This window comes from Burkholderia sp. Bp8992 (assembly GCF_003853705.1).
GTDB lineage: Bacteria > Pseudomonadota > Gammaproteobacteria > Burkholderiales > Burkholderiaceae > Burkholderia.
This window is the reverse complement of the sequence record NZ_QTQI01000030.1, coordinates 1-54,435: the sequence shown is the minus strand read 5'-3', so window position 1 is coordinate 54,435 and position 54,435 is coordinate 1. Positions and strand designations below refer to the sequence as shown.

Annotated in this window: 58 protein-coding genes, 1 tRNA gene, 1 other RNA gene and 1 riboswitch (1 of these 61 only partly in view); of the genes, 31 read left to right on the top strand and 29 right to left on the bottom strand. The window is 68.5% G+C overall.

Translation table 11 applies throughout. From position 1 onward, the window contains the following. The 3 genes from DIE03_RS32070 to DIE03_RS32060 all read left to right on the top strand — a co-directional run. Positions 1-663 carry the 3' portion of an ABC transporter ATP-binding protein gene (locus tag DIE03_RS32070; protein ID WP_124456196.1) on the top strand. The gene continues 114 nt to the left of window position 1, outside the view, so the window shows 663 of its 777 coding nt (coding positions 115-777); the start codon falls outside the window, past its left edge; it ends in the stop codon at positions 661-663. After that, complete coding sequence (locus DIE03_RS32065; protein WP_006478054.1) at positions 663-1,379, top strand: ABC transporter ATP-binding protein; 717 nt, start codon at positions 663-665, stop codon at positions 1,377-1,379. Before DIE03_RS32070 ends, DIE03_RS32065 begins: the two co-directional genes overlap by 1 nt. 269 nt (positions 1,380-1,648) lie before the next feature. After that, positions 1,649-2,326: a DUF2278 family protein gene (locus DIE03_RS32060; RefSeq protein ID WP_124456195.1), complete on the top strand. Its 678-nt coding sequence runs from the start codon at positions 1,649-1,651 to the stop codon at positions 2,324-2,326. A 21-nt stretch (positions 2,327-2,347) separates the two neighbouring features. Here the strand turns inward: DIE03_RS32060 and DIE03_RS32055 are convergent, their stop codons facing one another. The 3 genes from DIE03_RS32055 to DIE03_RS32045 all read right to left on the bottom strand — a co-directional run bounded on the left by DIE03_RS32055 (position 2,348) and on the right by DIE03_RS32045 (position 5,325). Then, a complete protein-coding gene (locus DIE03_RS32055) occupies positions 2,348-2,803 on the bottom strand; it encodes a GNAT family acetyltransferase (RefSeq protein ID WP_124456194.1) in 456 nt (151 codons plus the stop codon). Between the two features lie 13 nt (positions 2,804-2,816). Further along, the gene (locus tag DIE03_RS32050; protein ID WP_124456193.1) at positions 2,817-4,001 is read right to left on the bottom strand and encodes an acetylornithine transaminase; all 1,185 of its coding nucleotides are present in this window, start codon (positions 3,999-4,001) and stop codon (positions 2,817-2,819) included. Between the two features lie 292 nt (positions 4,002-4,293). Further along, the gene (locus tag DIE03_RS32045) at positions 4,294-5,325 is read right to left on the bottom strand and encodes a CDP-6-deoxy-delta-3,4-glucoseen reductase (RefSeq protein ID WP_124456192.1); all 1,032 of its coding nucleotides are present in this window, start codon (positions 5,323-5,325) and stop codon (positions 4,294-4,296) included. A gap of 107 nt (positions 5,326-5,432) precedes the next feature. Here DIE03_RS32045 and DIE03_RS32040 point away from each other — a divergent pair, with 107 nt between their 5' ends. After that, on the top strand, positions 5,433-6,470 hold the full coding sequence (locus tag DIE03_RS32040; protein ID WP_124456191.1) for an NAD-dependent epimerase/dehydratase family protein: 1,038 nt from the start codon (positions 5,433-5,435) through the stop codon (positions 6,468-6,470). Here DIE03_RS32040 and DIE03_RS32035 read toward each other — a convergent pair. After that, entirely contained in the window at positions 6,453-6,641 is a 189-nt protein-coding gene (locus DIE03_RS32035; RefSeq protein ID WP_124456190.1) for a hypothetical protein, read from the bottom strand. The genes DIE03_RS32040 and DIE03_RS32035 overlap by 18 nt on opposite strands. 106 nt (positions 6,642-6,747) lie before the next feature. Then, the gene (locus DIE03_RS32030) at positions 6,748-7,464 is read right to left on the bottom strand and encodes a 16S rRNA pseudouridine(516) synthase (RefSeq protein ID WP_124456189.1); all 717 of its coding nucleotides are present in this window, start codon (positions 7,462-7,464) and stop codon (positions 6,748-6,750) included. 115 nt (positions 7,465-7,579) lie between these two features. Between DIE03_RS32030 and copC the strand changes: the two genes are divergently transcribed. From copC to DIE03_RS32010, 4 genes are all read left to right on the top strand, one after another. Beyond that, entirely contained in the window at positions 7,580-7,954 is a 375-nt protein-coding gene (copC, locus tag DIE03_RS32025; protein ID WP_124456188.1) for a copper homeostasis periplasmic binding protein CopC, read from the top strand. 65 nt (positions 7,955-8,019) lie between these two features. Then, positions 8,020-8,520 carry a DinB family protein gene (locus DIE03_RS32020; protein ID WP_124456187.1) on the top strand — a complete coding sequence of 167 codons (501 nt, stop codon included), beginning with the start codon at positions 8,020-8,022 and terminating at the stop codon, positions 8,518-8,520. A gap of 179 nt (positions 8,521-8,699) precedes the next feature. Next, complete coding sequence (locus DIE03_RS32015; RefSeq protein WP_124456186.1) at positions 8,700-9,473, top strand: SDR family oxidoreductase; 774 nt, start codon at positions 8,700-8,702, stop codon at positions 9,471-9,473. 164 nt (positions 9,474-9,637) lie between these two features. Next, on the top strand, positions 9,638-10,573 hold the full coding sequence (locus DIE03_RS32010) for a LysR family transcriptional regulator (RefSeq protein ID WP_124456185.1): 936 nt from the start codon (positions 9,638-9,640) through the stop codon (positions 10,571-10,573). A 23-nt stretch (positions 10,574-10,596) separates the two neighbouring features. Here the strand turns inward: DIE03_RS32010 and DIE03_RS32005 are convergent, their stop codons facing one another. After that, entirely contained in the window at positions 10,597-11,493 is an 897-nt protein-coding gene (locus tag DIE03_RS32005) for a LysR family transcriptional regulator (protein ID WP_124456184.1), read from the bottom strand. A gap of 106 nt (positions 11,494-11,599) precedes the next feature. On the opposite strand from DIE03_RS32005, the gene DIE03_RS32000 reads away from it, so the two are divergent. Continuing rightward, the gene (locus DIE03_RS32000; protein ID WP_124456183.1) at positions 11,600-12,490 is read left to right on the top strand and encodes an alpha/beta fold hydrolase; all 891 of its coding nucleotides are present in this window, start codon (positions 11,600-11,602) and stop codon (positions 12,488-12,490) included. Positions 12,491-12,511: 21 nt separating this feature from the next. On the opposite strand, the gene DIE03_RS38460 is transcribed toward DIE03_RS32000, so the two are convergent. The 4 genes from DIE03_RS38460 to DIE03_RS31985 form a co-directional block, all read right to left on the bottom strand. After that, the gene (locus DIE03_RS38460) at positions 12,512-12,679 is read right to left on the bottom strand and encodes a hypothetical protein (RefSeq protein WP_185658263.1); all 168 of its coding nucleotides are present in this window, start codon (positions 12,677-12,679) and stop codon (positions 12,512-12,514) included. Positions 12,680-12,832: 153 nt separating this feature from the next. After that, positions 12,833-12,917, bottom strand: a tRNA-Leu gene (locus DIE03_RS31995). Between the two features lie 92 nt (positions 12,918-13,009). Further along, complete coding sequence (locus tag DIE03_RS31990; protein ID WP_124456182.1) at positions 13,010-14,167, bottom strand: ABC transporter substrate-binding protein; 1,158 nt, start codon at positions 14,165-14,167, stop codon at positions 13,010-13,012. Between the two features lie 64 nt (positions 14,168-14,231). Beyond that, entirely contained in the window at positions 14,232-15,173 is a 942-nt protein-coding gene (locus DIE03_RS31985; protein ID WP_034186287.1) for a CysB family HTH-type transcriptional regulator, read from the bottom strand. A 214-nt stretch (positions 15,174-15,387) separates the two neighbouring features. Between DIE03_RS31985 and DIE03_RS31980 the strand changes: the two genes are divergently transcribed. From DIE03_RS31980 to cobA, 6 genes are all read left to right on the top strand, one after another. Then, positions 15,388-17,067 carry a nitrite/sulfite reductase gene (locus tag DIE03_RS31980; protein ID WP_124456181.1) on the top strand — a complete coding sequence of 560 codons (1,680 nt, stop codon included), beginning with the start codon at positions 15,388-15,390 and terminating at the stop codon, positions 17,065-17,067. Between the two features lie 25 nt (positions 17,068-17,092). After that, positions 17,093-17,629 (top strand): DUF934 domain-containing protein, encoded by a 537-nt coding sequence (locus DIE03_RS31975; RefSeq protein ID WP_124456180.1) that lies wholly within the window; start codon positions 17,093-17,095, stop codon positions 17,627-17,629. Next, positions 17,626-18,369: a phosphoadenylyl-sulfate reductase gene (locus tag DIE03_RS31970; protein ID WP_124456179.1), complete on the top strand. Its 744-nt coding sequence runs from the start codon at positions 17,626-17,628 to the stop codon at positions 18,367-18,369. Before DIE03_RS31975 ends, DIE03_RS31970 begins: the two co-directional genes overlap by 4 nt. Before the next feature lie 76 nt (positions 18,370-18,445). Then, complete coding sequence (gene cysD, locus DIE03_RS31965) at positions 18,446-19,408, top strand: sulfate adenylyltransferase subunit CysD (protein WP_124456178.1); 963 nt, start codon at positions 18,446-18,448, stop codon at positions 19,406-19,408. Between the two features lie 22 nt (positions 19,409-19,430). Further along, positions 19,431-20,747 carry a sulfate adenylyltransferase subunit 1 gene (locus DIE03_RS31960; RefSeq protein ID WP_124456177.1) on the top strand — a complete coding sequence of 439 codons (1,317 nt, stop codon included), beginning with the start codon at positions 19,431-19,433 and terminating at the stop codon, positions 20,745-20,747. 85 nt (positions 20,748-20,832) lie between these two features. Beyond that, positions 20,833-21,579, top strand: coding sequence for a uroporphyrinogen-III C-methyltransferase (gene cobA, locus DIE03_RS31955; RefSeq protein WP_124456176.1), 747 nt, complete (start codon positions 20,833-20,835; stop codon positions 21,577-21,579). Between the two features lie 81 nt (positions 21,580-21,660). On the opposite strand, the gene DIE03_RS31950 is transcribed toward cobA, so the two are convergent. Genes DIE03_RS31950 through lptF form a run of 3 tightly spaced genes read right to left on the bottom strand, consistent with a single transcriptional unit; the run spans position 21,661 to position 24,315 of the window. Further along, positions 21,661-22,044: a sirohydrochlorin chelatase gene (locus tag DIE03_RS31950; RefSeq protein WP_124456175.1), complete on the bottom strand. Its 384-nt coding sequence runs from the start codon at positions 22,042-22,044 to the stop codon at positions 21,661-21,663. A gap of 27 nt (positions 22,045-22,071) precedes the next feature. Then, positions 22,072-23,220 (bottom strand): LPS export ABC transporter permease LptG, encoded by a 1,149-nt coding sequence (lptG, locus tag DIE03_RS31945; RefSeq protein WP_124456174.1) that lies wholly within the window; start codon positions 23,218-23,220, stop codon positions 22,072-22,074. A gap of 3 nt (positions 23,221-23,223) precedes the next feature. After that, complete coding sequence (gene lptF, locus DIE03_RS31940) at positions 23,224-24,315, bottom strand: LPS export ABC transporter permease LptF (protein WP_124456173.1); 1,092 nt, start codon at positions 24,313-24,315, stop codon at positions 23,224-23,226. A 122-nt stretch (positions 24,316-24,437) separates the two neighbouring features. On the opposite strand from lptF, the gene DIE03_RS31935 reads away from it, so the two are divergent. The 3 genes from DIE03_RS31935 to DIE03_RS31925 are packed head-to-tail and all read left to right on the top strand — an operon-like array spanning position 24,438 to position 27,169. Continuing rightward, on the top strand, positions 24,438-25,949 hold the full coding sequence (locus DIE03_RS31935; RefSeq protein ID WP_059233439.1) for a leucyl aminopeptidase: 1,512 nt from the start codon (positions 24,438-24,440) through the stop codon (positions 25,947-25,949). A gap of 34 nt (positions 25,950-25,983) precedes the next feature. Continuing rightward, entirely contained in the window at positions 25,984-26,400 is a 417-nt protein-coding gene (locus DIE03_RS31930; protein ID WP_021160787.1) for a DNA polymerase III subunit chi, read from the top strand. 25 nt (positions 26,401-26,425) lie between these two features. Then, positions 26,426-27,169: a DUF2486 family protein gene (locus DIE03_RS31925; protein WP_124456172.1), complete on the top strand. Its 744-nt coding sequence runs from the start codon at positions 26,426-26,428 to the stop codon at positions 27,167-27,169. A gap of 152 nt (positions 27,170-27,321) precedes the next feature. Here the strand turns inward: DIE03_RS31925 and DIE03_RS31920 are convergent, their stop codons facing one another. Both DIE03_RS31920 and ilvD read right to left on the bottom strand, forming a co-directional pair. Beyond that, positions 27,322-27,648 carry a c-type cytochrome gene (locus tag DIE03_RS31920; protein ID WP_124456171.1) on the bottom strand — a complete coding sequence of 109 codons (327 nt, stop codon included), beginning with the start codon at positions 27,646-27,648 and terminating at the stop codon, positions 27,322-27,324. A gap of 128 nt (positions 27,649-27,776) precedes the next feature. Continuing rightward, on the bottom strand, positions 27,777-29,450 hold the full coding sequence (gene ilvD / locus DIE03_RS31915) for a dihydroxy-acid dehydratase (RefSeq protein ID WP_124456170.1): 1,674 nt from the start codon (positions 29,448-29,450) through the stop codon (positions 27,777-27,779). 134 nt (positions 29,451-29,584) lie between these two features. Between ilvD and DIE03_RS31910 the strand changes: the two genes are divergently transcribed. Together DIE03_RS31910 and lgt are read left to right on the top strand one after the other, a co-directional pair. Continuing rightward, the gene (locus DIE03_RS31910; RefSeq protein WP_124456169.1) at positions 29,585-30,499 is read left to right on the top strand and encodes a LysR substrate-binding domain-containing protein; all 915 of its coding nucleotides are present in this window, start codon (positions 29,585-29,587) and stop codon (positions 30,497-30,499) included. An 88-nt stretch (positions 30,500-30,587) separates the two neighbouring features. Then, on the top strand, positions 30,588-31,478 hold the full coding sequence (gene lgt, locus DIE03_RS31905; protein WP_124456168.1) for a prolipoprotein diacylglyceryl transferase: 891 nt from the start codon (positions 30,588-30,590) through the stop codon (positions 31,476-31,478). 114 nt (positions 31,479-31,592) lie between these two features. On the opposite strand, the gene DIE03_RS31900 is transcribed toward lgt, so the two are convergent. From DIE03_RS31900 to DIE03_RS31880, 5 genes are all read right to left on the bottom strand, one after another. Continuing rightward, positions 31,593-32,333, bottom strand: a complete 741-nt coding sequence (locus DIE03_RS31900) for an SIMPL domain-containing protein (RefSeq protein WP_034186272.1) — start codon at positions 32,331-32,333, stop codon at positions 31,593-31,595. A gap of 182 nt (positions 32,334-32,515) precedes the next feature. Then, a complete protein-coding gene (locus DIE03_RS31895) occupies positions 32,516-32,977 on the bottom strand; it encodes an EVE domain-containing protein (RefSeq protein WP_124456167.1) in 462 nt (153 codons plus the stop codon). A gap of 71 nt (positions 32,978-33,048) precedes the next feature. Further along, a non-coding RNA gene (gene ssrS, locus DIE03_RS31890) (6S RNA) lies at positions 33,049-33,230 on the bottom strand. A gap of 81 nt (positions 33,231-33,311) precedes the next feature. Further along, positions 33,312-33,626 carry a cell division protein ZapA gene (locus tag DIE03_RS31885; protein ID WP_006478091.1) on the bottom strand — a complete coding sequence of 105 codons (315 nt, stop codon included), beginning with the start codon at positions 33,624-33,626 and terminating at the stop codon, positions 33,312-33,314. Further along, positions 33,623-33,973, bottom strand: a complete 351-nt coding sequence (locus DIE03_RS31880) for an ATPase (RefSeq protein ID WP_124456166.1) — start codon at positions 33,971-33,973, stop codon at positions 33,623-33,625. The genes DIE03_RS31885 and DIE03_RS31880 overlap by 4 nt, the downstream gene beginning before the upstream one ends. A 154-nt stretch (positions 33,974-34,127) precedes the next feature. Continuing rightward, a riboswitch (cobalamin riboswitch) is annotated at positions 34,128-34,380 on the top strand. A 158-nt stretch (positions 34,381-34,538) separates the two neighbouring features. Between DIE03_RS31880 and DIE03_RS31875 the strand changes: the two genes are divergently transcribed. The 5 genes from DIE03_RS31875 to cobC all read left to right on the top strand — a co-directional run bounded on the left by DIE03_RS31875 (position 34,539) and on the right by cobC (position 38,795). After that, the gene (locus DIE03_RS31875; protein WP_260434987.1) at positions 34,539-35,537 is read left to right on the top strand and encodes an iron ABC transporter permease; all 999 of its coding nucleotides are present in this window, start codon (positions 34,539-34,541) and stop codon (positions 35,535-35,537) included. Continuing rightward, positions 35,534-36,343 carry an ABC transporter ATP-binding protein gene (locus DIE03_RS31870; protein WP_124456164.1) on the top strand — a complete coding sequence of 270 codons (810 nt, stop codon included), beginning with the start codon at positions 35,534-35,536 and terminating at the stop codon, positions 36,341-36,343. The genes DIE03_RS31875 and DIE03_RS31870 overlap by 4 nt, the downstream gene beginning before the upstream one ends. A 61-nt stretch (positions 36,344-36,404) precedes the next feature. Next, entirely contained in the window at positions 36,405-37,460 is a 1,056-nt protein-coding gene (gene cobT / locus DIE03_RS31865) for a nicotinate-nucleotide--dimethylbenzimidazole phosphoribosyltransferase (protein ID WP_124456163.1), read from the top strand. After that, entirely contained in the window at positions 37,450-38,226 is a 777-nt protein-coding gene (locus tag DIE03_RS31860) for an adenosylcobinamide-GDP ribazoletransferase (RefSeq protein ID WP_124456162.1), read from the top strand. Before cobT ends, DIE03_RS31860 begins: the two co-directional genes overlap by 11 nt. Then, on the top strand, positions 38,211-38,795 hold the full coding sequence (cobC, locus tag DIE03_RS31855) for an alpha-ribazole phosphatase (protein WP_124456161.1): 585 nt from the start codon (positions 38,211-38,213) through the stop codon (positions 38,793-38,795). Before DIE03_RS31860 ends, cobC begins: the two co-directional genes overlap by 16 nt. A 29-nt stretch (positions 38,796-38,824) precedes the next feature. Here cobC and DIE03_RS31850 read toward each other — a convergent pair whose 3' ends face one another. From DIE03_RS31850 to cobU, 4 genes are read right to left on the bottom strand one after another with little or no spacing between them, the layout of a single operon-like run. Beyond that, positions 38,825-39,742, bottom strand: a complete 918-nt coding sequence (locus tag DIE03_RS31850; RefSeq protein WP_124456160.1) for a cobalamin-binding protein — start codon at positions 39,740-39,742, stop codon at positions 38,825-38,827. Further along, a complete protein-coding gene (gene cobD / locus DIE03_RS31845; protein WP_124456159.1) occupies positions 39,739-40,758 on the bottom strand; it encodes a threonine-phosphate decarboxylase CobD in 1,020 nt (339 codons plus the stop codon). The genes DIE03_RS31850 and cobD overlap by 4 nt, the downstream gene beginning before the upstream one ends. Then, the gene (gene cbiB, locus DIE03_RS31840) at positions 40,751-41,695 is read right to left on the bottom strand and encodes an adenosylcobinamide-phosphate synthase CbiB (protein ID WP_124456158.1); all 945 of its coding nucleotides are present in this window, start codon (positions 41,693-41,695) and stop codon (positions 40,751-40,753) included. Before cbiB ends, cobD begins: the two co-directional genes overlap by 8 nt. Beyond that, on the bottom strand, positions 41,689-42,243 hold the full coding sequence (gene cobU, locus DIE03_RS31835; RefSeq protein ID WP_124456157.1) for a bifunctional adenosylcobinamide kinase/adenosylcobinamide-phosphate guanylyltransferase: 555 nt from the start codon (positions 42,241-42,243) through the stop codon (positions 41,689-41,691). Before cobU ends, cbiB begins: the two co-directional genes overlap by 7 nt. Positions 42,244-42,317: 74 nt before the next feature. On the opposite strand from cobU, the gene DIE03_RS31830 reads away from it, so the two are divergent. From DIE03_RS31830 to DIE03_RS31820, 4 genes are all read left to right on the top strand, one after another. Continuing rightward, positions 42,318-43,820 (top strand): cobyric acid synthase, encoded by a 1,503-nt coding sequence (locus tag DIE03_RS31830; protein ID WP_124456156.1) that lies wholly within the window; start codon positions 42,318-42,320, stop codon positions 43,818-43,820. A gap of 82 nt (positions 43,821-43,902) precedes the next feature. Continuing rightward, positions 43,903-44,040, top strand: coding sequence for a hypothetical protein (locus DIE03_RS38455; RefSeq protein WP_185658262.1), 138 nt, complete (start codon positions 43,903-43,905; stop codon positions 44,038-44,040). A 148-nt stretch (positions 44,041-44,188) separates the two neighbouring features. Then, the gene (locus tag DIE03_RS31825; protein ID WP_124456155.1) at positions 44,189-44,602 is read left to right on the top strand and encodes a DoxX family protein; all 414 of its coding nucleotides are present in this window, start codon (positions 44,189-44,191) and stop codon (positions 44,600-44,602) included. A gap of 137 nt (positions 44,603-44,739) precedes the next feature. Further along, positions 44,740-45,408 (top strand): ParA family protein, encoded by a 669-nt coding sequence (locus tag DIE03_RS31820; RefSeq protein ID WP_124456154.1) that lies wholly within the window; start codon positions 44,740-44,742, stop codon positions 45,406-45,408. Positions 45,409-45,502: 94 nt separating this feature from the next. Here DIE03_RS31820 and panD read toward each other — a convergent pair whose 3' ends face one another. The 4 genes from panD to DIE03_RS31800 all read right to left on the bottom strand — a co-directional run bounded on the left by panD (position 45,503) and on the right by DIE03_RS31800 (position 48,103). Further along, entirely contained in the window at positions 45,503-45,889 is a 387-nt protein-coding gene (gene panD / locus DIE03_RS31815; RefSeq protein WP_011545962.1) for an aspartate 1-decarboxylase, read from the bottom strand. Positions 45,890-45,933: 44 nt separating this feature from the next. Next, a complete protein-coding gene (panC, locus tag DIE03_RS31810) occupies positions 45,934-46,773 on the bottom strand; it encodes a pantoate--beta-alanine ligase (protein ID WP_124456153.1) in 840 nt (279 codons plus the stop codon). Between the two features lie 264 nt (positions 46,774-47,037). Then, positions 47,038-47,910 carry a ScpA family protein gene (locus tag DIE03_RS31805; RefSeq protein ID WP_034186260.1) on the bottom strand — a complete coding sequence of 291 codons (873 nt, stop codon included), beginning with the start codon at positions 47,908-47,910 and terminating at the stop codon, positions 47,038-47,040. A 4-nt stretch (positions 47,911-47,914) separates the two neighbouring features. Further along, a complete protein-coding gene (locus DIE03_RS31800) occupies positions 47,915-48,103 on the bottom strand; it encodes a DUF3460 family protein (protein WP_006478107.1) in 189 nt (62 codons plus the stop codon). Between the two features lie 248 nt (positions 48,104-48,351). Here DIE03_RS31800 and DIE03_RS31795 point away from each other — a divergent pair, with 248 nt between their 5' ends. Then, a complete protein-coding gene (locus tag DIE03_RS31795; protein ID WP_124456152.1) occupies positions 48,352-50,166 on the top strand; it encodes an autotransporter assembly complex family protein in 1,815 nt (604 codons plus the stop codon). A 28-nt stretch (positions 50,167-50,194) separates the two neighbouring features. After that, positions 50,195-54,268, top strand: a complete 4,074-nt coding sequence (locus DIE03_RS31790) for a translocation/assembly module TamB domain-containing protein (protein ID WP_124456151.1) — start codon at positions 50,195-50,197, stop codon at positions 54,266-54,268. A 44-nt stretch (positions 54,269-54,312) separates the two neighbouring features. Here DIE03_RS31790 and DIE03_RS31785 read toward each other — a convergent pair. After that, the coding region (locus tag DIE03_RS31785) for a transposase (protein WP_143329487.1) at positions 54,313-54,435 on the bottom strand (123 nt) is incomplete at its 5' end.

The following is a 54,435-nucleotide window of genomic DNA, read 5'->3' as shown; positions in this document are numbered from 1 at the left end:
ATCGGCCCGAACGGCGCCGGCAAGACCACGTTCTTCAACGTGATCACGGGCCTCTACACGCCGGACTCCGGCGACTTCAAGCTGGACGGCACGAACTACACGCCGACGGCCGTGCACCAGGTGGCCAAGGCCGGCATCGCGCGCACGTTCCAGAACATCCGCCTGTTCGGCGGGATGACGGCACTCGAGAACGTGATGGTGGGCCGCCACGTGCGCACCAAGCACGGGCTGCTCGGCGCGGTGTTCCAGACGCCGGCCGAACGCCAGGAAGAGCGCGAGATCAAGGAGCGCGCGATCGAGCTGCTCGAATACGTGGGCGTGCTGCAGTACGCGGACTACACGTCGCGCAACCTGTCGTACGGCCACCAGCGCCGTCTCGAGATTGCGCGCGCGCTGGCGACCGACCCGAAGCTGCTCGCGCTCGACGAGCCGGCGGCCGGGATGAACGCGACCGAGAAGGTCGAACTCACGCGCCTGCTCGACAAGATCCGCTCGGACGGCCGCACGATTCTCCTGATCGAGCACGACGTGAAGCTCGTGATGGGGCTGTGCAACCGGATGACGGTGCTCGATTACGGCAAGGTGATCGCCGAGGGTCTGCCGCAGGACGTGCAGAAGAATCCGAAGGTGATTGAGGCATATCTCGGCGCAGGGGTGCACTGATGGCAGCGGCAATGTTGAAAATCAAGGGCTTGCAGGTCAACTACGGCGGCATCCAGGCCGTCAAGGGCGTTGACATGGAAGTCCGCCAGGGCGAACTCGTGACGCTGATCGGCGCGAACGGCGCGGGCAAGACCACGACGATGAAGGCGATCACGGGCCTGAAGCCGTACTCGGCGGGTGACATCGAGTACGAAGGCAAGTCGATCAAGGGCATCCCGTCGCACGAGTTGCTCAAGCGCGGCCTCGCGATGGTGCCGGAAGGCCGCGGGATCTTCGCGCGGATGTCGATCATCGAGAACATGCAGATGGGCGCGTACCTGCGCAACGACAACGAGCAGATCAAGAAGGACGTCGACCGGATGTTCGGCTTCTTTCCGCGCCTGAAGGAGCGTGCGACGCAGCTCGCGGGCACGCTGTCGGGCGGCGAGCAGCAGATGCTGGCGATGTCGCGCGCGATTCTCTCGAAGCCGAAGCTGCTGCTGCTCGACGAGCCGTCGATGGGCCTGTCGCCGATCATGGTCGAGAAGATCTTCGAAGTGGTGCGCGAGATCTCGAAGGAGGGCATCACGGTGCTGCTCGTCGAGCAGAACGCGCGCCTCGCGCTGCAGGCCGCCGACCGCGGTTACGTGATGGATTCGGGCACGGTCACGATGGAAGGCGATGCGAAGCAGATGCTCGACGATCCGAAGGTGCGCGCCGCGTATCTGGGCGAGTAAGCAAGCGAACGAGCGGGCCCGGTGACGCGCGGCGGCGAATGCCGCGTGCGTCGCACCAGGGCTTTCGAAAGGCTGTCACGGGATGCCGTGACAGCCTTTTTTCTTGTCCGGGCGATTCGTGCCGAACTGTGCGCGCGGACGCGACTCCATTCGAGTGTTGTGCTGCGCATGTGGCGCGGGAACAGGGAGCGCAGGCCGCAGCCTGTCGCCCACAAACCGACACACGGGCCGCGTAGCATCGACGATCCATCGGAACATGGAGAGCACGCATGAGTCTGGACTACGGTTTCGTGAAGGCGAAGGTGACATCGGTGGCGAAACTGAAGGGCTCGCCGCACGGCAGCGAGATCCAGTACCACATCCACCTGACGCTGGCGCTGCCGTCAGGCGACTGGGATGTCGCGATCAACGTCGGCACCAGCGATGCGGACGACCTGCTGAACTACAAGCTCGTCTACGATTTCCACCATCCCGTCACCGGGACGCTCGCGGCCGCGGCCGAAGGCTACACCGACCTCACGGGGCAGGCCGCGCTGCCCGCGCTCGATTACCTGCGCAGCGACATCCTGAACGAGACGGGCGCGTGGCGCGCGAGTGCGGTGATGGACGGCACCGAGAATCCCGAACCGATCCCGTCGCTGCTGCGGCTCGTGAACGCCGCGCAGTCGCAGGGCCTCGACGTCGTCGTGTTCGGCCGTACCTATACGGAAGGCAACGGCATCCACGACACGCACATGAACCAGGGCTCGACGGGCCCGAACTACCTGCATCGCGCGGGCGACGACCACAACGACCACAACGACGTGTGGCAGGACGGTGCGCTGATCGTGCGCGTGAGCGACACACAATGGGCCGCGTATTTCGCGGCGTTCGAGCAGCAGGCCGTGCCGACCGACGCGCTCGGCAATCCGCTGCCGGGCGCGGGACCGATCACGCGCACGAACTGACCCGGGCCGCTGCCGGCGGCATCACGCGGCCGGCAGCGTCTTGCCGAACGAGATGCGCTCCTCGACGCGATAACCGAGCGCCGCGTAGAAGCGGCACGCGTCGTCGTTGCCGGGCAGCACCTGCAGGTTGATCTTCAGGCAGCCGCGCGCGGCGAGCGCGCGTTCCGCGTGCGCGATCAGCGCGCGGCCGACGCCGAGCCGACGCGCGTCGTTCGCGACGCCGAACGAGTAGAGCCAGCCGCGATGGCCGTCGAAACCCGCCATCAGCGTGCCGACGACGCGCGCGCCGCTGGTCGCGACGAAGAACAGTTCCGGCTGCGTCGCGAGCTTCAGCGCGATCGATCGCAGCGGATCGCGATGCGGCGGCGCATCGGCGTCTTCGTATTGCGGGAACGCGTCGCGCCATACTTCGAGCACGGCATCGGTGTCGGCGCGTTCGAACGGGCGGATCGCGACAGCATCGGCGGCGGCATCCATCGCGGCGGTCTCCTTAGAGCGTGTCGAGGATCGACCGCAGCATCGCCATCATCTGGTCGATTTCCTCGGTCGTCACGTTCAGTGCGGGCATGAAGCGCAGCAGGTTCGGTCGCGCGGCGTTCAGCAGCAGGCCGTCCGGCTGCATGTCGCGCGCCTTCTCGACGATCTGCGGGCCGATGTCCTTGCCGAGCAGCAGCGCGCGCAGCAGGCCTTCACCGCGTTCGCCCTCGAAGCCGCGCTCTTCCGACAGTTCGAGCAGCTTGCGCTTCAGGTATTCGCCGCGTGCGCGCACGCCTTCGAGGAAGCCCGGTGCGACGAGCTGCGAGATCACCGAATAGCCGACCGCCGTCATCAGCGGGTTGCCGTTGTAGGTGCCGCCCTGATCGCCGGCCTCGAATACCGCGACGTCGGCCTTCGACAGCAGTGCGCCGAGCGGCGCGCCGCCACCGATGCCCTTCGCGAGCGTCATGACGTCCGGCTCGATACCGGCGAGTTCGTACGCGAACAGCGTGCCCGCGCGGCCGCAACCGCTCTGCACTTCGTCGACGATCAGCAGCAGGTCGTGCTGCTTCGTCAGCGCGCGCAGCGCCTGCATGAATTCGCGCGTCGCCGGAATCACGCCGCCTTCGCCCTGGATCGGTTCGAGCATCACGGCGACGGTCTTGTCGGTGATCAGCTTCTCGACCGAGTTGATGTCGTTCAGCTCGGCCTTCGGGAAACCCGGCACCTGCGGCGCGTAGATCGTGTCCCAGCCCGGCTTGCCGCTGGCCGACATCGTCGCGAGCGTGCGGCCGTGGAAGCTGTGGTCGAACGTGATGATCTCGTACGCGCCGTTCTTGAACTTGCGGCCCCACTTGCGCGCGAGCTTGATCGCGCCTTCGTTCGCTTCGGCGCCGCTGTTCGTGAAGAACACCTTGTCGAACACGCTGTGCTGCGTGAGCAGGCCCGCGAGCTTCGCCATCGGCTCGTTGTAGAACGCCGGCGACGGGTTCAGCAGCTTCTCGGCCTGCGTTTTCAGTGCCTCGACGATACCGTCGTTGCAGTGGCCGAGGCTGTTGACGGCCCAGCCCTGGATGAAGTCCAGATAGCGCTTGCCCGTGTGATCGTAGAGCCACGAACCCTTGCCGTGCGTAAACACGATGTCGGGGCGGTTCGTGATGTACATCAGCGAGTCGATCGGAAAATCGTTCAGGGGCATGGCAGCAGACTCCAGCGGGCGTTGAAAGGGAAACGGGCAATAAAAAAGCCACGGAAGGCCGTGGCTGGTGGGTCGAACAGCTTGTGCGTAACCGGTGAAGCGGTGCGGGTTACGCGCGAGTCCGTGACGAGCCCGCGGCATCCGGGCGGAGCGGCGAGCGGCGACGTCGAAGGGCGGACAGGAAGCAGTTCATGTGCGCAAGCATAAGGCATCCCGCGCCTCACTGTAAACCGCCGCGATGCCACGGATGTGACACGGCGGCGCGCAGCGAGGGCGCGGGCGCGCCCGGTCCTCAGACCGGATGCGCGAGATCGGCGGCGCTCGTGAACGAGTCCGCGTAGAACTCGTCGGCCGGCAGTGCGTGGTGCTGCGTGAAGTCGCGCTGCGCGGATTCGACCATCACCGGCGCACCGCACGCGTACACCTGGTGGCCCGACAGATCGGGCAGGTCCTCGATCACCGCGCGATGGACGAAGCCCGTGCGGCCTGTCCATTGATCGTCGGCGTCCGGCTCGGAGAGCACCGGCACGTACTTGAAGTTCGGGATCTCGCGCGCCCACTGCTCGGCGAGTTCGGCGAGGTAGATGTCCTTCTTGCGGCGGGCGCCCCAGTAGAGCGTCATCGGGCGCGTGATGCCCGAATGCTTCACGTGCTCGATGATCGCCTTGATCGGCGCGAAGCCCGTGCCCGACGCGAGCAGCACGATCGGCTTGTCGGAATCCTCGCGCAGGAAGAACGTGCCGAGCGGGCCCTCGAAGCGCAGGATGTCGCGCTCCTTCATCGCGCCGAACACGTGGTCGGTGAACTTGCCGCCCGGCATGTGGCGGATGTGCAGCTCGATCGGGCCTTCCTCGTGCGGCGCGTTCGCCATCGAGTAGCTGCGGCGCGAGCCGTCCTTCAGGATGAACTCGACGTACTGGCCTGCGAGGTACTGCAGGCGCTCGTTGGCGGGCAGCTGCAGCTTCACGACCATCACGTCGTCGGCCTTGCGCTCGAGCGCGGCGATCCGGCACGGCAGCTTCTTGACCTGCACGCCGTCGACGCCGGCGATTTCACGCACGTCGATTTCGAGATCGCACTGGGCCTTCGAGCAGCACAGCAGCGCGAGGCCGCGCGTGCGTTCGTCGTTGGACAGTGCCGACGCGGCGTGCGGGCCCTGTTCGATCTGGCCCGACACGATCTGGCCCTTGCACGAGCCGCATGCGCCGTTCTTGCAGCCGTACGGCAGATGGACGTTCTGGCGCAGCGCGGCGGCCAGCACGGTTTCGTCCGACTCGACCAGGAATTGCCGGCCGCTTTGCTTGAGAGTGACGTTGAATGCCATAGAACCAAACTAGAACAAAATGTGGGGACCGTGCATGTCGCGCACGGCAGCTACAATGCAAGACCGTTGCGCGTCGCGCGACGGCCGCTACTGATTTCGCAACCAACATGATCGCGACACGAATCCTGCGCCGGCCGCGCGCACTGGTCGTCGGCTGCGGCGACGTCGGCATGCGCTGCGTCGCGCAATGGCGTGACGCGCGCCGCAACCTGCGGATCTTCGCGCTGACGAGCCACCCGGCCCGCCGCGACGAACTGCGCGCCGCAGGCGCGACACCGATCGTCGGCGACCTCGACCGCCGGGCGACGCTCGGCCGCCTCGCGGGCCTTGCCCGCACGATCCTGCATCTCGCGCCGCCGCAGTCCGACGGCCGTGACGACCGGCGTACGCGTGCGCTGATCGCCGCAACGTCCATGCCTGCGCGTCGGCCATCGACGCCGGCGGCACCGGCGGTCGGCCGGCTCCGAACGCTGCGCACCGCTGCGCGACAGGCCGGTGCACCCGTTCGGGGAGCGCGTATTGTACCCGACGGCCTTCGCGCGCCGAGGCTCGTCTACGCGAGCACGACAGGCGTATACGGCGACTGCGGCGGCGCGCGCATCGACGAAACGCATCCGTTGCGCCCCGCGAATCCGCGCGCGTTCCGGCGCGTGTCGGCGGAGCGGCAGCTGCGTGCGGCGACGGTGCGCGGCATGCTGTCCGCGCGCATCGTGCGCATTCCCGGCATCTACGCGGCGAACCGCCTGCCGGTCGCGCGGCTCGAGCGCGGCACGCCGGCGCTCGAGCCGGCCGACGACGTGTACACGAACCACATCCATGCGGACGATCTCGCGGCGATCCTGCGCCGCGCGGCCGAGCGCGGCAGGCCGGCGCGCGCAGTACACGCGTCGGACGACAGCGAACTGCGGATGGGAGAGTATTTCGACCGGGTCGCGCAGGTGCTCGGCCTGCCGAGGCCGCCGCGCATCAGTCGCGCGGACGCCGAGCGCCAGCTCGAACCGACGCTGCTGTCGTTCATGCGCGAGTCGCGACGCCTGTCCAACGCACGGCTCAAGGCCGAATTGTGCGTGACGTTGCGGTACCCGACCGTAGACGATTTCCTTCAAACGCTCGCGCCGGGCAGTGCGTCAGGTCAGCGCCGGTAACGCCTCGATCAGCAGGAAGCACAGCAGCGCACCGATCAGCGCGCCAATCAGGTTCGGATGATATTTGTGCTTCATGTGCATCGCGGCCAGCAGGCCGCCGATCACGATGACACCGATGACCGCGAACGCGATCATCATGGACGACAGTTCGAAAGAATGGTTGATGTTCACGATATCTCCCCCTGCATCGCTGCTCTTGCAGCTTGTGATTTCAGTATAGCGGGGGAACCCGCGCCCGAGACGCGGTCGGGCATCGAACGGTCGTGCGGATTTTCCCTTACAGGGTTTTGACGGGATTGCGCAGGGCTGAAAGGTCGGCGTCGTCGAGCCACCGCCACGCGCCCGGTTCGAGATCGCCCGGCAGCGTGAAGCCGCCGATGCTTTCGCGGTGCAGCAACTCGACGCGATTGCTCGCCGCCGCCACCATGCGCTTGACCTGATGGTATTTGCCTTCGAGGACGGTCAGCGCAAGCGCGTGCGTGTCGCGCGCGTCGGCGGCGACGGCCGCGATCGGCTTCGGCTCGCCGTGCAGCTGCACGCCGCTGCGCAGCGCATTCAGCTGCGCATCGTCGAGCGGGTGGCGCACGGTCGCGACGTAGGTCTTCGGTACCTTGCGCTTCGGCGACGTGTACGCGTGGACGAACTGGCCGTCGTCGGACAGCAGCAGCAGGCCGGTCGTGTCCTGGTCGAGGCGGCCGACGCACTGCACGCCGCGGGCGACGAGCGGCGCGGGCAGCAGGCTGAACACGCTCGCGTGGTGCTGCGGATCGCGCGAGCACTCGTAGCCGGCCGGCTTGTTGAGCGCGAGATACGCGTGCGCGTGAAACGGCCACGCCGTATCGTCGACCGAGAACACGAGGCCGTCGGTATCGAACGCGGCGTCGGGGGCGGTCGCAGCGGTGCCCGCGACGGCGACGCGGCCGGCTTCGATCAGGCCGCGGCACTGGCGGCGCGAGCCGAAGCCCTGGGTGTAGAGAATGCTTTCGAGATCCATAGCGCGCGCATTCTATCAAGCGGCGGCCGATGACCGGCATGAACGCGCATGCGCTGGTAAGCTGCCGGAACCGCCGCGCGGGGCGCGGCGCCCGTTCATTCTTCACGGAAAGTCCATGCGTTTCGATTCATTCCCGTTCGGCCGCCAGGCCGTCGCCGTCACCGTTGCCGCGACCGTCTCGTCGGCCGCTTTCGCGCACGCGCATCTCGCGAAGAGCGATCCCGCAGCCGGTGCGACGGTGGCCGCCGCACCGGCTGCCGTCACGATCGACTTCACCGAGCCGCTGGAGCCGGCATTCAGCTCGATCGTCGTCGTCGATGGCGGCGGCAAGACGGTGTCGGACGGCCGCGCGCGCATCGATGCCTCGAACCGCAAGCGGATGACGGTGCCGCTGACGGCAGCCGGCACCGGTGCCTATACGGTGAAATGGGTGGCCGTCGCGACCGACGGGCACCGCACGCAGGGCACGTACGGCTTCAGCGTGAAGTGACGCAACGGCGGCGGCAGGCCCGTGCCAGCGTTGTCGTCGCCTTCATCCGACAGGGAGTTTCCCGCATGAATCCGACGACGCTCGACGCACTCGCCGACTTCCCCCGTCAGCTCGAAGCGCATTTCGCGGCCGTTCCGGACGGCTACGCGCGCTGGACGCCCGACGACTGGGCCGGGATCCCGAGCGAGCATTTCTCGCCGCTCGGGCAGCTCTGCCACGTGCGCGACATCGAGATCGATGGCTATCACGTGCGGCTGCGCCGGATGCTCGACGAAGACCGGCCGCTGCTCGAGTCGATCGACGGCGACGCGCTCGCGATCGAGCGCCGCTACGACGACGCGTACGCGTCCGACGTGCTCGCGGCGATTCGCGACGCGCGACGCGAAACGCTGGAGCGGCTGTCGCGCCTCACGCCCGAGCAGTTCGAGCGCACCGGCGAGTTCGACGGCTACGGTTCGCTGACCGTGCGCGGGCTCGTCCACTACCTGTGCAGCCACGACCAGCAGCATCTGGCCGGCATGCAGTGGCTGCTCGGCAAGATCGACGCGGCGCTTTACGCGCGCTGAGGCGGGTGACGGCCGTGCGGCCGCGGGCAGAATCCGGCGCCGCCGTCAGTGCGGCCGACCACCGTGCATCGCTCCGATTGGATCGTTTTTCTGGATAATCCATCCAGCCGCGGCCGGCTGACCGGCGCGTCGCGCGTGCCTACACTCCTAGCTTCGTTCAACGAAAAAAGGAGTCAACCGTGGCAACTCACACGCTCGCAGACAAGGTCGTCCTGATCGCAGGCGGCGCGAAGAATCTCGGTGGCCTGATCGCGCGGGACCTGGCGAGCCACGGCGCGAAGGCGGTGGCGATCCACTACAACAGCGCGGCGTCGCAGGCGCAGGCCGAGGAGACGGCCGCCGCGGTACGCGCGGCCGGCGCGGAAGCCGCGACGTTCCAGGCCGACCTGACCACGGCCGCCGCGGTCGAGAAGCTGTTCGACGACGCGAAGCAGCGCTTCGGCAAGATCGACATCGCGATCAATACGGTCGGCAAGGTGCTGAAGAAGCCGTTCACCGAGATCAGCGAGGCCGAGTACGACGAGATGTTCGCGGTCAACAGCAAGTCGGCGTTCTTCTTCATCAAGGAAGCGGGGCGGCACCTCGAGGATCACGGCAAGCTCGTCACGCTGGTGACGTCGCTGCTTGGCGCGTTCACGCCGTTCTATGCGGCATACGAAGGGTCGAAGGCGCCGGTCGAGCACTTCACGCGCGCGGCGTCGAAGGAGTACGGCGCACGCGGGATCTCGGTGACGGCCGTCGGGCCGGGCCCGATGGATACGCCGTTCTTCTATCCGGCCGAAGGCGCCGACGCGGTCGCGTATCACAAGACGGCCGCCGCGCTGTCGCCGTTCAGCAAGACGGGCCTGACCGACATCGAGGACGTCGTGCCGTTCATCCGTCATCTCGTGACCGACGGCTGGTGGATCACGGGCCAGACGATCCTGATCAACGGCGGCTATACGACGAAGTAACCGGGCCGCTCACGCGTCGCGCGGCGCACGCAATGGCGCGTTTGCGTGGACAATGCACGGGCGTGCAGCCGCGAGGCCGCACGCCCGTTTTCCTTGTGCCGCCGACCTTGCCGCGATGTGCGGCGGCGGGCGGCGACGGTCGTCCGAACCCACGTTCCCTGCCGATGGACAAGCTGGATCAGGTCAGAATCTTCCTGCAGGTTGCCGAAATGGGCAGCTTCATCAAGGCCGCGCATGCGCTCGACGTGCCGCGCGCGACCGTGTCGGCGGCCGTCCAGCAGCTCGAGACGGGGCTCGGCACGCGCCTCCTGCATCGCACGACGCGCCAGGTGCAGCTCACTGCCGACGGCGCGCTGCTGCTCGACCGCGGCCGGCGCCTGCTTGCGGAAGCCGACGAACTCGACCGCCTGTTTCGCCGCCGCGACCGCGAGGTCGTCGGACGGCTGAACGTCGACGTGCCGAGCCGGATCGCCCGCCGCGTCATCGCGCCCGCGCTGCCGTCGCTGTTTCGTCGCTACCCGAAGCTGCAACTGTCGCTCGGCTCGACCGACCGCTCGATCGACCTCGTGCAGGAAGGCGTCGACTGCGCGATCCGCGTCGGGCGGCTCGCGGACAGCAGCCTCGTCGTGCGGCCGCTCGGGCAATTCACGCTGATCAACTGCGCGAGCCCCGACTACCTGCGCGAATGCGGCGTGCCCGAGCATCCGGATGCGCTCGCGCACGGGCACTGGGCGATCGGCTATGCGTCGCCGACGACGGGGCGCGAACTCGGGTGGGAATACTGCGCGGACGGCCAGCGGCGTACGCTGACGCTGCCGAGCCGCGTGATCGTCAACAACGCGGAAACCTATATCGCCGGCTGCATTGCCGGCATGGGGCTGATCCAGATTCCGCGGTTCGACGTCGAGCATCTGCTGGAAAGCGGCGTGCTCGTCGACGTGATGCCGGGCCACCGCGCCGAGCCGATGGACGTGTCGGCCGTGTATCCGCACCGCCGGCACCGCTCGCGCCGGCTCAATGCGTTCATCGAGTGGTTCGGCGCGTTGATGGCGGATGCGCTGACGGGGACGGCGGCCGGACCGGGCGCGGACGGCGACTGACCGGAGCGGCGGCCGCGCACGTTTCAATCGTCCGGCGCCGCGAACTGCCTGCCGCGCCCGGCGTCGCGCACCGCGTCGATCAACGCGGCGCCGGGGCCGTCGGGTTTCGCCGAGAACGCGTAGAAGCGCGCGGCCGGCAGCGCGGGCAGGCCGTCCTGCGGCCCGCATTCGCGCAGGCCGTCGCGCAGCTGGCTGCGCGCGAGCGCCGTGACCGCGAAGCCGGCGAGCGCGGCCGACACGCAGCCGGCCATGCTGCTGCTCTCGAACAGCACGCGGAACGGCCGCAGCGCGGCGGCGAGCGCTGCGACGGCCGCTTCCCGATAGACGCACGGCTGCGGAAACAGCGCGAGCGGCACTTCGCCGCCCGCGTCGAGCGCGCGGTCCGACGCGAAGGCCCACACGAGCGGCTCTTCCCACAGCAATTCACCCGGCGTGTCGACCTGCCGGCACTGCTTGCCGAATACGACATCGAGCCGGCCGAGCATCTGTTCGCGCAGCAGCGATGCGGTGATCCCAACCTTCAGCTCGATCGACGTCCGCGGATGGCGGTCGCGGAACGTGCGCAGCACGTGCGGCAGCCACGCGCCGGCGAAGTCCTCCGACGCGCCGACCCGCAGCGGCCCATGCGCCGGCGCGCCGCGCAGCCGCGCGCGCACTTCGCGTTCCATGTCGACGATGTTGCGCGCGTACGCGTACAGCGTGTCGCCGGCCGGCGTGAGCGCGATACGGCGCGTCGTGCGCGCGAGCAGCACGGTGCCGGCCGCCTGTTCGAGTCGCTTGATGTGACCGCTGACGGCCGACGGCGTCAGCGCGAGACGGTCGGCGGCCGGCGCGAACCCGCGGTTGTCGACGACTTCGAGAAAGGTGCGCAGCAGCGTGATGTCGAGCGCGGTCGATGCGGGGTCGGTCAGCGGTTCCATCGGTCGATTCAACGCAAAATTCAAGGAATGGATCATGATACTCCGTGAATCGTGATGAAAGGCCGGCCTACCATCGTGCGCTCAGGCTGACTCGACGGAGTGCACGATGACGACTTATGCGCATGCGACGACCGCGTCGCTCGATATTGGCTATCTCGAATGGAACCCGCGCGGCGAGCGCGTGGCCGTGCTGCTGCACGGCTGGCCGGACAGCGCGGTCGGCTGGGAGCCGGTGGCCGCGTCGCTCGCCGCACGCGGCTACCGCGTGCTGGCGCCCGCGCTGCGCGGCTTTGCGCCGACGCGTTTTCGCGATGCAACCGTGCCGCGCAGCGGCCAGCTCGCGGCGCTCGGCCGCGACTTGCTCGAATTCATCGACGTGCTCGGCGTCGAGCGGCCCGTGCTGGTCGGGCACGACTGGGGCGCCCGCGCGGCGGCGAACGCGTGCGGGTTGCGCGACGGTGCCGCGTCGCATCTCGTGATGCTGTCGGTCGGGTACGGTACCAACGATCCCGGCCAGCCGCTGTCGCTGCAGCAGGCGCGCAACTACTGGTATCACTGGTTCATGGCGACGCCGCGCGGTGAGCAGGCGCTGCGCGACGACCGCCGCGCGTTCACGCGCCTGATGTGGGACACGTGGTCGCCGCCCGGCTGGTATCGCGACAGCGATTTCGACGCGGCAGCCGCCGCGTTCGACGGACCCGACTGGATCGACGTCGTGCTGCATTCGTACCGGCATCGCTGGGGCTTCGCGCCGGGCACGCCGGCCTATGCCGACGACGATGCGCGGCTGAACCCGGCGCCCGTGCTGGCGGTGCCGACGCTCGTGCTGCATGGCGGCTCGGACACCTGCAATCATCCGGACAGCTCGGCCGGGCGCGAACGGTTCTTCGCCGGCCGCTACGCGCGGCAGCTCCTCGACTCGGTCGGGCACTTTCCGCAACGCGAGGCGCCGGCGGCCGTCGCGGACGCGATCCTGCGGTTCTGCGAGCGCGACTGAACGCACGGCTGTCCAGGCCGGTCATTCGGTGCGGTGTGGAATGTCGTCCGGGAACGGGTAGGGCGCATGCGGCCCCGGCCAGTCGGGTACGGGCGGCTCGCGGAGCAGGTCGCATCCGCCCAGCAGGATCGACAGCAGCGCGGCGAGCGCACCGACGCGAAGCGGGATTGAAACGACGCGCCTGGACATGGCTTGCCTCCGTGCTGCGTTCCCTGATGATGCTTGGACTGTCGCGGGAGGGCGCGCGTTGCGGCCGGCATCGCGTGCGGCCAAAACAAAAAACCCGCGAAGCGGCGAGCTTGCGCGGGTTTCGACGGTGCAGCGCATGACGCTGCGAAAGACTGGTGCCCAGGGCCGGAATCGAACCGGCACGCCTTGCGGCGGGGGATTTTGAGTCCCCTGCGTCTACCAATTTCACCACCTGGGCTTGTTCCAGACCGCGCAGCCAGTGCGCGGCGAAAGGCGGATTATGGCGGAAATCCGGATGTCGGGCAAGCCGCCCGGTCATTCAGCCGCAAGTCACTGGCTCAGGTAGACGAACCGGCCCTGCTTCACGATCCCCATCACGCTTGCGCGCTGATCCAGCCCCACATGATCCTTGTCGCTCGTGTTGACGACGCCGTTCGGCACGACGAGCTCGTGCGCGCGTTCGAGCTCGTGCCGCAACGCCGCGCGGAACGCGGGCGTGCCGGGCTGCGCGGCCTTCAGCGCGCGGCCGACCGCGTCGGCGAGGCGCGGGTAGACGCCCGCAGCGTCGCCCGCGAACTGCGTGACCGTGCCGGCGCCGTACTTCGCTTCGTACGCGTCGACGAACGCGAGTGCGGCCTTGCGGGCCGGATGGTCGGCCGGCAACGTGCGCGCGACGACCACCGGCTGGGTCGGGAACAGCGTGCCGTCGACGTCCTTGCCGCCGAGCTTGATGAATTCCGGCGTCGCGATGCCGTGCGTCTGGTAGATCGGGCCCTTGTAGCCGCGCTCGATCAGCGTGCGCTGCGGCAGCACGGTCGGCGTGCCGGCACCCGCGATCAGGATCGCGTCGGGCTTCGCCGCGATCAGCTTCAGCGCCTGGCCCGTGACGCTCGCGTCGGTGCGGTTGAAGCGCTCGGTCGCGATGACGCGGATCTTGCGCAGGTCGGCGAAGCGCGTGAATTCGTTCAGCCAGCTGTCGCCGTAGCTGTCCGCGAAGCCGATGAAGCCGACCGTCTTCACGCCGTGGTTCGCCATGTAGCGCGTCATCACGTCGGCCATCGCGCGGTCGCTCTGCGCCATCTTGAAGGCCCAGGTCCGCGCGCCTTCCTGCGGCTCGACGATCGAGCCGGAGCCGACCAGCGTGATCATCGGCGTCTGCGCGGCGGCCACCGGGTCGAGCGCCGCGAGCGCGGCCGGCGTGATGTTCGGCCCGACCACGACGTCGACGTGATCCTCGTCGACCAGCTTGCGGATGTTGCGCACCGCGGTACCGGGATCGGACGCGTCGTCGAGCACCGTCACCTGCACGGGCTGCCCGGCGATCGTCTTCGGCCACATCAGGATCGCGTTCTTGCTCGTGATGCCGATCGCGGCGGCCGGGCCGGTCGACGACAGGTCGACGCCGACCTTCAGGTCGGCATGCGCGGCCGCGCAGGCCAGCACGAGGGCGGCGCCGGCGGCGCGGCGCAACAGGGCGGGAAGCGTCATGCGGGAATCTCCGTCGGGCAGCAAAAAGGGGCGCGACAGGCGCCCCTGTATATATACAGGCCGGTCAAAGCTCGTACGATTCGGATTCGCCCTTGAGCGCCTGCTCGATCAGCTTGCGGTTCAGCGTCGGCGACAGCAGCTCGACGAGCGTATACACATAGCTGCGCAGGTAGGCGCCCTGCTTGAGCGCGACGCGCGTCACGTTGCTGCCGAACAGGTGGCCGACCGGGATCAGCCGCAGGTTGCGGTCGCGCTCCGGGTTGAACGCGATGTCGGCCATGATGCCGACGCCGAGACCGAGTTCGACGTAGGTCTTGATCACGTCGGCGTCGATCGCCTCCAGCACTATGTCCGGCGACAGCCCGCGCAGCGCGAACGCGTGATTGATCTTCTTGCGGCCCGCGAACGCGTCGTCGTAGGTGATCAGCGGGTACTGCGCGAGATCGTCGAGCGTCGGCGGCTTGCGTTCGAGCAGCGGATGGTCGGCCGGCACGACGGCCGCGTGGTGCCACTGGAAGCAGGGCAGCGACACGAGCTCCTTGTAGTCGGAGATCGCCTCGGTCGCGATTGCGAGATCGGCCTGGTCGTGGATCACCATCTCGGCCACCTGCGTCGGGCTGCCTTGCAGGATCGACAGGTGCACCTTCGGGAAGCGCTTCTTGAATTCGGCGATCGCGGCCGGCAGCGAGTAACGGGCCTGCGTGTGGGTTGCGGCGATGGTCAGGTTGCCCTGATCCTGTGCGGCATAATCCTTTCCGACCCTTTTAAGACTTTCAACCTCCTGCAGGATCCGCTCGACCGACGCGAGGATGATCCTGCCCGGCTCGGTGAGCGAGCGCACGCGCTTGCCGTGCCGCGTGAAGATCTCGACGCCGAGCTCGTCCTCGAGCTCGATGATCGCCTTCGATACCCCCGGTTGGGACGTGTAGAGCGCCTTCGCGGCCTCGGTGAGGTTGAAATTCTGCCGGACGGCCTCGCGCACGAAGCGAAATTGGTGCAGGTTCATTTATAACCCTTCCGCATATCAACAGAATTTTTTAGTCGTTTGAAATATAAGGCGAGTTTATTACGATTCACCGGAGTTTTTCAAATATGGATATCTGTTTTCGTCATTAGCAATCCATCCGCCAGCGGATGGGGGCGGTGACGGCGGAACGGAGATTCGGGCGCGACGTGGCTAGGACGTCGCGCGGTCACCACGAAAACCCTGGGGTCCCCGAATGTATCAGTACGACCAATACGACCAGACGATCGTCGACGAGCGTGTCGCGCAGTACCGCGATCAGGTGCGCCGCCGGCTGTCGGGCGAGTTGAGCGAAGAAGAATTCCGTCCGCTGCGCCTGCAGAACGGCCTGTACATGCAGCGCCACGCGTACATGCACCGCATCGCGATTCCGTACGGCAACCTGCGCAGCGACCAGCTCCGGATGCTGGCGCGCATCGCCCGCGAACACGACCGCGGCTACGGCCACTTCTCGACCCGCTCGAACATCCAGTTCAACTGGATCGAGCTGGAAGACACGCCCGAGATCCTCGCGAAGCTCGCGTCGGTGCAGATGCACGGCATCCAGACGTCGGGCAACTGCATCCGCAACATCACGGCCGACCAGTTCGCCGGCGTCGCGCAGGACGAAGAGATCGATCCGCGCCCGTGGTCCGAGATCCTGCGCCAGTGGTCGACGTTCCATCCCGAATTCGCGTGGCTGCCGCGCAAGTTCAAGATCGCGGTGTCGGGCTCGAAGCATGACCGCGCGGCCGTGCAGATCCACGACCTCGGCGTGTACCTGAAGAAGAACGCGCAGGGCGAGGTGGTCGCGAGCATCCTCGCGGGCGGCGGCCTCGGCCGTACGCCGATCGTCGGCGCGGTGATCAAGGAAGACCTGCCGTGGCAGCACCTGCTCACCTACTGCGAAGCCGTGCTGCGCGTGTACAACCGCTACGGCCGCCGCGACAACCTGTACAAGGCGCGGATCAAGATCCTCGTGAAGGCGCTGTCGCCGGCGAAGTTCGCGCAGCAGGTCGAGGAAGAGTGGCAGCACCTGAAGGACGGCCCGTCGACGCTCACGCAGGCCGAGCTCGACCGCGTGTCGCAGTACTTCACGCCGCCGGTCTACGAGAAGCTGGCCGATACCGACGCATCGTTCGAACAGCATCTGCTCGAGAACAAGGCGTTCGCGCGCTGGGTCGAGCGTAACGTCGCGCCGCACAAGGTGGCCGGCTATGCAGCCGTCACGCTGTCGCTGAAGGATCACCGCGTGGCGCCGGGCGACGCGACCGACGCGCAGATGGACCTGGTGGCCGACTGGGCCGACGCGTACTCGTTCGGCGAGCTGCGCGTGTCGCACGAGCAGAACCTGATTCTCGCGAACGTGAAGAAGCGCGACCTGTTCGAGCTGTGGGAAAAGGCGAAGGCGGCCGGTTTCGCGACGCCGAACATCGGCCTCCTGACCGACATCATCGCGTGCCCGGGCGGCGACTTCTGCTCGCTCGCGAACGCGAAGTCGATCCCGATCGCGCTGGCGATCCAGCAGCGTTTCGACGATCTGGACTATGTGTACGACCTCGGCGACCTGTCGCTGAACATTTCCGGTTGCATGAACTCGTGCGGTCACCACCACGTCGGCAACATCGGCATCCTCGGCGTCGACAAGGACGGCGCCGAGTGGTACCAGGTGTCGCTCGGCGGCGAGCAGGGCACGGGCCGCAACGGCGCGCGCCTCGGCCGCGTGATCGGGCCGTCGTTCTCGGCGGACGAAGTGCCGGACGTGATCGCGAAGCTGATCGACACGTTCGTCGAGGCACGCATCGACGGCGAGCGCTTCGTCGACACGTACGACCGCATCGGCATCGCGCCGTTCAAGGAGCGCGTGTATGCGGCGCGCCAGGCAGTGAACGCGTAACCAACCGGGTACAAGGAATTTGCAGATGGCTTCGATTATCAAGAACCGCGCAGTGATCGACGACGCATGGCAGGTCGTGCGCGCGGCGGAAGACGGTGCGCTGCCCGCGGTCGACGCATTGCCGGCCGGCAAGGTGCTGGTGCCGTTCGCGTTGTGGCAGGCCGAGCGCGCGGCGCTCGTCGCCGCGAAGACGAAGGACGAACTCGGCGTGTGGCTCGCGCCGGACAGCGAGCCGGCCGACCTCGTGGCCGACTTCGGCGCGATTGCGCTGATCGCCGTCGATTTCCCGCGCTTCGCGGACGGCCGCGGCTACAGCATTGCGCGCCTGCTGCGCGAGCGCCACGGCTGGACGGGCGAGCTGCGCGCGATCGGCGACGTGCTGCGCGACCAGCTGCTGTACATGTCGCGTTGCGGCTTCGACGCATTCGCGGTGCGCGCCGACAAGGACATCCACGACGCGCTGAACGCGTTCACGGAGTTCACGCAGCGTTACCAGGGCGCGTTCGACGAACCGGTGCCGCTGTTCCGCCGCCGCGCGGCCGACGCGAAGGTGAGCGCATGAGTGCCGCCACCGCGCTGACGCCGGAACTCGCCGCGAAGGTCGAGCGCCTCGACGCGCTGCTCGCCCAGATCGGCGCCCGTCACGACAAGGTGAAGTTCGCGAGCAGCCTCGCGGCGGAAGACATGCTGCTCACGCACGCGATCCTGTCGAAGGGCGTGTCGATCGGCATCTTCTCGCTGAATACGGGCCGCCTGCACGCGGAAACGCTGGGCATGATCGACCGCGTGCGCGAGCGCTACGGCTACGAGATCGAGCAATTCCACCCGCAGCAGGACGCGGTCGACCAGTATGTGGCCGAGCACGGCCTGAACGCGTTCTACGAGAGCGTCGAGCTGCGCAAGTCGTGCTGCCACATCCGCAAGGTCGAGCCGCTGAACCGCGCGCTGGCCGACGTCGGCGCGTGGGTCACCGGCCAGCGCCGCGAGCAGTCGGTCACGCGGGCCGAGCTGCACGAGGAAGAACAGGACGAAGCGCGCGGGATCGCGAAGTACAACCCGCTGGCCGACTGGACGGAAGCCGACGTGTGGGCGTACCTTGATGCGTTTGACGTGCCGGTCAACCCGCTGCATGCTCGCGGCTACCCGAGCATCGGCTGCGAGCCGTGCACGCGGGCGATCCGTCCCGGCGAGGACAGCCGCGCGGGCCGCTGGTGGTGGGAATCGCGCGATACGAAGGAATGCGGCCTGCACATCACGATCACGCCGATTCCTGCGGAAGCCGAAACCGGCGCCGCGCACTGAAAGCCCGACAAGAAACTGAATATTGCGCCGCCTGCGACAGCAGGCGGCACGAACCCAGAAGAGAAGGACTGAAATCATGAGCACGACGCTCGAGCAATCCGCCTTTGCCCCGGCCACCGGTGCGGACAGCCGCATGGGCCACCTCGACTGGCTCGAAGCCGAGTCGATCCACATCCTGCGCGAGCTGGTTGCCGAGTGCAGCAAGCCGGCGCTGCTGTTCTCGGGCGGCAAGGATTCGGTCGTCGTGCTGCATCTGGCCCTGAAAGCGTTCGGCCTCGGCGCGAACCGCAAGACGACGCTGCCGTTCCCGCTCGTGCACATCGACACGGGCCACAACTACGAGGAAGTGATCGACTTCCGCGACCGCCGCGCGCAGGAACTGGGCGCCGAGCTGGTCGTCGGTCACGTCGAGGATTCGATCAAGCGCGGCACGGTCGTGCTGCGCCGCGAAACCGATTCGCGCAACGCCGCACAGGCCGTCACGCTGCTCGAGACGATCGAAGCGCACGGCTACACCGCGCTGATCGGCGGCGCGCGCCGCGACGAAGAGAAGGCGCGGGCGAAGGAACGCATCTTCTCGTTCCGCGACGAATTCGGCCAGTGGGATCCGAAGGCGCAGCGCCCGGAACTGTGGAGCCTGTACAACGCCCGCCTGCACAAGGGCGAGCACCTGCGCGTGTTCCCGATCTCGAACTGGACCGAACTCGACGTGTGGCAGTACATCGCACGCGAAAACCTCGAACTGCCGTCGATCTACTACGCGCACCAGCGCGAGATCGTGCGCCGCAACGGGCTGCTCGTGCCCGTCACGCCGCTCACGCCGATGCGTGACGGCGAGTCGAGCGAGCTCGCGCAGGTGCGTTTCCGCACGGTCGGCGACATCAGCTGCACGTGCCCGGTCGAGAGCGACGCGGACGACGTCGAGAAGATCATCGCCGAGACGGCGGTGACCGAGATCACCGAGCGCGGCGCGACCCGGATGGACGACCAGGCCTCCGAAGCCGCGATGGAACAGCGCAAGAAGCAAGGTTATTTCTGAAGCACACGAGGACATTCACATCATGAGCATCATCGAGAACACCGAAGACCTCGGCGTGTTGCGTTTCATCACCGCAGGCAGCGTCGACGACGGCAAGAGCACGCTGATCGGCCGCCTGCTGTACGACAGCAAGGCCGTGCTGTCCGACCAGCTGTCCGCGCTGTCGCGTGCGAAGAACAAGCGCACGGTCGGCGACGAGCTCGACCTCGCGCTGCTGACCGACGGGCTGGAAGCCGAGCGCGAGCAGGGCATCACGATCGACGTCGCGTACCGCTATTTCGCGACCGCGAAGCGCAAGTTCATCATTGCCGATACGCCGGGCCACGAGCAGTACACGCGCAACATGGTGACCGGCGCGTCGACCGCGCACGCGGCGATCATCCTGATCGACGCGACGCGCGTCACGATCGAGAACGGCGTCGCGGAACTGCTGCCGCAGACCAAGCGGCACAGCGCGATCGTCAAGCTGCTCGGGCTGCAGCACGTGATCGTCGCGATCAACAAGATGGACCTCGTCGATCACAGCGAAGCACGCTTCAACGAGATTCGCGACGCGTACGTCACGCTCGCGAAGCAGCTCGGCCTGACCGGCGTGCGCTTCGTGCCGGTGTCGGCGCTGAAAGGCGACAACATCGTCGGCGCGAGCGAGCGCATGCCGTGGTACGCAGGCGAGCCGCTCCTCGACCTGCTCGAGTCGCTGCCGGTCGAGACGCAGGCGCATGACGCGCTGCGCTTCCCGGTGCAGTGGGTCGCGCGCCAGGACGGCAGTTCGGCCGACGATTTCCGCGGCTACATGGGCCGGATCGAATCGGGCGAAGTGAAGGTCGGCGACGAAATCGTCGTGCTGCCGTCGAACCGCCCGGCGACGGTCGCCGAGATCGTCGCGCCGGTGCCGGGCGGCACCGCGTCGGTCGCGCACGCGTTCGCGGGCCAGACGGTGACGATCCGCCTCGGCGAGGATGTCGACGTGTCGCGCGGCGACATGTTCGTCACGACCGCCGAGCCGGTCGAGCCGGCCAAGAAGCTCGAGGCCGACCTGTGCTGGTTCGACGAGACGCCGCTGTCGCCGCAGCGCAAGTACCTGCTGAAGCAGACCACGAGCACGGTGTTCGCGAAGGTCGGCGCGGTCAAGCAGGTGCTCGACGTGCATACGTTGTCGCACGCCACCGACCGCCACGACCTGAAGATGAACGACATCGGCCGCGTCGCGCTGACGCTGCAGAAGCCGATCGTCTGCGATACCTACGATGCGCATCCGGGCACGGGCGCGTTCGTCCTGATCGACGAAGCGACGCACCACACGGTCGCCGCCGGCATGATCCGGGCGTTCTCGGCGTAATCGTCAATCTGCGCGGCACACCGCGTCGCCGTACGGCGGCGCGGGCCGCAGCAAACGTCCGCACGGACGAAGCGAAGCGACAAACATGGGCAAGGTGTATCTGATCGGAGCGGGACCAGGCGCGGCGGACCTCATCACGGTGCGCGGCGCGCGCCTGCTCGCGCAGGCCGACGTCGTGCTGCACGACGCGCTCGTCGAGCCCGCGATGCTCGACTACGCGCCGAACGCGCACCGGATCGCGGTCGGCAAGCGCTGCGGGCAACGCTCGACCGCGCAGCACTTCATCAACAAGCAGATTGTCGACGCGGCGCGCGAGCACGCGTGCGTCGTGCGGCTGAAGGGCGGCGATCCGATGCTGTTCGGCCGCGCGGAAGAGGAAATGCGCGCGCTCGAGGCGGCCGGCATCGACTACGAGGTCGTGCCGGGCATCACCGCGGCGCTGGCCGGCGCGGCGACGCTCAAGCGTTCGCTGACGTTGCGCGGCGTGTCGCGCAGCGTCGCGTTCGCGACGCACAGCCGCGCGCCGGGCAGCGACGAAATCCGCGAAGCCGCGCGTGCCGATTCGATCGTCTACTACATGGGCCGCGACAGCGCGCCCGGCATCGCGCAGGAGCTGATCGACGCCGGCCGTGCGCCGGCGACGCCCGTCGCGATCGTCGAGGCGTGCAGCACCGCGCGCGAGCGCTCGCTGACGCTGACGCTCGAGCAGATGGCGGCAGGCGACGCGCAGGCGTGGCTCGATCCCGCGGAACCGAGCCTGCTGATGATCGGCGATGCGTTTGCCGAGCGCGCCCGGCAGGTGAAAGGTGATCCGATGCGCAATGCCGCCTGAGGGCGGCTCGACTGCAGTCCGAAACGAAAAAAGCGCTGGCGGATGCCGGCGCTTTTTCTTTATGTGCGGGGACTACGCGGCTTACGCGTTGCTGTCGAGCTGGTCGATGCAGTAGCGGGCGATCGCGTCGAGCACGCCGTCGTCTTCACCGACGGCCGTCGCGCAACGGATCTCGACGACGGGATGGGCGGCGCGGCACGCATCGACGAGCTGCGGCAGGTCGCGGCGGACATGGCCGCCCTGACCGAAGAACACGGGCACGACGGTGATGCGCGTGCAGCCGGCGGCGACTTGCGCGGCGACGGCGTCGGCGAGCGACGGCGTCATCAGTTCGAGAAACGCGAGCGACACGTGCGGGGCAGGGGAGCCGGCGCCGCGCAGCCGCGCGGCGAGCCGCTCGAACGGCTCGGCCCAGCGCGGATCGCGGGCGCCGTGGCCGAACAGGACGATGCCGTGCGAACTCATGTCGAAGCCTCCGTCGTCACGCGGCACTCAGTGCCGGTCGACCCACTTGAGCGCGAACAGGCCGAGCGCGAGATAGATCAGGCCCGGGGTCGCCGCGGTGAGCGGTGCGGGCCACGTGTTCAGCGTGCCGATGTGCGAGAACAGCGTATTGAGCAGCTGGAAGCTCATGCCGAGCATGATACCGCCGAACACCTTCACGCCGACCACGCCCGCACGCGTATGCAGGTACGCGAACGGCAGCGACAGCACGAGCATCACGAACACCGCGAACGGATACAGCAGCTTGCGCCACAGCGCGATGTCGTAGCGCTGCGTGTCCTGCTGGTTCTCGCGCAAGTGCTGGATGTAGCGGAACAGGTTGATGATCGACATGCGCTCCGGCGACACGAGCAGCACCGACAGGATCTGCGGCGTCAGGTCCGAACGCAGCCGGTATTCGGGCAGCGACACCTGCTGCGACCGGTACACGGGGTTCAGCGCGTCGGCCGGCTGGCCGCTGATCGGCTTGATCGGCGTGAGTTCCGTCTCGGAGACGCCCTTCAGCAGCCAGTGGCCGGGCGGCTCGTAGCGGCCCGTCTGCGCGATCCGCACGTTCTGCAGCTGGAACTTCGAGTCGAATTCGTAGATGCGCACGTTGCTGATCGTCGAGTCGGGCGACAGGCTGCCGACGTTGACGAAGCGCGTGACCTGCTCGCCGTTTTCGCGTGCCGCGAGCGTGTCCTTCACCCACACGCCCGACTGGAAGTTCGACGACACCGACGCGCCGAGCGCCTGCAGCCGCACGCGTTCGGACAGCTGGTCGGCGTACGGGCCGACGAATTCGCCGATCAGGTAGGTGATGATCACGAGCGGCACGCCGATCTTCAGCAGCGAGCGCAGTGCCTGGTTGGTCGCGAGGCCCGACACGCGGAAGATCGTGAATTCCGAGTTCGCGGCCATCTGCGCGAACACGTAGATCGCGCTGATCAGCGCGGCGACCGGGATGATCTCGTAGAAGCGCGACGGCGTCTGCAGCGCGACGCGCAGCACCGCGTAGCCGAACTTGTAGTTCCCGTGCCCGACCGAATTCAGTTCGCTGATCAGGTCGAAGAAGAAGAACAGGCCCGAGAACGCGAACAGGATGAAGACGAACGTGATGTAGATCTGCCGTGCGAAGTACTTTTCATAGAGCCGCATCGATCATGCTCCCGAGCGGCCGAACAGCGCGCGTGTCAACAACGGACGATTGCGCACGCGCAACCAGAAGATCACGGCGACGATCGCCGCGACGAGCGCATGCAGGCCGACCAGGCCGACGCCGAACGACATCTTGCCCTGCTCGATCTGCGCCTGCACGACGTTCAGCAGGTTCGAGTACGTGAGGTAGATCAGCACGGCCATTACGAGGTTGATCGTGCGACTGCGGCGCGGGTTCTGGTACGACAGCGGAATGCCGAGCACCATCAGGTTGATCGCGATCAGCGGCAGCCCCGCGCGCCACGCGAATTCCGCGAGGTTGTCGCGCGTCGGGTTGCGCAGCAGGTCGAGCGTCGGCGTGCTGTTGGTGGTCGGTACGTTGGTGACCGGGGTGCTCGTGATCTTCACGCCGTAGCGCTCGAACTCCATGATCTTGAAGTTCGGCTGGCCGGGCGTGCCGTCGTAGCGGCGGCCGTCCTCCAGGACGACGAAGCGGCTGCCGTCGTGCGTTTCCGTGTGACCCGTCTGCGACACGACCACGTTGACCTTGCCGTTCTCGGTCGACGTGACGAACACGTTCTGCACCTTGCTCTGGTCGGGCGTCATCTTCTCGATGAAGAACACGCGGTGGTTCGTGGCCGACTCGCGGAACTGGCCCGGCGCGAGCAGCGAGATCTCGTCGCGCTGCTGGAAACGTGCCTTGATCATCTTGCTCTGCTGGTTCGACCACGGCCAGCCGACGAACGCGAAGAACGCGATCAGCAGGACGATCGGCGTGGCGAACACGCCGATCGGCTTGATGAGGCGCGTGAGGCTTACGCCCGACGCGAGCCAGACGACCATTTCGGAGTCCCGGTACCACCGGGTCAGCACGAACAGGATCGACACGAACAGCGTGACGACGAGCATCACGGCGAGGTAGCCGATCACGGTCAGGCCGATCAGCACGAGCACGTCCCGCGGATCGATTTCACCGGACGCGGCATAGCCGACGATGCGGATCATCATCGTCGTGAGCATGATCGTGAGCAGCACCATGAACACGGCGCCAGCCGTATACGCAAGCTCGCGCTGGAGGGAGCGTTCGAAGATCATTCTTGATGAGAAGAGGGCGGGAGGCTGCGCACGCGTGGTGGAGCGCTCGCGCCGCCACGGGAAAAATAGCGGATAATTGCGGCTTTCATCCTTAGCCCAGATTTTATCCGAGGACAAGCGCGATGGACTTTAGCATAAAAGGCTGTGATTGGAGCAAAGGCGAGGCCAAGGGGTTCCTGACCGGGAAGTCCGACTGCATCGTGCTCGGCATCTTCGAGGCGCAGACGCTTTCGGGCGCGGCGCTCGACATCGACACGGCCACCAAGGGGCTCATTTCGCGCGTGGTGAAGGCCGGCGACATGGACGGCAAGCGCGGCAAGACGCTGTTCCTGCACGAAGTGTCGGGCATCGGCGCGTCGCGCGTGCTGCTCGTCGGCCTCGGCAAGCAGGATGCTTTCAATCAGAAAGCCTATAACGACGCGGTGACGGCCGCGTGGCGCGCACTGCTCGCGACCAAGGTCGTCCAGGTCACGTTCTCGCTCGCGCAGCTGCCGGTCGACGAGCGCAGCTCCGACTGGGGCGTGCGTGCCGCGATTCTCGCGCTGCGCAACGAGACCTACCGCTTCACGCAGATGAAGAGCAAGCCGGAACCGGCGTCGCACACGCTCAAGCGTGTCGTGTTCAGCGTCGACCCGGCCGACGAGAAGGCTGCAAAGGTCGCCGTCAAGCAGGCTGTCGCGCTCGCGAACGGGATGGATCTGACCCGCGATCTCGGCAACCTGCCCGGCAACGTCTGCACGCCGACCTACCTCGGCAACACCGCGAAGAAGATCGCGAAGGATTGGGGCCTGAAGGCCGAAGTCCTCGGGCTCAAGCAGATCCAGGCGCTGAAGATGGGCTCGTTCCTGTCGGTCGCGCGTGCGTCGGTCGAGCCGCCGCAGTTCATCGTGCTGCACTACCAGGGCGCCGCCGCGAAGGCCGCGCCGGTCGTGCTGGTCGGCAAGGGCATCACGTTCGACACGGGCGGCATCTCGCTGAAGCCGGGCGAAGGCATGGACGAGATGAAGTACGACATGTGCGGCGCGGGCTCCGTGCTCGGCACGATGCGTGCGGTCGCCGAGATGGGCCTGAAGATCAACGTCGTCGCGATCGTGCCGACCTGCGAGAACATGCCGGGCGGCAACGCGACGAAGCCGGGCGACATCGTCACCAGCATGAAGGGCCTGACGATCGAAGTGCTGAACACCGACGCCGAAGGCCGCCTGATCCTGTGCGACGCGCTCACCTATGCCGAGCGCTTCAAGCCGGCGGCGGTGATCGACGTCGCGACGCTGACGGGTGCGTGCGTGATCGCGCTGGGCGGCCACAACAGCGGCCTGTTCTCGACCAACGACGCGCTCGCGGGCGAGCTGCTCGACGCATCGCGCGAAGCGAACGACCCGGCATGGCGCATGCCGCTCGACGACGAGTACCAGGACCAGCTGAAGTCGAACTTCGCGGATCTCGCGAACATCGGCGGGCGTCCGGCCGGCGCCGTGACGGCCGCGTGCTTCCTGTCGCGCTTCACCGAGAGCTATCCGTGGGCCCACCTCGACATCGCCGGTACCGCATGGAAGGGTGGTGCGGCGAAGGGCGCGACGGGCCGTCCGGTGCCGTTGCTCGCGCAGTTCCTGATCGACCGCGCCGGCCAGTGATGGCGGTGCTGACGACGATGCGGGTACGCGGGCAATGACGCGGATCGATTTCCACTCGAACGTCGGCGATTCGCTCGCGTACGCGTGCCGGTTGCTGCGCAAGGCCTACCAGGCCGGGCAGCCGGTCGTCGTGCTCGCCGAGCCCGCGCGCCTGCGCGCGCTCGACGAGCGGCTCTGGACGTTCTCGCCGCTCGATTTCATCCCGCATTGCGGCGTCGACAGCGAGCACGCAGCCGGCACGCCGATCGTGCTGGCCGCCGATCTCGATCGTGCGCCGCATCACCACGTGCTGCTGAACCTCGGCGCCGCCGTGCCCGCGCAGTTCGCCCGCTTCGAGCGCCTGCTCGAAGTGGTCGGCAACGCGCCGGACGAGCTGGCCGCGGGCCGCGACCGCTACCGGTTCTACCGCGACCGCGGATACGCGCTGAACAACTACAAGCAGGGCAGCTAGCCGCAACCGTCGACGGAGTGTTGCCGTGACAGAAGCCGATTCATCCTCGATCCCGACGCTGACCGACGTGCTGGTGCCGGGCAAGCCGGTGCCGGCGCGCGCGTCCGCGCCCGCCGCGCCGCAGCCGCACGGCCATGCGGCGATTCCGGTGCTCACCGACGTGGTCGCGCCGGGCGATTCCCTGAAAACCGGGGCCTACCCCGAAACCGACGTCGTTATCGAGCCGGTGCCGACGCTGCATGTGCCGGCGATCGAGTTGCCAGGCGACGTGGCGGCAGCCGAGGCGGCCGCGATGGGCGAGACCGATGCGCCGGCCGAAACCGGCGCCGCGGAGCACGTGGTCGCCGAAGATGCGGCGGTGATGAATGCGCCGTTGCGGTCGTCGCTGGCCGACGATGGCGTGCAGCAGCACGCGTTTGCCGCGATGGCGCAAGGAGCGGCGGCCGGGCAGGTGCCTGAGACGGCGCTGCCGGAGGCCGTCGTACCGGCCGGCGCGCCGCTGCCGGATGCGGGCGCCGCAGCGCTGACGCCGGAGGATGCGCAGCATATCGCCGAGCGCCTGCGCAACCGGTTGACGAACTATCTGACCGGCGCGGGCCGCGATGCGATCGAGGCACGCTGCCGTGACGCGCTGCATGAGCATTCGGCCTGGCTCGTGGGCCAGGTCACGCGCGAGGTGGCGCTTGCACTGGAAACCGAGGTAATGGACTGGGTCCGCGACGCAGTCGATGAAGAGATCGCGCGCCGCCGCGCCGGCCGTTCCGGCTGAATGTGCGGGCCGCACGGGCGATCCGTGGCGGAAAAGAGGGTGCGGTTCCAGTAGGGACAGGCGAGGCGGCCGTCAGGGTGCCGGTCGGTCGGTGCAGGCCCGCCTGCCGGCAACGCCTGGTACAACGGCGATCGTCGTCCGGGGCATCCGGTTCAGCGCACCGACAGCACCCATTGCGCGAGCGTATGGGCTTCGGTGTTCGACAGCTGCGTATTGGCGGGCATCGGCACGTTGCCCCATACGCCGACGCTGCCTTTCACGATCGATTGGGCCAGGTAGTCGACGGCGTCGCCGCGCGCCGAGTACTTGCCGGCGACGTCGTGGAACGACGGGCCCATCAACGGCTTGCTCACCGCGTGGCAGGCCATGCAGTTCCTGCGCTGCGCCAGCGCGAGCCCGTCGGCCTGGTCGGCACGCGCAGCCGCCGCGCTGCCGGTCAGCAGCGTCACGAGCAGCGCGCGCAATATCGTCTGTTTCATGCGGTTCTCCACCGGCGGGGACAGCCGGCTTCATGGTCCGCGCATTATAAAAGCAAAGGGAAAGCGCGTTTTGCGCGTTCCCCCCGGCGGCCATGTTTATTGGGGACGCATGTTGCGGCGGGCTGCCGTCAGCCTGTGACGGCCCCCTTGTTCGCCGGCCGGGCGAGCGCCGCGAATTTCGCGAGCACGCCGCGCGTGTAGCGCGGTGCCGGCTGTTGCCACGCGGCGCGGCGGCGCGCGAGTTCCGCATTGTCGACATTCAGTTGCAGCAGCAGCCGGTGCGCGTCGATCGTGATCGAGTCGCCTTCCTGCACGAGCGCGATCGTGCCGCCGACGAACGCCTCGGGCGCGACGTGGCCGACCACCATGCCCCAGGTGCCGCCCGAGAAACGGCCGTCCGTGATGAAGCCGACCGACTCGCCGAGCCCCTTGCCGATGATCGCGGACGTCGGCGCGAGCATTTCCGGCATGCCGGGGCCGCCCTGCGGGCCGAGATAGCGCAGCACGAGGATGTCGCCCGCGCGGATCCGGTCGCCGAGGATCGCATCCATCGCGCTCTGTTCGTCGTCGAACACGCGGGCCGGGCCCGTGATCACCGGGTTCTTCAGGCCGGTGATCTTCGCGACCGCGCCGTCTTCCGCGAGATTGCCCTTCAGGATCGCCAGGTGGCCTTCCTTGTACAGCGCGCGGTCGATCGGGTAGATCACGTCCTGGTCGGCGCGCGGCACGCTCGGCACGTCCTTCAGCTCGTCGGCGATCGTGCGGCCCGTGATCGTCATGCAGTCGCCGTGCAGCAGCCCCGCATCGAGCAGGATCTTCAGCACCTGCGGAATCCCGCCGGCCTGGTGCAGGTCGGTCGCGACATACTTCCCGGACGGCTTCAGGTCGCAGATCACGGGCACGCGCTTGCGAATGCGCTCGAAGTCGTCGATCGTCCAGTCGACCTCGGCCGCGTGCGCGATCGCGAGATAGTGCAGCACCGCATTGGTCGAGCCGCCCGTCGCCATGATCACCGACACGGCGTTCTCGATCGCTTCCTTGGTGATGATGTCGCGCGGCTTCAGGTCGCGCTTCACGGCCTCGACGAGCACGCGCGCCGATTCGGCGGCCGAATCGACCTTCTCCTGGTCGGGGTTCGCCATCGTCGACGAATAGAGCAGCGACATCCCGAGCGCCTCGAACGACGAGCTCATCGTGTTCGCGGTGTACATGCCGCCGCACGAGCCCGATGTCGGGCATGCGTTCTTCTCGACCCCCTCGAAATCCTCCTGCGACATCCGGCCCGCGGTGAATTCGCCGACGGCCTCGAACGACGACACGATCGTCAGGTCCTTGCCTTTCCAGTGGCCGGGGCGGATCGTGCCGCCGTACACGTAGATGCCCGGCACGTTCAGGCGCGCGAGCGCGATCATCCCGCCCGGCATGTTCTTGTCGCAGCCCCCGACCACCACCACGCCGTCCATCCATTGGCCCTGCACGCAGGTCTCGATGCAGTCGGCGATCACCTCGCGCGACACGAGCGAGTACTTCATCCCCTCGGTGCCCATCGACATGCCGTCCGAAATCGTCGGCGTGCCGAAGATCTGCGGGTTCGCGCCGGACGCCTTCACGGCGTCGACGGCTGCGTCCGACAGGCGCTGCAGGCCGGAATTGCAGGGCGTGATCGTCGAATGGCCGTTCGCGATGCCGACCATCGGCTTGTCGAAATCGTCCTTCTGGTAGCCGAGTGCGTAATACATCGAGCGGTTCGGCGAACGGGCCACGCCTTGCGTGATGTGCTTCGAGCGACGGTTGTACGACATGGGGGACTCCATCGTTGTGTGGGCGTCGCTCGTGAGGGCGCGCCGGTTCGGATCAATCAAGAATGGAGTGTCCGGATTGGGATGTCCAATATATTATTTGTCGCTTATTAAGTCGTTTTTCGAATGAGACGAGCATGGCCGATCCGACACCCGACCTGCGCCAGTGGCGCTATTTCATGGCCGTCGCCGACGAGCGCCATTTCGGCCGCGCGGCCGAACGCCTGTCGATGACGCAGCCGCCGCTGTCGCAGGCGATCCGCGCGCTCGAGGACACGCTCGGCGTCGCACTGTTCGTCCGCACCAAGCGCTCGGTGGCGCTGACGGCGGTCGGTGCAGCGCTGTTGCCCGACGTGCGCCGGCTGCTGGCGTCGGCCGATGCGCTGCCGCCGCTCGCGCGGCGGCTCGCGCGCGGCGAGGCCGGCTCGCTGTCGCTCGCGTTCGTATCGACCGCCGACTACGGGCTGCTGCCGTCGCTGCTGCGCGCGTTCGGCGCACGCTACCCGCAAGTGCGCCTGCAGCTCGCGGAGGCGACGAGCGACGTGCAGATCGACGAGCTCGTCGCCGGCCGCATCGACGCGGGGCTCGTCATTCCGCCGGTGCCGCCGCGCCATGCGGCCGGGTTGTCGTACCTGCCCGTGGTGCGCGAGCCGCTGGTGGTCGCGATGCCCGCTGCGGCGTCCGATGCGCCCGAAGACGCACCCGTGCATCTCGCCGAAGTGGCCGCGTTGCCGCTCGTGATCTTTCCGCGCCGTTTGGCGCCCGGCTTTTATGACATCATTACGGGCTGCTACGGCGCGGCGGGGGAGACCCCGCGCATCGGCCAGGAGGCGATCCAGATGCAGACGATCGTCAGCCTCGTGTCGGCCGGCATGGGCGTCGCACTGGTGCCGCAATCGCTGCGTAACCTGCGGCGCACCGGCGTGGTCTACCGGCCGCTCGCCGGTCCCGCGCCGGTCGTCGAGACCGGCCTCGTGTGGCGCACGGGCGACGTGAGCCCCGTGCTGGCCGGCTTCATCGACGTCGTGCGCGCGCAGGGCCTGGCCGCGTGACGTGAACGATGGTGCACCGGTGCCGTCCAATGCGCGGTGCTGCGCAGTGCGACAGCCGTACCGCATTCGAAAACTTCTTCGCTAATCCATGATCATTCACCCGAATTTCGACCCCGTTGCGATCCATCTCGGGCCGCTGGCCGTGCGCTGGTACGGCCTCATGTATCTCGTCGGCTTCATCGCGGCGATCGTCGTCGGCCGGATCCGCCTGAAGCTGCCGCACGTCGCGGCGCAGGGCTGGACCGCGAAGGACATCGACGACATGATGTTCTACGGCGTGCTCGGCACGGTGCTGGGCGGCCGGCTCGGCTACGTGCTGTTCTACAAGGCCGATTTCTATTTCTCGCATCCGCTCGACGTGTTCAAGGTGTGGGAAGGAGGCATGTCGTTTCATGGCGGCTTCCTCGGCGTCACGCTCGCGATGATGCTGTTCGCGTGGCAGCGCAAGCGCCACTGGCTGCAGGTCACCGATTTCGTCGCGCCGATGGTGCCGACGGGGCTCGCGGCCGGGCGGCTCGGCAACTTCATCAACGGCGAACTGTGGGGTCGCGTGACCGATCCGGCGGCACCGTGGGCGATGCTGTTCCCGGGCGCGATGCGCGACGATGCGGCGTGGCTGCCGAAGCATCCCGAGCTTGTCGAGAAGTGGCATCTCGCCGACGTGTTCATGCAATACCAGATGCTGCCGCGCCATCCTTCGCAGCTCTATGAAATCGCGCTCGAAGGCATCGCGCTGTTCTTCGCGCTGTTCTTCTTCTCGCGCAAGTCGCGGCCGATGGGCGCCGTGTCCGCGCTGTTCCTGATCGGCTATGGCCTCGCACGCTTCACGGTCGAGTTCGCGCGCGAGCCCGACGACTTCCTCGGCCTGCTGGCGCTCGGCCTGTCGATGGGGCAGTGGCTGTCGCTGCCGATGATCCTTGCAGGTGTCGCGCTGATGGTCTGGGCATATCGCCGCCGTACGGCAAACGCCGCCGCGTGACGCGAAATCGATGCGCGCGCAATCGATGCGCGCATCGACAACGCGCGCGTCCATGAAAAACGCCGGCCCTCGGGCCGGCGTTTTTCGTTTCAGACAGAAGCTGCGCGTGGCGCGTTACTTCATCTGCACCGAGCCGTTGACGGTGACCGACACGGTCGCCTTGCCGCCTTCGACCGCGATCGGTGCGCTCATCTTCGCGCTGTCCATCGGCGCCGCGGCCATCGCCATCATGCGCGGGTACGGCTGTACGTTGCGGCCGCTGCCGACGTTCACGTCGCGGATCGTGTAGCTGCTGTAGCCGAACGCCTTCGCGGCTTCGTCGGCGCGTGCGCGGAACGACTTGATCGCCTCGGTCGTGAGCTTCTGCTCGGCCGTGCGCTGCGCTTCGGGCGACAGCGAGAACTCGACGTTCGCGACCTGCATCAGGTTCGACAACTGGCCCGCGAGCTTCGACGCCGCGGCGAAATCGCGCGATTCGAGCGCCACCTCGGTACGCCCGCGCCACGCGGAAATCTTGCCGTCGCGATCGGTGCTCGGATACACGGAGAACGCACCCGTATGCGCGGTGACGCCCGACACGCCCTTCGCCTGCGACAGCGCCGCGTCGGCGCGCTGGTTCAGCTGCGCCGTGAGGCTGCCCGGGTCCTTGGCCTGCTGCTCGTAGAACAGCGTGATGTGGATGATGTCCTGCGGCACGTCGGCGCTGGCCTGCGACGACAGCGACAGCACGCCGGCCGGCTCGGGGAAATGCGGGTTCGCGGTTTGCGCGTGCGCGGCGGGCGACGCGAGCGTCAGCGCGACGGGAACGGCGGCGGCGAGGGCGAGCGACAGCGCGAGTGCGGATTTCTTGGTCATTGTTGGACTCCTTGTGCGAGGGCGCGCACGCGGATCACGCGTGCACGACGCGGGCGTACCGCGCGACGAAATAAACGGCGGCCGGCCTGATCGGTCGACAGCGGTTGCTTAGGCTGCGCAAAAGACCCGCGAGTTCCGCGTCGCCACGTGTGTGCTGACCAGATTTGACCTTTGGCGTGCGCCTACTTCATCAGCTTCTCGGTGAGGAAGCGCCATTCGGCGCGCGTAACCGGTGTGATCGACAGCCGGTTGCCGCGGGCCAGCACGCGCATGTCGGCGAGTTCGTCGTGTTCGCGCAGTGCGGCGAGCGGCACGAGCGGCGACTTTTTAACGTAGCGCACGTCGACGAGCAACCAGCGCGGTGCTTCCTGCGTCGATTTCGGGTCGTAATAGGGGCTTGCAGGATCGAACTGCGTGGGATCGGGGTAGGGTGTCGACGACACTTCCGCGAGGCCTGCGATGCCCGGCTCGGGGCAGCTCGAGTGATAGAACAGCACGCCGTCGCCGATCTTCATCGTGTCGCGCATGAAATTGCGCGCCTGATAGTTGCGCACGCCGGTCCAAGGCAGCGAGCGCTGCGGGGCGTTGGCGAGATCGTCGATGCTTGCTTCGTCCGGTTCGGACTTCATCAGCCAGTATTGCATGGATCGTGATCGACGCAGAAAGAGGCTGCTACAAAAGAAAACGGCACCGGGACGTGCCCGATGCCGTTGGATAGGCCCCCGCCTTGGCCGCTAGGCCGGCATCCTGAACCTGGGGTTCAGAATTGGTCGCAGTTAGCAGCACTTCGGGTACATCAGACAGAGTGACGCGCGCGCCCGTGCTACAAATTTCCGCAACCGTGCACATGGCATTGGTTCAAGGAATATATGACCTTGGCGAACCAGGCAGGGAAGCTGACTGAACTGTGATTCGATGCGCCAATTTGACCACCGTTGACCGCCGAGATCAAGGGGAATCGACGCATCGATTAAAACGTTACTGCGTCTCGTGCTGTGCGAGCACCGCGCCGAGCTGTTCGTTCATCTGGTGCATTGTACGACGGATTTCCTCCGCCGGAAATGCTTCACCGTGCCGCACGCTCGTTTGCAGCCGCAGCAATTCCGATGCGAGCGACAGCGCCGCCATCACCGCAATGCGATCGGTGCCGCGTACCGAGCTGTTCGAGCGGATTTTCGACATTTCGGCGTCGACGCGCGCGACTGCCTCGAGCAGCGCCGCTTCGGTCTCGGCCGAACAGGCGAGCCGATAGGGCTGACCGAGAATCGAGACTTCGATCTGCTTGGTGCTCATGCATGTTCTCCGTGGCTGGCCGCGTCATCGCCATCCGGACGCGCCTGCGCATCCAGCAGGTCGAGCTGGTTGTCGGCTTGCTCCGCGCTTTTCGTGCGTGGCAGCTTTTCGAGAATCGCGTTCAGTTTCACCTGGGCGTCGTCGATCTTTGCCGACAGCGTGTCACGCTCGGCCGCGAGCGCATTGCGTTCGTCGCGCAGTTCCGCGAGTTCCGCGCGGACCGTGTCCGCTTCCGTGCGCAATTGCGCGACCTGCTCTTCGAGCGCGAGCCGTTCCGCGTGATAGCGCTTGTTCAGCGAAATCAGACGGCCAATATTTTGAGATAAGGTTTCGAGTTCGTTGAGCATTTGCTGCGTCCTCTAAAGACCCAGCATTTTAGCGCGGAATAACGCGCAATCCGACATCTGTAACGTTTCCAGTCGTAACACCCCCGCTTCTCGCCGTGAATCGGTGCTTCCCGCACGTGTCCGGATGCTTCCTTGACGCTCGCGCAACCCGCTCCTAAACTGGCGCCGCCTCGGTGCTCGCGCGTGGCACGCGCGGTTAAACGGGAAGCAGGGCGCGCGCTCAGGGAGCGTGCCAACCTGCGCTGCCCCCGCAACGGTAAGCGGCCGCGTCCCTTGACGCAGGCCGGCTCGGGCGCGTCTTGCATGCAGGTGTCGCATGCGGGCGCGGGCCACTGCGCGTGACACGCGCGGGAAGGCGAGCCGGACCGCCGCCAGCCCGGATACCGGCCGAGACGGGAAGCCCGCACGGGCTTCATGACGCGCGGCCTGCGGGGAGGCGGGGCGCGCAATGCTTCACGGAATGTTCTTCGATGCTGACCCCAATCGTCCGCTCGGCGTCCCAGTCACGCCCGGCCGGCAACCTCGAGCGGACGCGCCGCGCGTCATGCGCGCGGCCGTGCACGGCATGAGCGCCGCGCGCGCTGCCGCGATCTGGGCCGCGCTGGCCGCCGTGGTCGCGCTGCTGTTCGTCGCGTCGCTGTCGATCGGCAGCGTGCCGATGTCACCGTGGCAGGCGCTTGCATCGCTCGTGCCGCATGGCGGCGACGCGCTGTTCGCCGATATCGTCCGCACGCTGCGTCTGCCGCGTGCGCTGGCAGGCTTCGCGTGCGGCGCGCTGCTCGCGCTGGCCGGCGCACTGCTGCAGGTGCTGCTGCGCAATCCGCTCGCGGAACCCTACGTGCTCGGCGTGTCCGGCGGCGCGGCCGGTTTCGCGCTCGTCGCGATGATCGCCGGTGGCGCGTGGTGGCTCGTCGACGTGTCGGCATTTGCCGGCTCGCTCGTCTCGGTCGCGCTCGTGCTTGGCCTCGCGCGCCGCGAGCTGTGGCGCGGCGATGCGCGCGACGCGTCGCCGCGCCTGCTGCTCACGGGCGTCGTGATCGCGGCAGGGTGGGGCGCGCTCGTCACGCTGTTGCTGTCGCTCGCACCCGATGCGCGGCTGCGCGGCATCATCTTCTGGCTCACGGGCGACCTGAACGGCGTGACGGCGCCGTGGTTCGCATGGGGTGCGCTGTTGCTGGCCGCCTGCGTCGCGCTGCCGGCTGCGCCGCAACTGAACGTGCTGCTGCGCGGCGACGCGACCGCGCACGCGCTCGGCGTGCCCGTCGCGCGCGTGCGCGTGCGGATCTATCTCGTCGCGTCGCTGGCCGCCGCGGCCGCGGTGACGACGGCCGGCACGATCGGCTTCGTCGGCCTCGTCGTGCCGCATGCGCTGCGGCTCGCGTTCGGCAACGACCAGCGGATGTTGCTGCCGGCCGCGATGCTCGCGGGCGGCGGCGGCGTGATGGCGGCCGACCTGCTCGCGCGCACCGCGATCGCGCCCGCGCAGTTGCCGGTCGGCGTGATGACCGCGTTGATCGGCGTGCCGGTGTTCCTGTGGATGTTGTTGAGGAGGCCGATGCGATGACGGATGCCGCACTGCACGCCGTCGACCTGAGCTATGCGGCCGTCGACCTGACGCTGAAGGCCGGCGCGCGCACGTTGCTCGCCGCGTTCACGCAGGCCTTCCGCCCCGGCGAGATCTGGTGTGTCGCGGGGCCGAACGGCGCGGGCAAGACGACGCTGCTCGCGACGCTCGCGGGGCTGCAGCCGCCCGCCGGCGGACAGGTCGAGATCGACGGCCGGCCGCTTGCCGCATGGCGCCCCGAGCAACTCGCGCAGCGCCGCGCGCTGATGCCGCAGCAACTGCACGACGCGTTCAGCGCGACGGTGTTCGACACGGTGCTGCTCAACCGCTTTCCGTATCTCGGCGGCTGGGGCTGGGAGCGCGACGGCGATCGCGCGGCCGCGCACGATGCACTCGCGACGTTCGACCTGACCGCACTCGCGTCGCGCGACGTGCTGTCGCTGTCGGGCGGCGAGCGGCAGCGGGTCGCGCTGGCCGCGACGCTGTGCCAGGATGCGCCGCTGATGCTGCTCGACGAACCGCTCGCGCATCTCGACCTGCATCACCAGATCGACTGCCTGACCGCGCTGACTGCATGGCTCGGCACGGGCCCGCGCACGGTGCTGTTCTCGTGTCACGACCTGAATCTCGCGCGTCGTTTCGCCACGCATGCACTGCTGCTCGACGGTCGCGGCCGCGCATGGGCCGGCGCCGTGCACGACGTGCTGACGCCCGAGCGCGCGAGCGACGCATTCGGCTATCCGCTCGTGCTGATCCGCGAGAACGGCCGCGATGCGCTGCTGCCGGCGTGGCCTGCGCGACAATGACCTATCCTGTTCCGATTCCTTCGATGCGCGGCGCGTGCCGCGCCCACGACACGGCTCCCCGATGACGACTCCGACCCACTTCCCGCCCGCGATCGCGCCGCTCGACGACGCGCTGCGCACACGCCTGCAGCATGTGATCGACCACAAGACCAAGCCGCCCGGCAGCCTCGGCCAGCTCGAGGCGGTCGCGCTGCAGATCGGCCTGATCCAGCACACCGAGCGGCCGGTCGTGCAGCGCCCGGTGACGATCGTGTTCGCCGGCGACCACGGGATCGCGGCCGAGGGCGTGAGCCCCTATCCGCAGGCGGTGACCGCGCAGATGGTCGCGAATTTCCTGGCCGGCGGCGCGGCAATCAACGCGTTCTCGGGCGTCGCGCAGAGCACGCTCGAGATCGTCGATGCGGGCGTCGCGTCGCCGTTGCCACTGTCCGACCGGCTGGTGTCGCTGCCGGTCGCGCGCGGCACGCGCAACTTCGCGGCGGAGCCGGCGATGTCGCGCGACGAGGCGATGACGGCGCTGGCCGCCGGTGCAGCGCGTGTGCGTCTGCATGCATCGCTCGGCACGAACGTGATCGGGTTCGGCGAGATGGGGATCGCGAACACGTCGTCGGCCGCGTGCCTGATGAGCCGCCTGCTCGACGTGCCGATCGACGCGTGCGTCGGGCGCGGCACGGGTCTCGACGACCAGGGCCTCGCGCACAAGCGCGCGGTGCTCGGCCGTGCGCTCGTCAAGCACTCGCACGCGATCGCGCCGCTCGACGTGCTCGCGACGTTCGGCGGCTTCGAGATCGCGATGATGACCGGCGCGTATCTCGCGGCCGCGAGCGAGCGGATGACGATCCTCGTCGACGGCTTCATCGCGACGGCCGCGCTGCTCGTCGCCGAGCGCATCGCGCCCGGCGTGCGCGACTACTGCGTGTTCTCGCATACGTCGCACGAGGCCGGCCACCGGCGCATGCTCGAGCATTTCGGCGCGAAGCCGCTGCTCGCGCTCGACCTGCGGCTCGGCGAAGGCACCGGTGCGGCGCTCGCGCTGCCGCTGGTACGCGCGGCCGCGGCGTTCCTCAGCGAGATGGCGAGCTTCGAATCCGCCGGCGTCGACGATCGTGACGCCTGACCGCGCGCGCGGCGCGGGCGCCGAACTGCGCTACTTCTTCGTCGCGCTCGGCTATTTCACGCGCGTGCCGGTGCCGCGTTCGATCGGCTACGCGGCCGGCGATCTCGACCAGGCTGCGCGGTATTTCCCGCTCGTCGGCGCGTGCGTCGGCGCGTGGGGCGCGCTCGTCTATCTCGTCGCGCTGCGCGTGTTGCCTCCTTCGATCGCGGTCGGGCTGTCGATGGCCGCGACGCTGCTCGCGACCGGCGCGTTCCACGAGGACGGCCTCGCCGACAGTTGCGATGCGTTCGGCGGCGGCTATACGCGCGACGACGTGCTGCGCATCATGCACGACTCGCGGATCGGCACGTTCGGCGCGGTCGCGCTCGTGATCACGCTCGGCCTGAAATGGCAGGCGCTTGCGTCGATGCTGCCGCTGCGCGCCGCATGGACGATGATCGCCGCGCATGCGGCGAGCCGCGCGGCCGCCGTGAGCCTGCTGATGACGCTCGACTACGTGCGGCCCGAAGGCAAGGCGAAGCCCGTCGCGCAGCGGATGGGCGGTCGCGCGGCGGGCGTCGCGGCCGCATTCGGATTGCCCTGGCTGTTCTGGCCCGACTGGCGTATGGGCATCGCTACGTGCGTGGCGCTCGTGCTCGTGCGCGTGTGGGCCGCCCGCTATTTCGTGAAGCGGATCGGCGGTTATACGGGCGACTGTCTCGGCTTCGCGCAGCAACTGTGCGAACTGGCGATCTATCTCGTGGTGCTCGGATGGACGTCGTCCTGATCCGTCATCCGGCCGTCGGTGTCGAGCCGGGCATCTGCTACGGTCGCAGCGACGTGCCGCTCGCCGCGCCGGCCGATGCCGGCGTGCAGGCCGTGCGTGCGCATCTGTCGGCACTCGGCGTGCCGTTGCCCGTACAGGTCCTGACGAGCCCGTCGACGCGCTGCCTGTCGGTTGCCGAACGGCTCGCGCAGGCATTCGATGTGCCGTTGCGGTGCGATGCCGACTGGCAGGAAATGGACTTCGGCGCGTGGGAAATGCAGCGCTGGGACGACATCGACCGCGCGGCACTCGATGCGTGGGCCGCCGACCTGATGCATGCGTGCGCACATGGCGGCGAAAGCGTTGCACAGTTCGTCGAGCGGGTCGCACGGCAGGCCGATGCGATTGCGCAGTTCGACGAATCGCAATGGGTCGTCACGCATGGGGGCGTGATTCGCGCGTTCGCGTCGCACGTATTGCGTGTCCCGCTCGAAACGCTGCTGTCACGGCCGGTGCCGACGGGCGGCGTGGTCTGGCTGCGCGCGGACCACGACGCGCGAGCATGGGAAGTCATGCACTGGGACGCGTAGGCGCGCGCCATGCGCCAGCGGCGCGTGAATCAGCGCGCCGGCCGCCGTGCACGCGCGGCATCGAGATCCTCGCACAGCGCCGCCGCGCCCTGTGCGATCCGCGGCGACGGCCGCGTCAGCAGGTCGCCGTCGATCGCGAACAGGTTGTTGCGCGTCACGGCCGTCAGCGCGGGCCACGCGCGCCAGCGCGCCAGGCTCGGCAGCGGTTCGTTCGAACGCGTCGCACCGGCGCCGGTCGTCACGATTGCTTCCGGATTTGCCGCGAGCACGGCCTCGTCGGTGACGGTGGGTGCGAGCGGCTTGAGCGACGCAAACACGTTGCGGCCGCCGCACAGCTCGATCACTTCGTTGATCAGGTGCGTGCCGTTGAGCGTCGTCAGCGGCCGGTCCCAGACCTGGAAGAACATCGTGACGGGCGCGCGCGCCGCGTAGCGTGCGCGCAGCGCCGCGATATCGCGCGCATAGGCGGCCGCGGCCGCATCGGCCGCCGGCTGCGTGCCGAGCAGCGTGCCGAGCCGGCGCAGCGACGACGACACGTCGTCGAGATGCTTCGGTTCACTGAAGAACAGCGGGATGTGCAGCGCGCGCAGCGCGTCGGTCTGCCGCTCCGCGTTGCCGTGGCGCCAGACGACGATCAGGTCGGGTTTCAGCGCAGCGATACGTTCGAGGTCGAGCGCCTTGTTGTCACCGACGCGCGGCACCGCTTGCGCGGCGGGCGGATAGTCGCTGTAGGTCACGGTGCCGACGAGCTTCGCGCCGCCGCCGGCCGCGTAGACGAGTTCGGTCGCGTGTGGCGCGAGGCTGATCACGCGTTGCGCGGGTGCAGGCAGCGTGACGGCATTGCCGGCGTCGTCGCGCGCCGACACGTCGGCGCGCACGAGCGGCGCGTGAGCGAGCACGGCCACCATCGCGGCCGGCGCGAGCCGGCGAAACGTGCGCGGCTTCATGCGGATGCCGGTTGCAGCAGCGGCACGCAGTGCGCGAGCGCGTCGCCGAGGCGCTGCCATTCGGCTTCGCTGCCCGGCAGGCCGACGCGCACGCTCGACGGCGTCGGGAAGTGCCGCGTCCAGATTCCGTGCGTCGCGAGGGCCGCATGCAGTGCCGCGGCGCGCGGATCGTCGGTCCAGCTGAAGAGCGGTGTCGCGCGAACCGCGAAGCCGTGTGTGCGCAGCAATGCCGCCAGACGTTCGCCGTCGGCCGCGAGCCGTTCGCGGGCGGCGGCCTGCCACGCGCGATCGGCGAACGCCGCGGTCACCGCGTGACGTGCGGGACCGCCGACCGTCCACGCGCCAAGTAAGTCGCGCAACGCGGCGATCCGGTCGGGGCACGCGAGCACGAAGCCCGCGCGGATGCCGGCGAGCCCGTAGAACTTGCCGACCGAGCGCAGTACGACGAGCCCCGGGCGATCGACCTGCGGCGCGAGCGACTGCGATGCGCCCGTATCGGCGAACGCCTCGTCGACGATCAGCGTGCCGCCGCGTGCCGCGAGCTGCGCATGCCAGCCGAGCAGGCGCCCGGCCGGCACGAACTCGGCGGTCGGGTTGTTCGGATTCCCGACGATGACGTGACGCAGCGTCGCCGGCAGCGTATCGGCACCGATGTCGAGCGGCACGACGCGATGGCCGTGGCGCGCGAAGGCGGGCGCGTATTCACCGTACGCGAGCGCCGCGACGCCGGCGTCGCCGGCCGGCAGCAGCGCGGGCAATGCGCGGATCGCGGCCTGGCTGCCGGCAACCGGCAACACGTGGGCGGGATCGGGCGCGTGGTAGTACTGCGCGGCGCAGGCCGCGAGGCCGTCGCCGTCGTCGGGCAGCCGGCGCCACGCGTCGGCCGGGACGGGCGGCACCGGATAGCCGACCGGATTGATCCCGGTCGACAGGTCGAGCCACGCGTCGTACGGAATGCCGTGGCGGCGGGCGGCTTCATGCAGGTTGCCGCCGTGCGCGATGCGTGTATCAGACATGATGGGTGGCCATGGCGAGTGCGCCGCTCGCGACCAGCAGCGCGAGCCACAGGGCAAGCGTGCGCGTGACGAGCGACAGCGCGGCGACGATGTGGAGGGCGGTTGCAGACGCGCCGGTACCGAGCGCCGGACGATCCTCGATCTCGCCGTGATAGACGGCCGGGCCGCCGAGCTGCACGTTCAGGCTGCCGGCGCCTGCTGCCATCACGGGCCCCGCGTTCGGGCTGTCCCAGTGACGTGCCTGCATGCGCCAGCAGCGCCATGCGGAGGCGGTATCGCCGAGCAGTGCGTAGCTTGCGGCCGTGAGGCGCGCGGGCAGCCAGTTCAACGCATCGTCGAGACGCGCGGCGGCCCAGCCGAAGGTCAGGAAGCGCGGCGTGCGGTAACCCCACATCGCGTCGAGCGTGTTCGCAAGCCGGAACAGCAGCGCGCCGGGACCGCCCGCGACGACGAACCAGAACAGCGCGCCGAAGATCGCATCGTTGCCGTTTTCGAGCGCGGATTCGACGGCCGCGCGCGACAGCGCGCCTTCGTCGGCGTCGCTCGTATCGCGGGACACGATGCGCGCGGTCAGCGTGCGCGCAGCCGCGAGGTCGTGCCGCAGCAGCGCGGCGGCGATCGGCGCGACATGGTCGGCGAGGCTCTTCGCGCCGAGCGCGAACCACAGCAGCGCGACGTGCAGTGCCGCCGCGAGCGGCCACGGCAGCACGGTGACGAGCCACGCCACGACGGCCACCGGCGGCACGACGGCCGCGAGCCACGCGGCGACGCCGACCATGCGGCCGCGCCGGCCCGTGTTCAGCGCGGCTTCGATGCGTGCGGCGAGGCGGCCGAACGCGACGAGCGGATGCCAGCCGGCCGGCTCGCCGATCGCGCGGTCGACGATCGCGGCAGCGACCGCGAGCATCGCGACGACGGGCAGCGACAGCATCAGCATGACGGTGCTCCGGCCTTGAGGTCGAGCGGCAGCCCCGCGACGAGCAGCGTCACGCGCGTCGCGAGCGCGGCGACGCGCTGGTTCAGGCGTCCGAGCTCGTCGACGTAGCGGCGCGTGACCGACCCGAGCGGCACGACGCCGAGGCCGATCTCGTTGCTGACGACGATCACTTTCGCGCGTGCGCCGCGCAATGCGTGCTCGAGACGGTCGACCTGGGCCGCGTACTGCGCATCGTCGAGCGGTTCGCCGTCGGCCGGGCACAGCAGGTTCGTGAGCCACAGCGTCAGGCAGTCGACGAGCAGGCATGCGTGCGGATCGTCGAGCCGCGCGAGCGTGCCGGCGAGGTCGACGGGGGCGTCGGCGAAGCCCCAGTCGGCCGGCCGCCGCGCGCGATGATGCGCGATGCGCTGCGCGAATTCGGCATCGGCGGCGGTCGCGGTCGCGATGTAGGTGACGGGGCGGCCGCTGGCGGCGGCGAGCCGCTCGGCATGGGCGCTCTTGCCCGAGCGCGCGCCGCCGAGGACGAAGGTGAGGTCGTGCGGAATCATCGCGTGATTGTAACGGCGCGGGCGGCCTGTCGCGGGCGATAATGCGGCCTTCGCTTCGCAATGACCTTCACACGATGAATGCACCCGAGCCGCGGCCGCGCGGCACGCTGATGATCCAGGGCACGACGTCCGACGCGGGCAAGAGCACGCTCGTCGCGGGCCTGTGCCGCCTCGCGCGTCGTGCCGGCGCGCGCGTGGCACCGTTCAAGCCGCAAAACATGGCGCTCAACAGCGCGGTGACGGCCGACGGCGGCGAGATCGGCCGCGCACAGGCGCTGCAGGCGCTGGCCGCGGGCGTCGCGCCGCATACGGATTTCAACCCCGTGCTGCTGAAGCCGACGAGCGATCGCGGCGCGCAGGTGATCATTCACGGCAAGGCGCGCATGAACCTCGATGCGCGCGCGTATCACGACTACAAGCCGGTCGCGTTCGATGCGGTGCTCGAGTCGTACGCACGCCTGCGCGCCGGCTACGACACGGTGATCGTCGAAGGCGCCGGCAGCCCGGCCGAGATCAACCTGCGCGAAGGCGACATCGCCAACATGGGCTTCGCCGAGCGCGTCGACTGTCCGGTCGTGCTCGTCGCCGACATCGACCGCGGCGGCGTGTTCGCGCACCTGGTCGGCACGCTCGCGTGCCTGTCGGACAGCGAACGCGCACGCGTGCGCGGTTTCGTGATCAATCGCTTCCGCGGCGACATCAAGCTGCTCGAACCGGGGCTCGACTGGCTGCGCGCGCAGACGGGCAAGCCCGTGTTCGGCGTGCTGCCGTACCTGCACGGGCTGCTGCTCGATGCCGAGGACATGCTGCCCGCGCAGGCGCGCAGCGCCGCCGCGTGTGGCGACGCCGGCGTGCTGCGCGTCGTCGTGCCCGCGCTGCCGCGCATCAGCAACCACACCGATTTCGATCCGCTGCGCGCGCATCCGCAGGTCGAATTCACGTACTGGAAGAGCGGCCCCGTGCCGGACGCCGACCTGCTGATCCTGCCCGGTTCGAAGAGCGTGCAGCGCGACCTCGCGTGGCTGCGCGACGCGGGCTGGGATGCGGTGATCCGTCGCCACCTGCGCTACGGCGGCAAGGTGATCGGCATCTGCGGCGGGATGCAGATGCTCGGCCGCACGCTCGACGATCCGCTCGGCCTCGAAGGCGTGCCCGGCAGCGTGCCGGGGCTCGCGCTGCTCGATTTCGACACGACGCTGCAGCCTGACAAGACGCTGAAGAACGTGACGGGGCAACTCGCGCTGCCGGGCGCCGCCGCCGTGCGCGGCTACGAGATCCACATGGGCGACACGCGCGGGCCCGCGCTCGCGGCACCCGCGCTGATGCTGGCGGCCGATGATGCGCAGGGCGGCACGCGTGCCGATGGTGCGGTGTCCGCCGATGGCCAGATCCTCGCGACCTACGTGCACGGGCTGTTCGACGCGCCCGACGCATGCGCGGCGCTGCTCGCGTGGGCCGGGCTCGACGGCGCGGAACGCATCGACTATCCGGCGCTGCGCGAGGCGTCGCTCGAGCGGCTGGCCGACACGTTCGCCGCCCATCTCGACCTCGACACGCTGTACGCCGAATTTCGCTGACGTGCGCGCGGGCGGCCCTCGCATTTTTCGCCCGATCGCGTACAACAGAGGAGGGCGGAGGTCCGCCCGGAGGAGGGCGACGATGAAGGCTCGATGGTGGTTGGGCGCGCTGCTCGCGGCGCTGCTGGGCGTGTCGGCGGTGGCGCACGCGTGCGATTCGTCCGCGCCGGGCGGCCAGTCCGGCTCCGGCGACGCCACACAAGGCAAGAGCGGCTACTGACGTATCGCAAGGGCATGATCGGTCATGCCCTTTTTTTGATTCTATTCATTCCTTGTGGGAATCAGTTAAAGCGGATTGGCGTGTTTATCGGCGAAATCGATTTGAATAGAGTGTGAGCCATTCTCATCCACTCACGAAGGAATCCGCCATGAACGCCAATCGCCTGAATGATTTCGCCGCGACGCTGCTGCGTGTCGCGCTCGGCGTGCTGTACCTCGCGCACGTTGCGCAGAAGGTGTTTGTCTTCACGCTGCCCGGCACCGCGCAATTTTTCGTGTCGATCGGCCTGCCGGGCTGGCTCGCGTACCTGACGACGTTCGTCGAACTGGCGGGCGGTCTCGCGCTGCTCGCGGGCTTCCGCGTGCGCGTCGCCGCGCTCGTGCTGCTGCCGTTCATGCTCGGCGCGACCGCCGCGCATCTGCCGCATGGCTGGAGCTTCGCGTCGCCGAACGGCGGCTGGGAATATCCGGCGTTCTGGGCCGTCACGCTCGCCGTGCAGGCGCTGCTGGGCGGCGGTGCATTCGCGATCGGCGCGCGGGCGGCCGCGGTCCAGCGCGTGTAAGACGGACGAAAGCGGCGGGCGGATCGGCGCAACCCGTTCCGGTGACACCCCGTTTGCCGATATCATCGCTCCCTGTATCCGCAATCGAGCGGCGCCGGCCATGCGGCCGGCGCTGCGCGGCTTTTTCGGGGGAATTCATGACGGTGATCGTGGTGGCGAATCCGAAGGGCGGCGTGGGGAAGAGCACGCTGTCCACCAATCTTGCCGGCTATTTCGCGGCGCAGGGCGCATGGGTCGCGCTCGCCGACCTGGACCGGCAGCAGTCCGCGCATGCGTGGCTCGACCTGCGGCCGGCAGGGCTGCCGCCGATCGAGGCGTGGGATCTCGACCCGGACGCGCCGTCGAAGCCGCCGCGCGGCCTCGAATACGCGGTGATCGATACGCCGGCCGGCTTGCACGGCACGCGGCTCAACGTCGCGCTGCAATTGGCCGACAAGGTGATCGTGCCGCTCCAGCCGTCGATGTTCGATATCCTCGCGACCCAGCAGTTTCTGGAGCGCCTGGCCGGCGAGAAGGCCGTGCGCAAGGGCAGCGTCGAGGTCGGGATCGTCGGGATGCGCGTCGACGCGCGCACGCGCTCGTCCGACCAGCTGCACCGGTTCGTCGAGGGGCTCGGCCTGCCGGTGCTCGGCTACGTGCGCGACACGCAGAACTACGTGCAGATCGCCGCGCATGGCCTGACGCTGTGGGACGTCGCGAAGAGCCGCGTCGAGAAGGATCTCGAACAGTGGCGGCCGATCGTCGAATGGGCCGAGCGCCGTGCGCCGAAGGCGGAAAAGGCCGAGAAGGTCGCCAGGTCGTCCTGAGCGCGCGGCCGCCGCGCGTGCGCGTGACGAAACGAGAAGGGCCGGATCCTGTGCAGCACGGGATCCGGCCCTTTGTCCGTAGGCAACTGTCGGATCAGGTCCAGTTCTGCGTCGGTACGTGATCGCGGTGGCCCTTGATCTTGTTGCCGTCGTCGATGAACACGAGCTTCGGCTTCCAGCCGGCCTGCAGTTCGGCTTCGTCGACCATTGCGAACGCCGCGATGATCACGAGGTCGCCGAGCTGCGCGCGGCGCGCGGCCGAGCCGTTCAGCGAGATCATCCCGCTGCCGCGCTCGCCCTTGATCGCGTACGTCGAGAAGCGCTCGCCGTTGTTGATGTTCCAGATGTCGATCCGTTCGTTTTCGATGAGGCCGGCCGCTTCGAGCAGGTCTTCGTCGATCGCGCACGAACCTTCGTAGTGCAGTTCGCAGTGCGTGACCGCCGCACGGTGGATCTTCGATTTGAGCATGTGGCGCTGCATGGTGTCTCCGTGATGCGTCGTGAGAGGCGCGGGCGGGCCGCCCGTCAGATTTCCAGGTTGTCGATGAGGCGCGTCGCGCCGAGCTTCGCGGCCGCGAGCACGACGAGCGGCTCGCCGGCCTCGAGTTCGGCGGCGCTCGGTGCGATCAGGTTCGCGCGGCGGCGAATCGCGATGTAGTCGGGCACCCAGCCGCGTTCGGCCAGGTGCGCATGCGCGTGCTGCTCGAGCTTGCCGAGGTCGCGCTCGCCGCCGAGCACGCTGTCGCGCACGCGCTGCAGCGTTTTCGCCAGTTCGGGCGCTTCCTTGCGCTCGTCGGTCGTCAAGTAGCGGTTGCGCGACGACAGCGCGAGGCCGTCCTCGTCGCGCACGGTCTCGGCCGCGATGATCTCGACCGGCAGCGCGAGCTGCTGGCACATCCGGCGCACGATCATCAGCTGCTGGTAATCCTTCTTGCCGAACACGGCGACGCGCGGCTGCACGCAGGACATCAGCTTCGTGACGACCGTGCACACGCCGGCGAAGAAGCCGGGACGGAACTCGCCCTCGAGAATCCCGCCGAGGTCGTCCGGCGGCAGTACGCGGTATTCCTGCGGTTCCGGGTACATGTCGCGCTCGGTCGGCGCGAACAGCACGTAGACGTTTTCCTTCTGCAGCTTCTCGATATCGTCCTGCAGCGTGCGCGGGTACTTGTCGAAATCCTCGTTCGGGCCGAACTGCAGCCGGTTGACGAAGATGCTCGCCACGACCGGATCGCCGTGCTGGCGCGCGAGGCGCATCAGCGACAGGTGCCCTTCGTGCAGGTTGCCCATCGTCGGCACGAACGCCGTGCGGTTCTGTCCGCGCAGCTGGTCGCGCAGTTCATGGATCGAGCTGATGACTTTCATGATCGGGTAGCGGGTTCCTCGCGCATGCGCGCGTTGGCGCCGCAGCAGCGGCGTCGGGGTCGAAGCGGACAACGCCGGCGCGCAGGCGGCGCATCGGGCGTCGGCGGATTGTAGAGGATTTGGCCGCCGGACGCATTGATAAAAGAACGATCGTTCACTTTTTATCGGGGCGTGCCGGAAACCCGCTGGACGGCCAGCCGCCGCCTCGAAGCGGCGAGCGTCGGGACGAACCGGGGAGCGGGATGCGGCGGGCGGGGGCCGGTGTTACGCGGGCAGGTACGCGAGGCGCACGTAGATCGGCGCGAACGGTTCGGGCTGCGTGATCTCGACGAGCGATTCGCGCGCGAGCTCGAGCATCGCGATGAAGTTCACGACCACGACCGGCACGCCGCGCGACGTGTCGAACAGGTCGGCGAACTCCATGAAGCGCGCGTTTTGCAGCCGGCGCAGGATCAGGCTCATGTGTTCGCGCACCGACAGCTCCTCGCGGGAGATCTTGTGGTGCTGGACGAGCTTCGCACGCTTGAGCACGTCGGCCCACGCGGCGCGCAGGTCGTCCGAGTTCACGTCGGGAAAGCGCGGCGTGATGCTCTGCTCGATGTAGACCTCGGCGCGCAGGAAGTCGCGGCCGAGCTGCGGCAGCTGGTCGAGCCGCTGCGCGGCGAGCTTCATCTGCTCGTATTCGAGCAGGCGGCGCACGAGTTCGGCACGGGGATCTTCCGCTTCCTCGCCGGTGTCGGCCTTCTTGACCGGCAGCAGCATCCGCGACTTGATCTCGATCAGCATCGCGGCCATCAGCAGGTATTCGGCCGCCAGCTCGAGGTTCGACGTGCGGATCTGGTCGACGTAGCCCAGATATTGCGCGGTGACCTGCGCCATCGGGATGTCGAGCACGTTGAAGTTCTGCTTGCGGATCAGGTACAGCAGCAGGTCGAGCGGGCCTTCGAACGTCTCGAGGAAGATCTCGAGCGCATCGGGCGGGATGTACAGATCCTGCGGCAGCTTGAAGAGCGGCTCGCCGTACAGGCGAGCGAACGCCGCGACACCGTCGACCGTGTCGGGCGTCGAATCGGCGCCCGCGGGCGCGGCGATCGCGTCGTCCTGCCGGGCGGCGCTGGCCTCGTCGGCGGCGCTCACGTCGTCAGAAGTTCTGGTAGTAGACGTACGACGTTTGCTTCACGCGCGATTCCTGCTGCTCGGCGCGCTCTTCGAGATCGATCGGCTGCTTGTCCCACAGCAGGGAACGGCCCTTGCGCTGCTCTTCCTCGAGCGTCGGCTTCTGCTGCTTGAGCTGGTTCAGGAACTGCGTGACGTCGGACTGGTACGGCATGGCTGGATCTTCCGTTTCGGGCGGCGCACGATGCGCCGGATTCGCGATGGCGGGATTTTACCGCATCGCGGGGAACAGCCGGCGCCAATCGCGCGTCGAATCCGCGGGTCGGCGTCCGCATGCCGCGTGCGGCGGTCGCGGCGGGGCTTCGCACTCTTTCACAATCGTTTGGCTTTGGCGCCCGCACCCTGTGGTCAAATACAGGGTTTTCCACGAAACCGTAACAATCCAGCACGGCGAGGTCATATTTGGCGGGGCAGTCGAACCAGCAAGCACCTACTGCGCAGGACGCGGGCCCGCGCGCGGCACGCAGTCGCGCCGGCGCCGCGGCCGGCATCGCACGGGCGACCCTCGCCGGGTGCCTCGCCGCGTGCTTCGCGCTGCCGGCGCACGCGAAGTACGACGTCGATATCGACGCGCCGCGCTCGATCCGCAAGCTCCTCAAGACGCATCTCGACATCGCGCGCTTCGCGAAGCGCGACGACATCAGCGACGACCAGTTCGACTTCCTCGTCACGGCCACCCCGCAGCAGGTGCGCGACCTGACCGCGACGGCCGGCTATTTCTCGCCGGTCGTGCGTACCGACGTGCGCACGCGCGACGGCAAGCGCGACGTGCGCATCGCGGTCGATCCCGGCAAGCAGACCGTCGTGTCGACGGTCGACCTGACGTTCAAGGGGCCCGTCGAGACCGAGGATCCGAAGCAGGAGGCCGCGACGCGTTTCGCGTTCTCGCTGAAGCCCGGCGACCCGTTCACGCAGTCCGACTGGGACGGCGCGAAGGGCGCGGCGCTCCGGCAACTGCAGGCGCGCCGCTATCTCGGCGCGAAGATCGCGTCGTCCGAGGCGCGCATCGATCCGCGCACGCAGCGCGCGACGCTCGCCGTCACGTTCGACAGCGGCCCGACGTTCACGATCGGCAAGGTCGACGTCGACGGCGTGCGCCGCTATCCGGAGAAGATCGTCACGAACGTCAATCCGCTGTCGGAAGGCGAGATCTACGACGTGCAGCGGATCACCGAACTGCAGCGGCAGTTGCAGAACACGCCTTACTACGCGAGCGTCGCGATCGACGTCGGCGACGATACGGCGAAGCCCGAGCGCACGCCCGTGCACGTGAAGGTCAGCGAGTTCCCGTACAACAACATCCGCGGCGGCGTCGGCTTCGCGACCGATACGGGCCCGCACGTGCAGGGCTCCTACACGTATCTCGACACGTTCGGCGCCGCGTGGCCGCTGACGGTGTCGGGCCGGCTCGACCAGATCCAGCAGTACGGGCAGGTCCAGCTGTCGATGCCGCCGGGCGAGAAGGGCTGGACCAACAGCGTGCTTGCGTCGTACACGAACACCAACGTGTCGGACACGCGCATCTACAGCGCGCGGGTCGGCGCGCAGCGCACGCGCACCGGCCAGTTCATCGACTATTCGTATTCGCTGATGTTCTACCAGGACCGGCTCGACCAGAACGGCGCGGGGCCGACCACGAGCCGCGCGCTGGTGCCGCAATGGGCATGGACGCGCCGCAACGTCGACGATCCGCTGTTTCCGCGTTCGGGCAACCTGATCCACGCGGAGGCCGGCTTCGCGGTCAAGGGCGTGCTGACCGACCAGACCTTCATCCGCGGCTACGCGCGCGGCCAGCAGTACCTGCCGGTCGGCAAGCGCGACCTGTTCGTGTTCCGTGCGGAGCTCGGCGGCGTGTTCACGGGCGGCAGCTCGACCGGCGTGCCGGCATCGCTGCTGTTCCGCGCGGGCGGCTCGAACTCGGTGCGCGGCTACGGCTACCAGAGCATCGGCAACAGCGTCGACGGTTCCGTGCTGCCGACCAAGTACCTGGTGACGGGCACCGCTGAATACCAGCACTGGTTCAACCGCGACTGGGGCGCCGCGACGTTCTTCGACATCGGCACCGCGACCGATGCGTGGGGCGAGAAGGTGTTCTACCCGGGTGTCGGCGTCGGCGCGCGCTGGCGCAGCCCCGTCGGCCCGATCAACGTCGACGTCGCGTACGGGTTGCGCAACCATAGCGTGCGCCCGTACCTGACGCTCGGCATCGCTTTCTGACCGTACCGCTTCATCGACGACGAACCGCATGACGAAGGACCCGAACGACACGCCGCCGCCTCACGATCCGGACTCGCCCGACGGCGCGCCCGACACGCCGCCGCGCGCGCCGCGCCGCGGCCGGGCGGTGCGCGTCGTCGCATGGACGCTCGCGACGGTCGTGCTGCTCGTCGTGCTGGCGGCCGCGCTCGTGGCGGGCGCGGTGACGACCGAGCGCGGCACGCGGCTCGCGTGGCAACTGGCCGGTCGCGTGCTCGGCACGCGACTCGCGGGCACGCTCGAAGGCGGCTCGCTCGCGACCGGCGTGCGGCTGCGCGGCTTCGCGTGGACGAGCCCCGACGGTTCGGGCACCGAGGTTCGCATCGACCGGCTCGACGGCCGCTGGGCATTGACGCGTGCGCCGTGGCGGCTGTCGATCGCCTATCTGCGCGCCGGCACGATCGACGTGCGGATCGCGCCGGGGCCGTCGACGCCGAGCACCACGCCGCAGGACCTGAGCCTGCCGCTGCAGGTACGGATCGACGACCTGCGCGTCGATCGTCTCGCCATTCACGAAGGCACGTCGACGACGCAGCTCGACCGTCTCGCGCTGAACGGCCGCAGCGACGGCCGCCACCATGAACTCGTGCTCGACGGCGTCGATACGCCGTACGGCGCGCTGACCGCGCGCGCGAAGCTCGACGGCGTGAAGCCGTTCGCGCTGACGGGCGAAGCCACCTACGCGGGCAAGCTGTCGGACGAGCCGGTCGACGCGCGGGCCCGTGTGTCGGGTTCGCTCGAGGCGCTCGTCGCCGACGTCGACGCGAGCGGGATGAAGCTGAACGGGCGCGCGCACGTCGAGGCCGCGCCGTTCGGCGCGGTGCCGCTCACGCGCGCGTCGCTCGCGTTCGACCACGTGAACCCGCAGGCGCTTTCGCCCGGCGCACCGGCGGCCGATCTCGCGGTGCGCGCGGAACTCGCGCCGGTGAGCGCGCCGGCCGGCTCGGCGCCCGCGAAGGGGTTCGCGGTGACGGGCCCCGTGTCGATCGTCAACGCGAAACCGGGCACGCTCGGCGACCATCTGCTGCCGGTGATCGACGCGCATGCGACCGTGCATCTCGACGCGCACGCGCAGCGGATCGACGATCTCGCGCTGAAACTGATCCGCGACGGCAGCGTGACGGGCGGCGGCACGCTCACGGGCGGCAAGGGCCGCTTCGACCTGAAGGTCGCGAACCTCGACCTGAACGCGTTCGTCGCCGAGCTGCGGCCGATGCGCCTCGGCGGGCCGCTCGGCGTGACGCTCGCGGGCGACGTGACGACCGTCGATTTCAACCTCAACGATCCGAAGCTCGCACTCGGCGCGCGCGCCAAGGTCGCGCTGACGCCGCAGCAGACCGTGCTGACCGATACGCGCGTGACGGCGGGCAAGGGCCGCATCGATTTGACGGGCGTGTTCCGCCGCGACGCGCATTCGAGCTACGACGCGAAGGCGACGCTGACGGCGTTCGATCCGCTGCTGCTCGCCGCGATGAGCGCGCCGAAGGCGGCCGGCGGCAAGACACCCGCGAAGGCCGCCAAGGCGCCGGCCAAGCGCGGCGAGACGCGCGTGTCGGGCACGCTGACGGCGTCGGGCGCGTTCACGCCGCAGGTCTCGACGAAGGCGACCTTCAAGCTCGGCGACAGCCTGTACGACGGTGTGCCGCTGAGGGGTGCAGGCGTCGTGCAGCTCGCCGGTTCGCGCATCCTGCCGAGCAACGCGACGCTGTCGATCGCGGGCAACCACGTCGACCTGCGTGGCAGCTTCGGCGCGCCCGGCGACCGGCTGCGCTTCGTCGTCGACGCACCGCAGCTCGACCGGCTCGGCTTCGGCGTCGAAGGGCTCGTGCAGGCGCAGGGCGATTTGACGGGCAGCTTCGCGCATCCGAACGTGACGGCCACCTACAAGGCCGAGCACGTCGTCGTCGGCTCGAACCGGATCGGCACCGCACAAGGCCGCGCGGACATCCGCGACGGCGCCCACGGCGCGCTCGTGTTCACGGCCGACGCGGCCGACATCGCGCTCGGCTCGTTCAAGCTGAAGTCGTTGCGCGCGAACCTCGACGGCACGCGCGCGAAGCACACGCTCGACGCTTCGGCGCTCGGGATGGCCGGCGGCCGCGTGATCGACCTGACGCTCGCGGCGAACGGCGGCGTGGTCGAGAACCGCGACGGGATGCGCTGGGACGGCACCGTCACGCGTCTGGCCAATCGCGGCACGCCGGCTGTCGCGCTGCAGGCGCCGCTGACGGTGTCGGCCGGCACCGGCCGCGTGACGCTCGGCGCGACGCGGCTCACGCTCGAAGGCGCGGCGATCGACCTGAAGTCGTTCGTATTCGATCACGGCCAGATGCGCTCGGCCGGTTCGGTGAGCGGCGCGTCGGTCGCGCGTTTCCTCGAGGTGCGCCAGGAACTGACGGGCCAGCGGCCGCCGGTGCGTACCGACGTCGTGCTCGACGCCGACTGGGACTTCTCGCTCGGCGCGAATGCGACGGGCTACGTGCAGGTGAAGCGCCGCGGCGGCGACGTGACGATCGAGAGCGGGCGCGGCATCGCGTCGTTCGGGCTGACCGACCTGTCCGCGCGCGCGAGCTTCACGCCCGGCAACCGGCTCAACGTGACGGCGCTCGCGAAGGCGAGCCGGATCGGCACGCTCGACGCGAACGTCGCGGTGCCGTTCGCGCTGCACGACGGCGTGTTCGGCGTCGTCGACGATGGTCCGCTGTCGGGCCGCATCGACGCCGACATCCCCGCATTGAAGACGACCGGCAACCTGTTCGGGCCGAGCTATCTGCTGGGCGGCCGTGCGGCGCTGAAGCTGACGGTCGCCGGCACGCCGGTGAAGCCGAATCTGTCGGGGATGCTGACGGGCGACGATCTGTCCGCGACGCTCATCGACCAGGGCGTGCAGCTGAAGGACGGCATCGTGCGCGTGAAGCTGTCGGACAACCTCGTCGAATTCCAGCAGGTCGAGTTCCACGGCGGCGACGGCACGCTGCGCGCGCTCGGCCGCGTGCGGCTCGACGGCGAGGCGCCCGACCTGACCGCGAGCATCGTCGCGGACAAGCTCGAACTGTTCGCGGCGCCGGATCGCAAGCTGTCGCTGTCGGGCAAGGCGACCGTCGCGAACGACGGGCCGCGCGGCGCGCTGTCGATCGACGGCAAGTTCGTGGTCGACCGCGCGCTGTTCGACCTGCCCGAGGAATCGGCGCCGCACCTGTCGGACGACGTCGTGATCGTGCAACCGGACGGCACGGTGCGCGGCGAGACGCCGACGGGCACCGCGGTCGCGAAGCCGAAGCCGGTCGAGGACAAGCCGGCGCCGTCGCTCGCGCCGCGCGCGAACATCGACATCGGCCTCGGCAACAACTTCCGCTTCAAGGGGCACGGCGCGGATCTCGGGCTGCGCGGCACGATCACCGTGATGAGCGCGCCGGGCGTGCCGCTGCGCGCGGTCGGCAACGTGCGCGTGACGGAAGGGTCGACGTACACGGCGTTCGGCCGCAAGCTCGCGATCGAGAACGGCTTCTTCACGTTCAACGGCCCGGTGTCGAACCCGGGCGTCAACATCCTCGCGATGCGGCGCAATCAGGAGGTCGAGGCCGGCGTGCAGGTGACGGGCATGATCCAGTCGCCGACGGTCAAGCTCGTATCGGAGCCGAACGTCACGGACAACGAAAAGCTGTCGTGGCTGCTGTTCGGGCACGGCACTGACCAGGGCAACAACGTCGGCCAGCAGGGCGCGATGACGGCGGCGCTCGGGCTGCTCGGCAGCGTGACCGGCAAGCGCGTCGCGCAGACCTTCGGTCTCGACGAGGTGTCGGTCGGCCGCAGCGAAGTCGGCCTGACCGATCCGCAGGTCGTGCTGGTGTCGAAGGCGATCAACGAGCGGTTCGTGCTCGGCTTCGAGCAGGGGCTGCAGTCGGCCGCCAACGCGTTCAAGGCGACGATCAACCTGACGCGCTTCTGGTCGGTGTCCGCGTACGGCGGCACGTTCCAGGGCGTCGACCTGAACTACACGCGGCGTTTCGATCGCTGGTTCGGCAGTGACGCCGCGCGCACGCGGCGTACCGAGCAGCCATGAAAAAAGCCCCGAACGCCAAGCGGCCTTCGGGGCTTTTTTTCGGTTCATCGCGGATTACCGGGGAACGCGGCACGGATTTTGAGGAAGAAATATTCCTCGTCGCGGTACCCGTAAGCCCGACGCTTGATGACCTTGATGGTGTTGTTGATGCCCTCGACGACACTGGT

What these genes read in the sequence shown, in the direction of transcription:
- DIE03_RS31800 (WP_006478107.1), bottom strand. Translation starts at nt 48,103, where the DNA reads ATGCCGTACCAGTCCGACGTCACGCAGTTCCTGAACCAGCTCAAGCAG.
- DIE03_RS31870 (WP_124456164.1), top strand. Translation starts at nt 35,534, where the DNA reads ATGACGGATGCCGCACTGCACGCCGTCGACCTGAGCTATGCGGCCGTC.
- DIE03_RS32020 (WP_124456187.1), top strand. Translation starts at nt 8,020, where the DNA reads ATGAATCCGACGACGCTCGACGCACTCGCCGACTTCCCCCGTCAGCTC.
- cysD (WP_124456178.1), top strand. Translation starts at nt 18,446, where the DNA reads ATGAGCACGACGCTCGAGCAATCCGCCTTTGCCCCGGCCACCGGTGCG.
- DIE03_RS32065 (WP_006478054.1), top strand. Translation starts at nt 663, where the DNA reads ATGGCAGCGGCAATGTTGAAAATCAAGGGCTTGCAGGTCAACTACGGC.
- DIE03_RS31820 (WP_124456154.1), top strand. Translation starts at nt 44,740, where the DNA reads ATGACGGTGATCGTGGTGGCGAATCCGAAGGGCGGCGTGGGGAAGAGC.
- DIE03_RS31970 (WP_124456179.1), top strand. Translation starts at nt 17,626, where the DNA reads ATGAGTGCCGCCACCGCGCTGACGCCGGAACTCGCCGCGAAGGTCGAG.
- DIE03_RS32055 (WP_124456194.1), bottom strand. Translation starts at nt 2,803, where the DNA reads ATGGATGCCGCCGCCGATGCTGTCGCGATCCGCCCGTTCGAACGCGCC.
- DIE03_RS32050 (WP_124456193.1), bottom strand. Translation starts at nt 4,001, where the DNA reads ATGCCCCTGAACGATTTTCCGATCGACTCGCTGATGTACATCACGAAC.
- DIE03_RS31895 (WP_124456167.1), bottom strand. Translation starts at nt 32,977, where the DNA reads ATGCAATACTGGCTGATGAAGTCCGAACCGGACGAAGCAAGCATCGAC.
- DIE03_RS38455 (WP_185658262.1), top strand. Translation starts at nt 43,903, where the DNA reads ATGAAGGCTCGATGGTGGTTGGGCGCGCTGCTCGCGGCGCTGCTGGGC.
- cobU (WP_124456157.1), bottom strand. Translation starts at nt 42,243, where the DNA reads ATGATTCCGCACGACCTCACCTTCGTCCTCGGCGGCGCGCGCTCGGGC.
- DIE03_RS32010 (WP_124456185.1), top strand. Translation starts at nt 9,638, where the DNA reads ATGGACAAGCTGGATCAGGTCAGAATCTTCCTGCAGGTTGCCGAAATG.
- DIE03_RS32005 (WP_124456184.1), bottom strand. Translation starts at nt 11,493, where the DNA reads ATGGAACCGCTGACCGACCCCGCATCGACCGCGCTCGACATCACGCTG.
- DIE03_RS31990 (WP_124456182.1), bottom strand. Translation starts at nt 14,167, where the DNA reads ATGACGCTTCCCGCCCTGTTGCGCCGCGCCGCCGGCGCCGCCCTCGTG.
- DIE03_RS31950 (WP_124456175.1), bottom strand. Translation starts at nt 22,044, where the DNA reads ATGAGTTCGCACGGCATCGTCCTGTTCGGCCACGGCGCCCGCGATCCG.
- DIE03_RS32040 (WP_124456191.1), top strand. Translation starts at nt 5,433, where the DNA reads ATGATCGCGACACGAATCCTGCGCCGGCCGCGCGCACTGGTCGTCGGC.
- lgt (WP_124456168.1), top strand. Translation starts at nt 30,588, where the DNA reads ATGATCATTCACCCGAATTTCGACCCCGTTGCGATCCATCTCGGGCCG.
- DIE03_RS31790 (WP_124456151.1), top strand. Translation starts at nt 50,195, where the DNA reads ATGACGAAGGACCCGAACGACACGCCGCCGCCTCACGATCCGGACTCG.
- panC (WP_124456153.1), bottom strand. Translation starts at nt 46,773, where the DNA reads ATGAAAGTCATCAGCTCGATCCATGAACTGCGCGACCAGCTGCGCGGA.
- DIE03_RS31850 (WP_124456160.1), bottom strand. Translation starts at nt 39,742, where the DNA reads ATGAAGCCGCGCACGTTTCGCCGGCTCGCGCCGGCCGCGATGGTGGCC.
- DIE03_RS31875 (WP_260434987.1), top strand. Translation starts at nt 34,539, where the DNA reads ATGAGCGCCGCGCGCGCTGCCGCGATCTGGGCCGCGCTGGCCGCCGTG.
- cobT (WP_124456163.1), top strand. Translation starts at nt 36,405, where the DNA reads ATGACGACTCCGACCCACTTCCCGCCCGCGATCGCGCCGCTCGACGAC.
- lptF (WP_124456173.1), bottom strand. Translation starts at nt 24,315, where the DNA reads ATGATCTTCGAACGCTCCCTCCAGCGCGAGCTTGCGTATACGGCTGGC.
- DIE03_RS31900 (WP_034186272.1), bottom strand. Translation starts at nt 32,333, where the DNA reads ATGACCAAGAAATCCGCACTCGCGCTGTCGCTCGCCCTCGCCGCCGCC.
- DIE03_RS31885 (WP_006478091.1), bottom strand. Translation starts at nt 33,626, where the DNA reads ATGAGCACCAAGCAGATCGAAGTCTCGATTCTCGGTCAGCCCTATCGG.
- DIE03_RS31960 (WP_124456177.1), top strand. Translation starts at nt 19,431, where the DNA reads ATGAGCATCATCGAGAACACCGAAGACCTCGGCGTGTTGCGTTTCATC.
- DIE03_RS31825 (WP_124456155.1), top strand. Translation starts at nt 44,189, where the DNA reads ATGAACGCCAATCGCCTGAATGATTTCGCCGCGACGCTGCTGCGTGTC.
- DIE03_RS31910 (WP_124456169.1), top strand. Translation starts at nt 29,585, where the DNA reads ATGGCCGATCCGACACCCGACCTGCGCCAGTGGCGCTATTTCATGGCC.
- ilvD (WP_124456170.1), bottom strand. Translation starts at nt 29,450, where the DNA reads ATGTCGTACAACCGTCGCTCGAAGCACATCACGCAAGGCGTGGCCCGT.
- copC (WP_124456188.1), top strand. Translation starts at nt 7,580, where the DNA reads ATGCGTTTCGATTCATTCCCGTTCGGCCGCCAGGCCGTCGCCGTCACC.
- cobA (WP_124456176.1), top strand. Translation starts at nt 20,833, where the DNA reads ATGGGCAAGGTGTATCTGATCGGAGCGGGACCAGGCGCGGCGGACCTC.
- DIE03_RS32045 (WP_124456192.1), bottom strand. Translation starts at nt 5,325, where the DNA reads ATGGCATTCAACGTCACTCTCAAGCAAAGCGGCCGGCAATTCCTGGTC.
- DIE03_RS31985 (WP_034186287.1), bottom strand. Translation starts at nt 15,173, where the DNA reads ATGAACCTGCACCAATTTCGCTTCGTGCGCGAGGCCGTCCGGCAGAAT.
- DIE03_RS31880 (WP_124456166.1), bottom strand. Translation starts at nt 33,973, where the DNA reads ATGCTCAACGAACTCGAAACCTTATCTCAAAATATTGGCCGTCTGATT.
- DIE03_RS31830 (WP_124456156.1), top strand. Translation starts at nt 42,318, where the DNA reads ATGAATGCACCCGAGCCGCGGCCGCGCGGCACGCTGATGATCCAGGGC.
- DIE03_RS32060 (WP_124456195.1), top strand. Translation starts at nt 1,649, where the DNA reads ATGAGTCTGGACTACGGTTTCGTGAAGGCGAAGGTGACATCGGTGGCG.
- DIE03_RS31920 (WP_124456171.1), bottom strand. Translation starts at nt 27,648, where the DNA reads ATGAAACAGACGATATTGCGCGCGCTGCTCGTGACGCTGCTGACCGGC.
- DIE03_RS31975 (WP_124456180.1), top strand. Translation starts at nt 17,093, where the DNA reads ATGGCTTCGATTATCAAGAACCGCGCAGTGATCGACGACGCATGGCAG.
- DIE03_RS38460 (WP_185658263.1), bottom strand. Translation starts at nt 12,679, where the DNA reads ATGTCCAGGCGCGTCGTTTCAATCCCGCTTCGCGTCGGTGCGCTCGCC.
- DIE03_RS31980 (WP_124456181.1), top strand. Translation starts at nt 15,388, where the DNA reads ATGTATCAGTACGACCAATACGACCAGACGATCGTCGACGAGCGTGTC.
- DIE03_RS31935 (WP_059233439.1), top strand. Translation starts at nt 24,438, where the DNA reads ATGGACTTTAGCATAAAAGGCTGTGATTGGAGCAAAGGCGAGGCCAAG.
- cbiB (WP_124456158.1), bottom strand. Translation starts at nt 41,695, where the DNA reads ATGCTGATGCTGTCGCTGCCCGTCGTCGCGATGCTCGCGGTCGCTGCC.
- panD (WP_011545962.1), bottom strand. Translation starts at nt 45,889, where the DNA reads ATGCAGCGCCACATGCTCAAATCGAAGATCCACCGTGCGGCGGTCACG.
- DIE03_RS32000 (WP_124456183.1), top strand. Translation starts at nt 11,600, where the DNA reads ATGACGACTTATGCGCATGCGACGACCGCGTCGCTCGATATTGGCTAT.
- DIE03_RS31930 (WP_021160787.1), top strand. Translation starts at nt 25,984, where the DNA reads ATGACGCGGATCGATTTCCACTCGAACGTCGGCGATTCGCTCGCGTAC.
- DIE03_RS32030 (WP_124456189.1), bottom strand. Translation starts at nt 7,464, where the DNA reads ATGGATCTCGAAAGCATTCTCTACACCCAGGGCTTCGGCTCGCGCCGC.
- lptG (WP_124456174.1), bottom strand. Translation starts at nt 23,220, where the DNA reads ATGCGGCTCTATGAAAAGTACTTCGCACGGCAGATCTACATCACGTTC.
- cobC (WP_124456161.1), top strand. Translation starts at nt 38,211, where the DNA reads ATGGACGTCGTCCTGATCCGTCATCCGGCCGTCGGTGTCGAGCCGGGC.
- cobD (WP_124456159.1), bottom strand. Translation starts at nt 40,758, where the DNA reads ATGTCTGATACACGCATCGCGCACGGCGGCAACCTGCATGAAGCCGCC.